The 57,106-nt window shown below is 65.1% G+C and carries 52 protein-coding genes, 1 tRNA gene, 1 pseudogene and 1 riboswitch (2 of these 55 only partly in view); of the genes and pseudogenes, 26 read left to right on the top strand and 28 right to left on the bottom strand.

The window, feature by feature from the left end:
- The 3 genes from PQR02_RS09710 to PQR02_RS09720 form a co-directional block, all read right to left on the bottom strand.
- Positions 1-547, bottom strand: partial view of an FAD-containing oxidoreductase gene (locus PQR02_RS09710; RefSeq protein WP_408228967.1) — the beginning only. It extends 866 nt beyond the left edge of the window; the window shows 547 of its 1,413 coding nt (coding positions 1-547); the start codon lies at positions 545-547; the stop codon falls past the left edge of the window.
- Between the two features lie 137 nt (positions 548-684).
- Positions 685-873 carry a hypothetical protein gene (locus tag PQR02_RS09715; RefSeq protein WP_115105230.1) on the bottom strand — a complete coding sequence of 63 codons (189 nt, stop codon included), beginning with the start codon at positions 871-873 and terminating at the stop codon, positions 685-687.
- A 290-nt stretch (positions 874-1,163) separates the two neighbouring features.
- The gene (locus PQR02_RS09720) at positions 1,164-3,476 is read right to left on the bottom strand and encodes a putative bifunctional diguanylate cyclase/phosphodiesterase (protein ID WP_408228970.1); all 2,313 of its coding nucleotides are present in this window, start codon (positions 3,474-3,476) and stop codon (positions 1,164-1,166) included.
- A gap of 982 nt (positions 3,477-4,458) precedes the next feature.
- Here PQR02_RS09720 and PQR02_RS09725 point away from each other — a divergent pair.
- Positions 4,459-5,061, top strand: a complete 603-nt coding sequence (locus PQR02_RS09725; RefSeq protein WP_408228973.1) for a lysozyme inhibitor LprI family protein — start codon at positions 4,459-4,461, stop codon at positions 5,059-5,061.
- A gap of 138 nt (positions 5,062-5,199) precedes the next feature.
- Here the strand turns inward: PQR02_RS09725 and PQR02_RS09730 are convergent, their stop codons facing one another.
- Together PQR02_RS09730 and PQR02_RS09735 are read right to left on the bottom strand one after the other, a co-directional pair.
- Positions 5,200-5,742 (bottom strand): nucleoside deaminase, encoded by a 543-nt coding sequence (locus PQR02_RS09730; RefSeq protein WP_408228976.1) that lies wholly within the window; start codon positions 5,740-5,742, stop codon positions 5,200-5,202.
- A gap of 43 nt (positions 5,743-5,785) precedes the next feature.
- Positions 5,786-6,955 carry a BMP family ABC transporter substrate-binding protein gene (locus tag PQR02_RS09735; RefSeq protein WP_408228979.1) on the bottom strand — a complete coding sequence of 390 codons (1,170 nt, stop codon included), beginning with the start codon at positions 6,953-6,955 and terminating at the stop codon, positions 5,786-5,788.
- 266 nt (positions 6,956-7,221) lie between these two features.
- On the opposite strand from PQR02_RS09735, the pseudogene PQR02_RS09740 reads away from it, so the two are divergent.
- Both PQR02_RS09740 and PQR02_RS09745 read left to right on the top strand, forming a co-directional pair.
- A pseudogene (locus PQR02_RS09740) lies at positions 7,222-7,971 on the top strand (SDR family oxidoreductase).
- A 179-nt stretch (positions 7,972-8,150) separates the two neighbouring features.
- Entirely contained in the window at positions 8,151-9,158 is a 1,008-nt protein-coding gene (locus PQR02_RS09745) for an alpha/beta fold hydrolase (protein WP_408228982.1), read from the top strand.
- 143 nt (positions 9,159-9,301) lie between these two features.
- On the opposite strand, the gene PQR02_RS09750 is transcribed toward PQR02_RS09745, so the two are convergent.
- Positions 9,302-9,616, bottom strand: a complete 315-nt coding sequence (locus tag PQR02_RS09750; protein WP_408228985.1) for a helix-turn-helix domain-containing protein — start codon at positions 9,614-9,616, stop codon at positions 9,302-9,304.
- Positions 9,617-9,634: 18 nt separating this feature from the next.
- Complete coding sequence (locus tag PQR02_RS09755; protein WP_408228988.1) at positions 9,635-11,080, bottom strand: aminotransferase-like domain-containing protein; 1,446 nt, start codon at positions 11,078-11,080, stop codon at positions 9,635-9,637.
- A gap of 180 nt (positions 11,081-11,260) precedes the next feature.
- Here PQR02_RS09755 and PQR02_RS09760 point away from each other — a divergent pair, with 180 nt between their 5' ends.
- Positions 11,261-13,594 carry an FdhF/YdeP family oxidoreductase gene (locus PQR02_RS09760; protein WP_408228991.1) on the top strand — a complete coding sequence of 778 codons (2,334 nt, stop codon included), beginning with the start codon at positions 11,261-11,263 and terminating at the stop codon, positions 13,592-13,594.
- Between the two features lie 36 nt (positions 13,595-13,630).
- Here the strand turns inward: PQR02_RS09760 and PQR02_RS09765 are convergent, their stop codons facing one another.
- The 3 genes from PQR02_RS09765 to PQR02_RS09775 all read right to left on the bottom strand — a co-directional run bounded on the left by PQR02_RS09765 (position 13,631) and on the right by PQR02_RS09775 (position 15,729).
- On the bottom strand, positions 13,631-14,119 hold the full coding sequence (locus PQR02_RS09765) for a M48 metallopeptidase family protein (protein WP_408228994.1): 489 nt from the start codon (positions 14,117-14,119) through the stop codon (positions 13,631-13,633).
- Positions 14,120-14,319: 200 nt separating this feature from the next.
- A complete protein-coding gene (locus PQR02_RS09770) occupies positions 14,320-15,168 on the bottom strand; it encodes a glycosyltransferase family 2 protein (RefSeq protein WP_408228997.1) in 849 nt (282 codons plus the stop codon).
- A gap of 476 nt (positions 15,169-15,644) precedes the next feature.
- Positions 15,645-15,729 (bottom strand) — tRNA-Leu (locus PQR02_RS09775).
- 207 nt (positions 15,730-15,936) lie between these two features.
- Here PQR02_RS09775 and PQR02_RS09780 point away from each other — a divergent pair.
- From PQR02_RS09780 to PQR02_RS09810, 7 genes are all read left to right on the top strand, one after another.
- Positions 15,937-16,995, top strand: a complete 1,059-nt coding sequence (locus tag PQR02_RS09780; RefSeq protein ID WP_408229000.1) for a LacI family DNA-binding transcriptional regulator — start codon at positions 15,937-15,939, stop codon at positions 16,993-16,995.
- A 227-nt stretch (positions 16,996-17,222) separates the two neighbouring features.
- A complete protein-coding gene (locus PQR02_RS09785) occupies positions 17,223-18,215 on the top strand; it encodes an ABC transporter substrate-binding protein (protein WP_408229215.1) in 993 nt (330 codons plus the stop codon).
- Entirely contained in the window at positions 18,212-19,036 is an 825-nt protein-coding gene (locus PQR02_RS09790; protein ID WP_408229003.1) for an ABC transporter permease, read from the top strand. The genes PQR02_RS09785 and PQR02_RS09790 overlap by 4 nt, the downstream gene beginning before the upstream one ends.
- A 47-nt stretch (positions 19,037-19,083) precedes the next feature.
- On the top strand, positions 19,084-20,037 hold the full coding sequence (locus PQR02_RS09795; RefSeq protein WP_408229006.1) for an ABC transporter permease: 954 nt from the start codon (positions 19,084-19,086) through the stop codon (positions 20,035-20,037).
- The gene (locus tag PQR02_RS09800; RefSeq protein ID WP_408229009.1) at positions 20,034-21,107 is read left to right on the top strand and encodes an ABC transporter ATP-binding protein; all 1,074 of its coding nucleotides are present in this window, start codon (positions 20,034-20,036) and stop codon (positions 21,105-21,107) included. Before PQR02_RS09795 ends, PQR02_RS09800 begins: the two co-directional genes overlap by 4 nt.
- Positions 21,108-21,159: 52 nt before the next feature.
- Entirely contained in the window at positions 21,160-21,987 is an 828-nt protein-coding gene (locus PQR02_RS09805; RefSeq protein WP_408229012.1) for a phosphodiesterase, read from the top strand.
- Between the two features lie 318 nt (positions 21,988-22,305).
- Positions 22,306-23,511 (top strand): MFS transporter, encoded by a 1,206-nt coding sequence (locus PQR02_RS09810; RefSeq protein ID WP_408229015.1) that lies wholly within the window; start codon positions 22,306-22,308, stop codon positions 23,509-23,511.
- Positions 23,512-23,548: 37 nt separating this feature from the next.
- Here PQR02_RS09810 and PQR02_RS09815 read toward each other — a convergent pair whose 3' ends face one another.
- The 5 genes from PQR02_RS09815 to PQR02_RS09835 form a co-directional block, all read right to left on the bottom strand.
- Positions 23,549-23,977, bottom strand: a complete 429-nt coding sequence (locus PQR02_RS09815) for a response regulator (protein WP_408229018.1) — start codon at positions 23,975-23,977, stop codon at positions 23,549-23,551.
- A 20-nt stretch (positions 23,978-23,997) separates the two neighbouring features.
- A complete protein-coding gene (locus PQR02_RS09820; protein WP_408229020.1) occupies positions 23,998-24,630 on the bottom strand; it encodes a response regulator in 633 nt (210 codons plus the stop codon).
- A 201-nt stretch (positions 24,631-24,831) separates the two neighbouring features.
- A complete protein-coding gene (locus PQR02_RS09825; RefSeq protein ID WP_408229023.1) occupies positions 24,832-25,404 on the bottom strand; it encodes a ferritin-like domain-containing protein in 573 nt (190 codons plus the stop codon).
- A 108-nt stretch (positions 25,405-25,512) separates the two neighbouring features.
- Entirely contained in the window at positions 25,513-25,674 is a 162-nt protein-coding gene (locus PQR02_RS09830; RefSeq protein ID WP_006052455.1) for a DUF1328 domain-containing protein, read from the bottom strand.
- A 93-nt stretch (positions 25,675-25,767) separates the two neighbouring features.
- Positions 25,768-25,944 (bottom strand): DUF1328 domain-containing protein, encoded by a 177-nt coding sequence (locus PQR02_RS09835; protein ID WP_408229026.1) that lies wholly within the window; start codon positions 25,942-25,944, stop codon positions 25,768-25,770.
- A 282-nt stretch (positions 25,945-26,226) separates the two neighbouring features.
- Between PQR02_RS09835 and PQR02_RS09840 the strand changes: the two genes are divergently transcribed.
- Together PQR02_RS09840 and PQR02_RS09845 are read left to right on the top strand one after the other, a co-directional pair.
- Positions 26,227-27,696 carry a sensor histidine kinase gene (locus tag PQR02_RS09840; RefSeq protein ID WP_408229029.1) on the top strand — a complete coding sequence of 490 codons (1,470 nt, stop codon included), beginning with the start codon at positions 26,227-26,229 and terminating at the stop codon, positions 27,694-27,696.
- A gap of 229 nt (positions 27,697-27,925) precedes the next feature.
- Complete coding sequence (locus tag PQR02_RS09845; protein ID WP_149668347.1) at positions 27,926-28,063, top strand: entericidin A/B family lipoprotein; 138 nt, start codon at positions 27,926-27,928, stop codon at positions 28,061-28,063.
- A 238-nt stretch (positions 28,064-28,301) separates the two neighbouring features.
- Here PQR02_RS09845 and PQR02_RS09850 read toward each other — a convergent pair whose 3' ends face one another.
- Positions 28,302-29,096, bottom strand: a complete 795-nt coding sequence (locus PQR02_RS09850; RefSeq protein WP_408229032.1) for a DUF4397 domain-containing protein — start codon at positions 29,094-29,096, stop codon at positions 28,302-28,304.
- A gap of 420 nt (positions 29,097-29,516) precedes the next feature.
- On the opposite strand from PQR02_RS09850, the gene PQR02_RS09855 reads away from it, so the two are divergent.
- Positions 29,517-29,711, top strand: a complete 195-nt coding sequence (locus PQR02_RS09855; RefSeq protein ID WP_408229231.1) for a hypothetical protein — start codon at positions 29,517-29,519, stop codon at positions 29,709-29,711.
- A 32-nt stretch (positions 29,712-29,743) separates the two neighbouring features.
- Here PQR02_RS09855 and PQR02_RS09860 read toward each other — a convergent pair whose 3' ends face one another.
- The 5 genes from PQR02_RS09860 to PQR02_RS09880 form a co-directional block, all read right to left on the bottom strand.
- Positions 29,744-30,685, bottom strand: coding sequence for an EamA family transporter (locus tag PQR02_RS09860; protein ID WP_408229035.1), 942 nt, complete (start codon positions 30,683-30,685; stop codon positions 29,744-29,746).
- 367 nt (positions 30,686-31,052) lie between these two features.
- Positions 31,053-31,280 carry a pentapeptide MXKDX repeat protein gene (locus tag PQR02_RS09865; protein ID WP_408229038.1) on the bottom strand — a complete coding sequence of 76 codons (228 nt, stop codon included), beginning with the start codon at positions 31,278-31,280 and terminating at the stop codon, positions 31,053-31,055.
- Positions 31,281-31,404: 124 nt separating this feature from the next.
- Positions 31,405-32,196, bottom strand: coding sequence for a molybdopterin-dependent oxidoreductase (locus PQR02_RS09870; RefSeq protein ID WP_408229041.1), 792 nt, complete (start codon positions 32,194-32,196; stop codon positions 31,405-31,407).
- A gap of 34 nt (positions 32,197-32,230) precedes the next feature.
- Complete coding sequence (locus PQR02_RS09875; RefSeq protein WP_408229044.1) at positions 32,231-32,869, bottom strand: cytochrome b/b6 domain-containing protein; 639 nt, start codon at positions 32,867-32,869, stop codon at positions 32,231-32,233.
- A 50-nt stretch (positions 32,870-32,919) separates the two neighbouring features.
- Entirely contained in the window at positions 32,920-33,762 is an 843-nt protein-coding gene (locus PQR02_RS09880; protein WP_408229047.1) for a DUF1223 domain-containing protein, read from the bottom strand.
- 531 nt (positions 33,763-34,293) lie between these two features.
- Between PQR02_RS09880 and PQR02_RS09885 the strand changes: the two genes are divergently transcribed.
- The 6 genes from PQR02_RS09885 (at position 34,294) to PQR02_RS09910 (ending at position 41,443) form a co-directional block, all read left to right on the top strand.
- Positions 34,294-34,704 carry a GreA/GreB family elongation factor gene (locus tag PQR02_RS09885; RefSeq protein WP_408229050.1) on the top strand — a complete coding sequence of 137 codons (411 nt, stop codon included), beginning with the start codon at positions 34,294-34,296 and terminating at the stop codon, positions 34,702-34,704.
- Between the two features lie 175 nt (positions 34,705-34,879).
- Positions 34,880-34,998, top strand: a riboswitch (TPP riboswitch).
- A 130-nt stretch (positions 34,999-35,128) separates the two neighbouring features.
- Complete coding sequence (gene thiC, locus PQR02_RS09890; protein ID WP_408229053.1) at positions 35,129-37,060, top strand: phosphomethylpyrimidine synthase ThiC; 1,932 nt, start codon at positions 35,129-35,131, stop codon at positions 37,058-37,060.
- Between the two features lie 288 nt (positions 37,061-37,348).
- Positions 37,349-37,561, top strand: a complete 213-nt coding sequence (locus PQR02_RS09895; protein ID WP_408229056.1) for a YMGG-like glycine zipper-containing protein — start codon at positions 37,349-37,351, stop codon at positions 37,559-37,561.
- A gap of 206 nt (positions 37,562-37,767) precedes the next feature.
- Positions 37,768-38,217 carry a hypothetical protein gene (locus PQR02_RS09900; RefSeq protein WP_408229059.1) on the top strand — a complete coding sequence of 150 codons (450 nt, stop codon included), beginning with the start codon at positions 37,768-37,770 and terminating at the stop codon, positions 38,215-38,217.
- 305 nt (positions 38,218-38,522) lie between these two features.
- On the top strand, positions 38,523-40,121 hold the full coding sequence (locus PQR02_RS09905; protein WP_408229062.1) for an L-lactate permease: 1,599 nt from the start codon (positions 38,523-38,525) through the stop codon (positions 40,119-40,121).
- A 395-nt stretch (positions 40,122-40,516) separates the two neighbouring features.
- A complete protein-coding gene (locus tag PQR02_RS09910; RefSeq protein WP_408229065.1) occupies positions 40,517-41,443 on the top strand; it encodes a DMT family transporter in 927 nt (308 codons plus the stop codon).
- A 336-nt stretch (positions 41,444-41,779) separates the two neighbouring features.
- Here the strand turns inward: PQR02_RS09910 and bamC are convergent, their stop codons facing one another.
- Positions 41,780-43,015 carry an NlpB/DapX family lipoprotein gene (bamC, locus tag PQR02_RS09915; RefSeq protein WP_408229068.1) on the bottom strand — a complete coding sequence of 412 codons (1,236 nt, stop codon included), beginning with the start codon at positions 43,013-43,015 and terminating at the stop codon, positions 41,780-41,782.
- 472 nt (positions 43,016-43,487) lie between these two features.
- Between bamC and PQR02_RS09920 the strand changes: the two genes are divergently transcribed.
- The 3 genes from PQR02_RS09920 (at position 43,488) to PQR02_RS09930 (ending at position 47,352) form a co-directional block, all read left to right on the top strand.
- Positions 43,488-43,952 (top strand): DUF2844 domain-containing protein, encoded by a 465-nt coding sequence (locus PQR02_RS09920; RefSeq protein WP_408229071.1) that lies wholly within the window; start codon positions 43,488-43,490, stop codon positions 43,950-43,952.
- A gap of 42 nt (positions 43,953-43,994) precedes the next feature.
- Positions 43,995-45,269 carry a DUF3443 domain-containing protein gene (locus PQR02_RS09925; protein WP_408229074.1) on the top strand — a complete coding sequence of 425 codons (1,275 nt, stop codon included), beginning with the start codon at positions 43,995-43,997 and terminating at the stop codon, positions 45,267-45,269.
- 172 nt (positions 45,270-45,441) lie between these two features.
- Complete coding sequence (locus tag PQR02_RS09930) at positions 45,442-47,352, top strand: glycosyl transferase family 1 (RefSeq protein ID WP_408229077.1); 1,911 nt, start codon at positions 45,442-45,444, stop codon at positions 47,350-47,352.
- 221 nt (positions 47,353-47,573) lie between these two features.
- Here the strand turns inward: PQR02_RS09930 and PQR02_RS09935 are convergent, their stop codons facing one another.
- Complete coding sequence (locus PQR02_RS09935) at positions 47,574-48,086, bottom strand: hypothetical protein (RefSeq protein ID WP_408229080.1); 513 nt, start codon at positions 48,084-48,086, stop codon at positions 47,574-47,576.
- A gap of 290 nt (positions 48,087-48,376) precedes the next feature.
- Here PQR02_RS09935 and PQR02_RS09940 point away from each other — a divergent pair, with 290 nt between their 5' ends.
- Positions 48,377-49,057: a cadmium resistance transporter gene (locus PQR02_RS09940; protein WP_408229083.1), complete on the top strand. Its 681-nt coding sequence runs from the start codon at positions 48,377-48,379 to the stop codon at positions 49,055-49,057.
- Between the two features lie 77 nt (positions 49,058-49,134).
- On the opposite strand, the gene PQR02_RS09945 is transcribed toward PQR02_RS09940, so the two are convergent.
- The gene (locus PQR02_RS09945; protein WP_408229086.1) at positions 49,135-49,491 is read right to left on the bottom strand and encodes a hypothetical protein; all 357 of its coding nucleotides are present in this window, start codon (positions 49,489-49,491) and stop codon (positions 49,135-49,137) included.
- Positions 49,492-49,703: 212 nt separating this feature from the next.
- Here PQR02_RS09945 and PQR02_RS09950 point away from each other — a divergent pair, with 212 nt between their 5' ends.
- Both PQR02_RS09950 and leuA read left to right on the top strand, forming a co-directional pair.
- Entirely contained in the window at positions 49,704-50,597 is an 894-nt protein-coding gene (locus PQR02_RS09950; protein WP_408229089.1) for a class I SAM-dependent methyltransferase, read from the top strand.
- A gap of 257 nt (positions 50,598-50,854) precedes the next feature.
- Positions 50,855-52,573 (top strand): 2-isopropylmalate synthase, encoded by a 1,719-nt coding sequence (gene leuA / locus PQR02_RS09955; RefSeq protein WP_408229092.1) that lies wholly within the window; start codon positions 50,855-50,857, stop codon positions 52,571-52,573.
- A gap of 85 nt (positions 52,574-52,658) precedes the next feature.
- Here leuA and PQR02_RS09960 read toward each other — a convergent pair whose 3' ends face one another.
- From PQR02_RS09960 to preA, 4 genes are all read right to left on the bottom strand, one after another.
- Positions 52,659-53,462 carry an amino acid ABC transporter substrate-binding protein gene (locus PQR02_RS09960; RefSeq protein WP_408229095.1) on the bottom strand — a complete coding sequence of 268 codons (804 nt, stop codon included), beginning with the start codon at positions 53,460-53,462 and terminating at the stop codon, positions 52,659-52,661.
- Positions 53,463-53,914: 452 nt separating this feature from the next.
- On the bottom strand, positions 53,915-55,366 hold the full coding sequence (gene hydA / locus PQR02_RS09965) for a dihydropyrimidinase (protein ID WP_408229098.1): 1,452 nt from the start codon (positions 55,364-55,366) through the stop codon (positions 53,915-53,917).
- Positions 55,367-55,417: 51 nt separating this feature from the next.
- Complete coding sequence (locus tag PQR02_RS09970) at positions 55,418-56,929, bottom strand: NCS1 family nucleobase:cation symporter-1 (protein WP_408229101.1); 1,512 nt, start codon at positions 56,927-56,929, stop codon at positions 55,418-55,420.
- Between the two features lie 112 nt (positions 56,930-57,041).
- On the bottom strand, positions 57,042-57,106 hold the 3' end of the coding sequence (gene preA, locus PQR02_RS09975) for an NAD-dependent dihydropyrimidine dehydrogenase subunit PreA (RefSeq protein WP_408229104.1). Its footprint extends 1,291 nt past the window's final position; 65 of the gene's 1,356 nt are visible here — the last part of the coding sequence; its start codon lies off the right edge, out of view; its stop codon occupies positions 57,042-57,044.

The following is a 57,106-nucleotide window of genomic DNA, read 5'->3' on the forward strand; positions in this document are numbered from 1 at the left end:
CGACGATCACCAGATGGCCCGGCAGCTCCGTCAGTTCGAGCAGATTGGAGTTGGTGTAGTAGCGAATTCGCTCCAGGCCTTGGAGCGGCGGCACGATCGCGCGCGTGCCGGTGTTGATGAAGATTTCGTCGGCGCTGAGTTCGCCGGGCGGATGGCCGTCCGGGCCGCTGACCGCGAGCGTATGCGCGCCGGTAAAACGCGCGTGGCCGTTGAACACCGTGACGTTATCCGTGCCACGCAGCCATTTCTCGACGCCGTCGCGCGACTGGCCGATGATCTTGTCCTTGCGCGCCTTGACCGCCGCCAGATCGACGCTGACCGGGCCGGTCACGTGCACGCCCAGTTGCGCGGCATGGCGCACGACGTGCGCCGCGCGGGCACTCGCGACATACGACTTGGTCGGCGTGCAGCCGACGTTCACGCAGGTTCCGCCAAACGCCCCGCGTTCGATCACCGCGGTCTTACGCCCGCTTTGAGCGAGACGTACGGCGAGCGGCGAGCCGCCTTGTCCGGTACCGATCACGACTGCGTCGAAGTGCTGTGGCATGGCAATTCTCCCGAGGCTGGGGTGCAGGTCGTAGCATCTTACGCTCAGTGCCTCGGGTCGCCATGCCGGCTTGCGCAATGGGGCTTATGGTTTGTCGCTGGCGGTTATTGTTCGCCGCGAAATTTCTCCGTCTGCGCTCAGGCGTGGCAGTGGACGGCGCAGATCAGTTCGCGCGAACGCTGCAGCGCGGCCTGCGCACCGCGCGCCGCGACAACCCAGCCGACCTGGCCGAGATTGAAGTCCTGCGACACCATCACCTGCATGAGGGCGACCATCGGCAATACCACCGACGGCCGGTAAAGCTGGTTTCTGATCAAGGCTGGCATGACGATTCCCATCGCGCGGCACCGTTGCGCAATCGCGCTCAATGTACGTTTCAATGGGAGAATTTTAGGGAGTGCGCGACCGTGGATAAATACCGGAAACGCGAAGGCACTTGTTTGGCAATCTGAACAATCGAATCCGGAATGCGTCACCGTCAGCGGTGGCTTGCCGCGTTCGCCCCGCCGCGCAAGGGTTCGCGCGTTCAGACGACGGACGGGATCTGGGCGCAGGCGGCCGCCTGCGCATTCGCCGCCATTTCACCCATTCACGGCGCTCATGGCAGTCAGCGCGCTCAAGGCGCGGCGCCGGCCACGCTCAACTGCGCATCGCACAAACTCCGCGCATACGCGCTCGCGCCGACCGGCCGGCTGTACAGATACCCCTGCTGTTTGTCACAATCGATCGCGCGTAAAAAGGCCGCCTGTTCGGCGGTCTCCACCCCTTCCGCGGTGACGTTCATTCCGAGCGAATGCGCCATCGCCACCACCGCCTGCGTGATCGCGATCGAATCGCGATGATCCGGCAAGCCCGCGACGAACGAGCGGTCGATTTTCAGGTTGTGCAGCGGAAAGCGCTTTAGATACGACAGCGACGAATAGCCGGTGCCGAAGTCGTCGACGGAAATGCGCACGCCCATTTCACTGAGCGCGTTCAGCATCGGCAGCACGGTATCGGTGTCGTGCATCAGCAGGCGCTCGGTGATCTCCAGTTCGAGCGCCGCGGGCTCGAGTCCGGACTGCCACAGACAACGCTCGACACGCTCCAGCAGCCCGTCGTTGAATTGCCGCGGCGACAGATTCACCGCGACGATCAGCTGCGGCGCCAGCGTGCGCCGCCATTGCGCGACCTGGGCGCAAGCTCGCGCCAGCACCCACTCGCCGATCTCGACGATCAGCCCGGCGTCCTCCGCCACCGGAATGAACTCGCCCGGCGACACGTTGCCCAGCTCGGTGTTGTACCAGCGCAGCAGCGCCTCCGCGCCGATCGTGCGGCCATCCTGGCTATCGACGATCGGCTGGTACACGAGGCTCAGTTCGTCGGCGGCGAGCGCGCGCCGCAGCGACTGCTCGATCGTGAAACGCCGCTGCAGATGCTGATTCAGCTCGGCGGTGAAGAACTGGAAGTTGTTGCGGCCGCGCTGCTTCGCGTGATACATCGCCGAGTCGGCGTTGCGCATCAGCGTGGCGACGTCCTGGCCGTCCTCGGGAAAGAGGCTGATGCCGATCGACGCGCCCAGGTAGTACTCGTTGCCCGCCACGGCGAACGGCACCGCGATCATGTCGAGGATACGGTGCGCGATGTCGATCAGGTGCCCGGTGCCGTGGTAGGCACTCACCACGATCACGAATTCGTCGCCTCCCACACGCGCGAGCGTGTCGTTGCGCCCGACGCAGGCCGACAGCCGCTCGGCCACGCTGCACAGCAGCGTGTCGCCGGCCTCGTGTCCGGCGGTGTCGTTGACCTTCTTGAAGCCGTCCAGATCGACGAACAGCACGGCGACGCTCGCCAGTTCGCCCGAGCCGTCCGGCGCGGCCGGTTCGAACAGATCGCGCATCCGTTGCGTGAGATAGGCGCGGTTGTAGAGGCCGGTGAGCGAGTCGCGGGTGGCGAGGAACTTGAGCTGCCGCCGCGCCTCGCGCACCGGGCCGATGTCCGTGAACGAGACCAGCACCGAGTCCGGCGCGGTTTCGCCGGGCCGCATGATCGGCACGACGTTCTCCGTAATCCACACGACGCCGCCGTCGTGCAGCTCCACGCCGATCGTGATGCCGAGCAGCGGTTTGCCGGACGCCAGCACCTGCGTGGTCGGACGCTCGGCCTCGGTCACGAGCGAGCCGTCCTCGTGATACGCGCGCGCCATCACCGTACGAATACTCTGGCCGATGACGCGCGGCCCCGCGCGAAGCATGCGTTGCGCGCTCGGGTTGCAGGCCAGCACGACGCCCGCGCGCGACTGCACGACGATGCCCTCGCTCAGGTGATCGACCACCAGCCGATGATGCTCCTCGCTGTGCGCAAGCCGTTGCGCCATCACGTCCTGATGGACCGCGAGACCGACGCTGCTGCCGATGTCGCGCAGGATCGCTTCTTCCTCGGCGTTCGGACGGCGCCGCGTGCGGTAATACACGGCGAACGCGCCGAGCACCACGCCGGCGTCGTTTTCGAACGGCACGGACCAGCACGCACGCAAGCCGAGCGGCAACGCGAGATGCCGGTAATCCGCCCATAGCGGATCGGTTTCGATGTCTTCGACGATGACGAGGCGCCGCTCGTACATCGCGGTGCCGCACGATCCCGTTTGCGGACCGATTGCGGCGCCGTCGATCGCCGCGCTGAAATGCGGCGGCAGCGTCGGCGCGCCGCCGATTCTGGCGTGCACGCCGTCGGGGTCCAGCAGCAGGATGGAGCAGGACGCACCTGCGCCGAGCAGCGCTTCCGCGCGGCGGCATACCTCGTCGAGCAATTCCGGCAGCGGCGTGTTGCGAGTGATCAGCCGCAGCACGCTACGCTCCGAGGCCAGCACCTCCTCGGCCCGATCCGCCCGGTAACGGGTGCCCTCGGGCGACGCTCCGATCGTGCCATCTGATGTCGCTTCGCAAGTCATATATGCGCCCCCCAACCCAACATCGGCAAGTTAGTGTACGCGGCGCACCGGGGTTTACGCGAACCGTGCGCGGGATTTTTGAGATGTGTGGCTTTGAAGTGTATGGGGTGGGGGTCGAGGTGCGGACCTGACGGCGGACTGGGCGGCGCATTTGACTGGGGACTTGGCTGCGGCGGACCTGACTGCGGATCTGGTTGCGGACCTGGTTGCGAACTGGGGGGCAGTAAGGGGCGGACAAGGGCGGGTTGGGGTGCAGCGCGGTGATCAGTTGGGGGACGGTGACGGCGGGCGCGGAACGCACGCCGAAGCAGTGGCGCGCGACGTGCCGATGAGAATTGGGTAAGCCGCTAATTCGTTGCCGCCAGCGAGACTGCGGACGGGCGGTCGCTGCGGTTCGCGGCGGATCGGATCGGCGTCCGCCGAAGCTGCGCCGCACCGGCGGCTACGGCGGGTTTGTGCATTTCAGCCTCCGCCGCCCGGTGGACGGCCTCCGCCACCGCCTGGTGATGGACCACCTGGCGACGGTTCGCCACCCCCCGCCCTGGGAACCGCCGCCTGACGGTCGACCGCCTCCGCCGCCCTGCTCTCCACCCGGCGGCCGTCCTCCTGAATTCCCCGGCGGCCGACCACTAGGGGCGCCCGTCCTCCCGCATTCCCCGGCGGCTGACCACCCGGCGGCCGCCGTTTCAAGGGCCGCGCACACTTGCCGGCCTGTGTGCGTTCGGATGCCTGAGATGCTGCACGCACAGGCGATGACGGCGTGCCTGACAGGGCCTTCGTCGACGGCGTGCGCGCCGCTGACTACCGCTACGCTGCCTACGTCGTCTGCGCCGTCTACTCCACTTACTCCACTTACTCCCGGCGCGCGCGAAGCAAGATTTGGTAACGACCAGGGCGAAGTCCCGCGTTTTTCGGGCGTCTGTCTTCCGCCCTCCCGGCCGATCATCCCTGCATGAAAAACCCATGCCCTGCCGGGACCGCCATGAAAGTCATCCGCCCGCTTCTGATCGCCGGCCTGATGCTCGCGCATCAGGCCGCCTATGCCGCCAGCTTCGACTGTCACAAGGGCCGCTCGCTAACCGAGAAAATGATCTGCGACGATCCCGCGCTGTCCCGGCTCGACGACACGCTCGGGCAACTGTACTGGAAAGCGCGGCGGCGAGTCGCCAACCGCCGCGCGTTTCTCAACGACAGCGACAGCAAGTGGGCGTGGCGGGAAACGAATTGCCGCGATACGACGTGTCTTGCGGCCTGGTACGCGACGCGTATCGATGAATTGCAGCGTCTGATCGACAGCATGCAAACGGGGACACCGCCTGCCCCTTTGGTGACACCTTGGCCCGATTCGCTGGTTGCGGCCGAGCCGGACGGCCGGCGCAAACCGCCACTGACCCTCGCGCGTGCCGCCACAACGGCGCTGCTCGAATGCACCGCCGCGAATCCCGGGCCGGTGATAAACGAGCAGTGTTCGACCGTGCTCGGGCAGACCGGCAAGTCATGGAAATACGAGCCGCGCGGCGGCGAATGGTTTTGCGGCGTCGCGATGTTGGGGCCGGCGCAAATGCCGGCGAACGCTGCGCAGTGAGAGGGCGTGAGGTGGGGTGCTACATCGGTAAACAGGCATGCATGCGCGCATGCCTGTTTGGGGCGCTGCGTAAAGCCTCAACCGACTGCCGTCCGGGCAACGGCGACCGCGCAAGCCGCGAGTCGCCAGTAGAGGCCCCTATCGACCGCTCCAGAACCGCCGCTGAACCTCCATCACCTCGGCTTCCATCTCCGCGACCGGCCCGATCACCTCGACCGCTTTCTGACAGTGATCGAACACATAACGGCAATCCACGCTCATGGTCGGATTTTCCGCATGATCCCCGGTCGCCTCCAGCAGACGCTTCTCGGTCATCCCGAACACCACCCGGCCGATGTTGGCCCAATACATCGTGCCGGCGCACATGCAGCAAGGCTCGACCGACGTGTACAACGTGCAGCTCCACAAGTATTCCGGCGTGAAGTTCAATGCCGCCACGCGCGCCAGCACCGACTCCGCGTGATTCACCGTATCGACGTTGCCCTGCTCCATCAGCACGGTTTCCTGATCCGGTCCGACCAGCACCGCACCGAATGGATGATGTCCCAGCAGCGTCGCCCGCTCGGCGACCCGGCTCGAATGCCGCAGATGCCGCACGATCTGCTCGGGCGTCGGCGTCAATCCCTGCGGCGGATAGTTCACCGCCCGCGCGGCGGCCTCGTTCGAGACGGTCAGACTCACGGGCGATCTCCTTCCATAATAGTTAGGCTACCCAATCAATTGATTACTTCGGCAGAGACCCGTCGACGCCCTGCACGAACCAGTTCAGACGCAACAGTTCCGCGTCGCTCAGCGACTTGCCGGCGGCAACTCTCATCGCGCCCGACTGATCCGCGATCGGACCGGCAAACGGATTGAACCTGCCGGAGACGATGTCGTCGCGCTTCTGGCCCAGCGCCTTTTGCGCGGCCGGCGACACCGCGCTGGTATTGATGTTGGCGAGGTCGATCGCGTTCTCCTTCAGCCCCCACCACACCGGCGTGTTATTCCACGTATTCGACATCACCTGCTCGACCAGATGCGAGTAATACACGCCCCAGTTGCTCACGCATGCGCCGAGTTGCGCGTTCGGCCCGAACTTCTTCATGTCGGAGTCCCAACCGAACGCATGTACCTTCTTCTGCTCGGCGGTCTGCATCGTCGCCGTCGAATCGGTGTTCTGGATCAGCACGTCGGCGCCCTGGCCGATCAGCGTCTCGGCAGCCTGCTTTTCGCGGCCCGGATCGAACCAGCTGTTGATCCACACCACCTTCACGCGCGCGTTCGGGTTGACCGAGCGCGCGCCCATCGTGAACGCGTTGATGTTTCGCACCACCTCGGGCACCGGCACGGAGCCGACGAAGCCGAGCGTGTTCGACCTGGTCGTGTAACCGGCGACCAGACCCGCGAGGTACGCGCTCTGATAGGTGCGCACGTCATAGGTCGCGAAGTTGGCCGCTTTCTTGTAGCCGGTCGCGTGTTCGAACACGGTGTCCGGAAAGTCCTTCGCGACCTTCAGTTCGAAATCCTGAAACCCGAAGCTCGACCCCACCACGATCTTGTTGCCCTTGGCCGCGAGGTCGCGGAACACGCGCTCCGAGTCCGCCGACTCCGGCACGTTCTCGACCCGCGTCACCTTGATCCTGTCGCCGAACTTCGCCTCGACTTCTTTCACGCCCTGCTCGTGCGCGTAGGTCCAGCCAGCGTCGCCCGGATTGCCGAGGTAGACGAACGCGATGCCGACCGGCTGCGGGCTGGCCGCTGCCGCCGTCCCGGCGCCGAGCGCCAGCGTCGCGGCGACGCCCGCGCCAACGCTTGTGACGAACGCAGCGGCGGCCAGCACGGTGCGCACGGCCTTGCCGCGCGATGAGAGGTTCAGCGTCGGGTTCAGTCTTCGCGCCAGCTTTGTTTTCATGGGTTCTCCGTGGATAGGTGAGGGGTGGCTGCCGCAACATCCGGAATTTCCGGACAAGGCTTCAGCATACGGGGCCATATTCGAAGGCCAATTTCCGCGGAAAAATTATTTTTCGTTATCCCGCACATAACGGAATGCGTATTTTGATAACGGGGGGAGATGTTCGATAACTTCGAACGAGTACGTCGCAAAAGTGGCACGTCAAGCGTGTCCGGCAGGCGCATTATCCTACTCACCAACCCGTCACACCTTTTCGGAGAAACAGAATGACTCGCTTCCAGAACAAAGCCGTTCTCGTCACCGGCGGCAGCAGCGGCATCGGCTTCGCGGCAGCCCAGGCATTCGCGGACGAAGGCGCCCGCGTGGTCATCACCGGGCGCGACGCCGACGCCCTCGCAACCGCCCGCGCCGCGCTCGGCGCCAACGCGGTCGCGGTGCGCAACGACGCCGGCTTGAGCGCGGCGGCTCGCGAACTGGCCGCGGCGATCGACGCCGCGGGCATCCGGCTCGACGCCGTGTTCGTGAACGCGGGCACCGCGAAATTCGCGCCCTTCCCCGAGGTCGACGAAGCCTTCTGGGACGCGACTTTCAACACCAACGTCAAAGGCGCGTACTTCCAGATCTAGGCGCTGCTGCCGCTGCTGAACAAGGGCGCGTCGATCGTCCTCAACGGTTCGATCAATGCGCATATCGGCATGCCGGCGTCGTCGGTGTACGCGGCGAGCAAGGCGGCGCTGATTTCGCTGGCGAAGACGCTGTCGGCGGAATTGCTGCCGCAAGGCGTGCGCGTCAATGTGGTGAGCCCCGGCCCCGTGCAAACGCCGTTGTACGGCAAGCTCGGCCTCGACGCCGCCGCGCTTGAAGCCACCGCCGCGCAGATTCTCGGCCAGGTGCCGGTCGGCCGCTTCGGCAAGCCGGAAGAGATCGCGTCGACCGTGCTGCATCTCGCCGCGCCCGAGTCTGCGTTCATCGTCGGTACGGAAATCATCGCTGATGGCGGGATGAGCCAGCTTTAAGGCCGTGCGCCCGCGAGCCGTTTGAACGGCTCTTATGCGGTCATGACGACCGGCCGCCTGACAAGCAGCGGCCCGGTTCGTCAGCGGATCTTTCTTGCCGCACCACCCCCGCTCCCGATACACCGGGCCGCCTGTATGGCGCCCCGGCGGGAGCCCCTTTTTCCAACGACGAGACGATCATGCGTCTGAAACTGTCTTCCGTTCTGCTGGCCGCCGCGTTGTCGATGTCGCTCGCGGCCAACGCGCCGGCCGCGCACAGCGCCGGCGACATCACGCACGCGAACGGCGCGCGCCTCGCGCTCGCGTCGAACGCACCGGCGCTCGCCACGGCGGCCGCGCAAATCCGCGATGGCAAGATCGACGTCACCGGCGTGCGCTACCACTATCTGCTGGCGATGGGACACGGCACGCCGGTCGTACTGCTGCATGGCTGGGGATCGACCTCGTTCATGTGGCGCTTCGTGATGCCGCAGCTGATCGCGCGCGGCTACACCGTGCTCGCGCCGGACCTGCGCGGCCTCGGCGACACGGCGAAGCCCGCCACCGGCTACGAGAAGGCCAACATCGCCGAAGACATTCATGCGCTCGTCGCGCAATTGAAGCTTGGCCCCGAGGTCAACGTGGTCGGTCACGACATGGGCGGCATGGTCGCTTATGCGTATGCCGCGCAGCATCCGGACGAAGTGCGCTCGGTCGCGATTCTCGACGTGCCGTTGCCCGGCATCGAGCCATGGGATCAGATCGTGCAGATGCCGCGCACCTGGCATTTCCGCTTTTACGCGCTGCAGGACCTACCGGAAATGCTGATCGCAGGCCGCGAACTGGCATACCTGAAGTGGTTCCACAATTCCGAAGCGGTCAACTCGCGGGCCTTCACTGATGAAGTCGAGGAAACCTATGCGCGCGAATACGCGATGCCCGGTGCGTTGCGCGCGGGCTTCGAGTACTACCGCGCATTCCCTGCGGACGCGCGGCAGAACCAGGCCTTCGCGCAGCACAAGCTGGCCATGCCGGTGCTGGGGATCGGCGGAGCGGGCAGCCTGGGGCCGATCGTCGGCGAGGAACTGCGCCATGTCGCGCTGGATGTGCAGTCGGTGCAGATCGATGGCGCGGGGCATTGGGTCGCCGAAGAGCAGCCGGATGCCGTCACCGATACATTGCTGAGGTTTTTGCCGCCAGCGCGGTAGAAGGCGTTGTGATGTGCGTGCGTCGCTGCGCGCGCATCCCGCGGCGTGCCCGCGTGCGTCGCCTTCCCGCGCATGCCGTGCGCCGTGGTTCGTCAGTGCGGGTTCACCAGTGCGGGTATCAGTGCGTGAACGCCCCGCACGCATCAGTGAATCTTCGGCGGCGGCTCCGGGTCCGCCTCATCCAGCGCATCCCCCTCACCATCTGCGAATAACTCCGCGCAAAGGCCCTCGCCAAGCTCACTCAGCCGCGCGGTCCCCGTCCCCTCCTCCGTGAAGGTCGCATCCACCAGCCCGCCGTCGACCAGCGCCGTCAACTGCCGCCGCAAGCCGCTCATCGGCACGCCGGCCTGCTTCGACAGTTTGGCGAGCGACCACGCGCCGCCCGGCGTCTGCCGATGCGCGCGCCACAGTTGCGCGAGCACGGCGACCAGCACCGGATCGAGATCATCGTCATCCATTCATGTCTCCTCGTGCGGTCACGCCATCTGCGTGACCAGTTCGCCCAGCGTCTTCAGCGCCGCTTCGGTCTGCAAGGTCCACGGATAGCTGTAGTTGAGCCGGATAAAGTGGCGAAAATCGTTGCGCGTCGAAAACATCATGCCGGGCCCGACCGTGATGCTGCACGCAAGCGCCGCCCGATAGAGCCGCATCGAATCGACGCTGGCGGGCAATTCCACCCACAGCACATAGCCGCCTTGCGGCGCCGACACGCGCGTGCCGACCGGAAAGAAGCGCTGCACCAGCGCCGTCATGATGCTCGCCTGCTGCCGGTACGCCTTGCGCACGTGCCGCAGATGACGATCGTAGCCGTCCTGCCGCAAATAGTCGGCGACGGCGACCTGCGGCACCGACGGCGTGGTCAGCGTGTTGAGAAACTTCAGCTTCTCGACCTGCGCGCGGTAGCGCCCCGGTAGCGCCCAGCCGATCCGGTACGACGCCGTCAGGCTCTTCGAAAACGACGCGCAGTGCAGCACCAGTCCCTTGCGGTCGAAAGTCTTCAGCGTCGAGGGCCGCGCGTCGCCGAAATACAGCTCCTGGTACACGTCGTTTTCGATTGCGGGAATCTCGTGCGCGGCGAGCAGCTCGACCAGTTGCCGCTTGCGCGCGTCCGGCATCTGGAAGCCGAGCGGGTTCTGGAAGTTCGGCATCACCATGCACGCGGCGATCTTTTGCATGGCGATCACCCGCGCGAGCGCGTCGATGTCGATGCCGTGCACCGGATGCGTCGCCACTTCGATCGCGCGCATGCCGAGCCGCTCGATCGCGTGCAGCATCGCGTAGTAGGTCGGCGATTCGACCGCCACCGTGTCGCCAGGTTTGGCGACCGCCTGCAAGCTGAGGTTGATCGCCTCGGTCGCGCCTAGCGTGATGACGATCTCGCCGGGATCCACCGGCATGCCGTTTTCGGCGTAGCGCCGCGCGATCTGCCGGATCAGTTCGGGGTTGCCCGGCGGCAGGTCGTCGATCAGATTCCAGCTTGCCTGACGGCGCGCGATCGCGTTCGCGTACTGGTTGATGCGCCGCCACGGGAAAAGCGACGGGTCGGGATACGGCGAGCCGAACGGCACCGCGTCGTGCGCGCGGATGCTGCGCAGCGTCGCCAGCACGAGCCGGCTCACGTCCACTTCGGCGGCCACCGGCGGCGCGTCGCGGCCGGGCTGCAGCCCCGGGCCCGGGCCCGAGGGCGACGCATTCGGCGCGAGCGCCCGCGCGGCGGCGTCGCGCACGAAATAGCCGGACTGCGGCCGCGTCTCGACGATCCCCCGGCTTTCCAGCAACGCATACGCGTGCAGCACCGTTTTGATGCTCACGCCGTGCTGCTGGCTTGCCTGGCGCACCGACGGAATCCGCTCGCCGGCCGCGAACACGCCACGGCGCACGGCTTCGGTCATGTCATCGGCGAGCTTTTCGTAGAGTTTCAAGGGCTTGGGTCAAACGAAAGCGGCGTTCGGAGCGCCAGTCTATGACAGAAATCATGCAACTGTATCCCTTCTCTTTCCGATTTTCTGTATGCAGCGCACTTTTCGGAACACAGTAGGCTTGCAGGCATCGGCTTAAAACGCGCCACGCAAGCGCGCCAAGTCTTTTCCAGCGGCAAGATCATGAAGAAATCCGAAGCACGCGTCGAACCCCGCATCGAACCCTACAAGCACCCGGCGGCCGGCTGGGGCGCGCTCAAGTACGTCGCCATCAACCTGATCAAGGAAAAGGTCACCGGCGGCAACTACCGCACGCTGCTCAAGCAGAACCAGCCGGACGGCTTCGACTGCCCCGGCTGCGCGTGGCCGGATCGCGAACACGCGTCCACCTTCGAGTTCTGCGAAAACGGCGTCAAGGCGGTGGCCGCCGAGGCGACCAGCAAACGCGTGACGCCCGCCTTCTTCGGGCAGCATACGGTCGAGGCGCTGATGTCGCAGTCGGATTTCGAGCTGGAACAGCACGGCCGCCTGACCGACCCGCTCGTCTACGACGCGCTCTCCGACCGTTACGTGCCGATCGGCTGGGACGAAGCGTTCGATCTGATCGCGAGCCACCTGAAGCGCCTCGACGATCCGAACCGCGCCGCGTTCTATACCTCGGGCCGCGCCAGCAACGAAGCCGCTTTTCTGTACCAGTTGTTCGTGCGCATGTACGGCACCAACAATTTCCCCGACTGCTCGAACATGTGCCACGAAGCGACCAGCCGCGGCTTACCGCATACGGTCGGCATCGGCAAGGGCACGGTGACGCTCGACGACTTCGAACACGCCGACACGCTGCTGATCTTCGGCCAGAATCCGGCCACCAACCATCCGCGCATGCTCGGCGAACTGCGCGAGTGCGCCAGGCGCGGCGCGACCATCGTGTCGATCAATCCGCTGAAGGAGCGCGGGCTGGAACGCTTTGCGAGCCCGCAGCATCCGGTGGAAATGCTGACGATGGGCAGCACGAAGATCAGCTCCGTGTTCATCCGGCCGAAGGTCGGCGGCGACTTCGCGCTGATCAAGGGCGTCGCCAAGCGCGTGATCGAACTCGACGACGAAGCGCTCGCCTCCGGTCTCGAACGCGTGCTGGACGTGGGGTTCATCGCCGAGCACACGGTGGGCTTCGAAGCGTTCGCCGACGACTTGCGCGCCGAAAGCTGGGACACCATCGTCGCCGAAGCGGGCGTGCCGTTCGACGACGTGCTCAAGCTCGCCGACATCTACGTGAAGGGGCGCGCGGTGATCTCGACGTGGGGCATGGGCCTCACGCAGCACAAGAACTCGGTGCCGACCGTGCAGATACTGTCGAACCTGATGATGATGCGCGGCAATATCGGCCGCCGCGGCGCGGGGCTGTGCCCGGTGCGCGGGCACTCGAACGTACAGGGCGACCGCACGGTCGGCATCGAGGAACAGCCGACTCAGGCCTTTCTCGACCAACTCGGCGCGGTCTACGATTTCGAGCCGCCGCGCGAGCACGGGCTCGATGTGGTGAACACGATTCAGGCGATGCTCGACGGCAAGGTGAAGGTGTTCATCGGACTCGGCGGCAATTTTTCGATCGCCACGCCGGACACGCCGCGCACGTGGGAAGCGATGCGCTCGTGCGAGCTGACCGTGCACATCACGACCAAGCTGAACCGCAGCCACCTCGTGCACGGACGCGACGCGCTGATCCTGCCGACCCTGGGGCGCACCGAGATCGATTTGCAGAACGGCGTCGCGCAAGGCGTGAGCGTCGAGGATTCGATGAGCATGGTGCACATCTCGTATGGGATGAACAAACCGGCGTCGGAAAATCTGCTGTCTGAAATTGCGATCGTCGCGCGGATGGCGCATGCGACGCTCGGCAGCGGCAAGGTGGACTGGCTCGCGCAAGCGGCGGATTATTCGCTGATTCGCGACGGCATCGCGCGGGTGGTCGACGGCTTCCACGACTACAACGAGCGCTTGAAGAACCCCGGCGGGTTTCACCTGGGCGTGGCGTCGCGCGAGCGCATCTGGAAAACGCCGAGCGGCAAGGCGCAGTTCCTCGTGCATGCGATCGACGTGGCCACGCCGATTCACGAAGCGCGCAAGCAGCACGGCGAGCGTCTGATGACGCTGATGACGACACGCTCGCACGACCAGTACAACACCACGATCTACGGCCTCGACGACCGTTATCGCGGCGTGTACGGACAGCGCCGCGTGCTGTTCGCCAACAAGGACGATCTGGCGATGCTGGGTTTCGTCGCGGGACAGCGGGTGGATATCACGAGCGTGTGGGCCGACGGCATCGAGCGTCACGCCGACGGCTTTCTGCTGGTGGAGTACGACATTCCGCGCGGTTGTCTCGGCGCTTATTATCCGGAGACGAATCCGCTGGTGCCGCTGTCTTCGGTAGCCGATGGCGCGGGCACGCCGACTTCGAAGTCGATTCCGGTGCTGTTGAAAGCGTCGGCGGTGCAAGCCGCCGCGATTGCGGCCTGAGTGGCGTCGCGAAAGCGCGTCAGGCCTGCTTCTTCGTCAGATCGCGCGATGCGTCAGATAAAGACGCAAATCGAATTCGATCTGGTGGTAGCCCGGCTGCATGAACTCGCAGAGACGATAGAACGCCTTGTTGTGATCGCTCTCTTTCAGATGCGCGAGTTCGTGCACCACGATCATCTTCAGAAACTCGGGCGCCGCCGCTTTGAATAGCGACGCAATGCGGATTTCCTTCTTCGCCTTCAACTTACCGCCCTGCACGCGCGAGATGCTCGTGTGCAGGCCCAACGCGTGGCGCACGACGTCGAGCTTGCTGTCGTAGGTCACTTTGTCGATCTGTTCCGCGCTGCGCAGGTGTTCGCGTTTCAGGTCGGCGCAGTACGCGTAGAGCGCGCGGTCGGTCTGCACGTCATGCGTGTTGGGATAGCGCTCGGCGAGATAGGCGCCGAGCTGCTCGCCGGCGATCAGCTTCTTGACCTTCTCCTGCAATGCCGGGGGATAGCCGGTCAGATATTTCAGGTGAGACATGGTGGTGTTTTGCATTGACTCGTGCAGAACTGCATCGGTGAATCGGAGCTCGGCTGCACGACTGACGACGATAGCCTGCGCGCCAGCACGCAGGCTATCGGGACGACCCGACCGAAACGCATCGGACGTCCTTCGAAGCGGCCAAAATTGACGCCGGGCAGATCGCCGCCGGGATGAATGACGGCAACGCGCTGACAGCCTCAGCGCGCCAGCAGTACCGCGATGATGACCAGTAGCGCCGCGGTCACGACACCATAGATGATGTGCACGTAACGAAGCGTGCGCCTGTAGCGCGACGAATAGAACGGCGCGAACTCCCTCATGCGCTTGCCGAAAACACTGATCGGGTTCTCCATACACTCGTCATATTTCGCGCGGTTGCGTGTAAAGATGAGGCGCTGCGACTCCTCGACCTTTCCCAATGCGACCAGTTCGGTCGAGCGCGAACTTTTCTTCACGCGATAGAGGTACAGCGGGGCATCGACGAAGCGAACCCTGGAGTTCGGGTTCAGGAGCCTGACGTAGAACTCCCAATCCTCGAAGCCGTGGACCATTTCGGACGCATAGCCGCCCACGCCGAAGAATGCCTCACGCCGGTACATGGTCGTGTTGACGATCATGTTTTGCCAAAGCAGCTTTTCATAGCTGTACTCAGGCAGGCGCCAGATCTTGCGCGATTCGCCGATGCGCTGCGTCCCGGTGTGGACGAGATCGGTATCGGGATGAGCGTTGAAACATTCGACTGTCCGTTGCAGAAAGTCAGGGTGGATCTTGTCGTCGCCGTCGAGCGGTACGAACAGTTCACCGCTCGCGTGCGCAAAGCCGAAATTGCGCGCGGCCGCGACACCGCCATTCGTTTTCTTTAAAGACTGGAAGCGGCGATCCTTCTTCGCATATTGCTCGATGACAGCCGCTGAGCCATCGGTAGAGCCGTCGTCCACGACAATGCACTCCCACTCGCCGTAGGTCTGGTGCAATACCGAATCAAGCGTTTCCGCGATGAATTCCTGCTGGTTAAAACACGGAACAATGATGGAGACTTTCTTCATGACTCGATGACCGGCAGTTGTTGTGACACTGTACCCATGATGTGCTGAAGCGCCCGGGACTCAGGCGCCTTCCCTTCGAGCTGAAGCAGCCGGACGACTCGGGCTGGCGCGGTAGGGGCGTCGGAGATGGCGCGCGACTCATGAGCCATTGAAAAGGCCGGGTACGGATCGCGCAAGCGGAGCCTGGGAACGATGCCGAACGCACTGCGGGGCCGGAGCAGATCCGTGGGCGCCTTGCTGGGGCGAATGGCTCGATTTTCTGTCACCGCAACGGTGACGGAATTCATCGCTTTGGCGCCGGACGGAGCGTGCGGACGCGCTACCGGGAAGACTCCTTGATACCGTTTTAGGGGCCTTACCTGCAAAAGACCGCACAACCCGCTAAAAACGCCGCCAGGCGAAGCGCGCGAATCAAGCACGAATACTTGCATTGACGAGGCAACGGCGTGTTCCGCTCGACTCCGCCAATATGCCCGTGGTGCCGGGGACCGGACTCGAACCGGCAAGCTGTGAAGCGGCGGATTTTAAGTCCGCTATGTTTACCAATTTCATCACCCCGGCAGGGGCCGCAATCGCGCGCGGTCGCGAATTCTACCATTGCCCGGCGAGCGCACCCAACCGTGGCATCGCCGTGGCAAGCCGACCTGCAATTGCGCCGCAACGCCGCTCTTGCGCCGCCGCGCCCCGATTGACACCGAAGTCATCCGGCAGTCACAAACGTTCCGGATAATCTGCACACGAAAACGTTTACAGCCGGAGCGGAAACCCATGATCCCGACGATCAAAGACGTCGCCGCCCACGCGGGCTTTTCCATCGCCACGGTTTCGCGCGTGATCAACGCACCGCACACCGTGAACCCGGTCACGCTCGACAAGGTGCGTCAATCCATCGACGCGCTGAACTTTCGTCCCAGCCCGCTCGGCCGCCAGTTGCGCGGCGAGCGCACGCGGCTTATCGGCGTGGTGCTGCCGACGCTCGCCAATCCGGTGTTCGCCGAATGTCTGCAAGGCATCGACGAACTCGCGTCGGCGCAAGGCTACCGGCTCATGCTGATGACCACCCAGTACGACGCGGACCGCGAACGCCACGCGATCGAAACCTTGCGCGAACAGCGCGTGGAAGGCTTGATCCTGACCGTCACCGATGCCGACACGCATCCGCTGCTCGACGAACTCGACCGCGCCGGCCTGCTCTACGTGCTGATGCACAACGACACCGTGCGGCGGCCGTCGGTCTCGGTCGACAACCGGCTCGCCGCCTACGACGGCGTGCGTCAGCTGATCGCGCACGGCCACCGGCGCATCCTGATGCTCGCCGGCACGCTGGCCGCGTCGGACCGTGCGCGCCAGCGGCATCTCGGCTACGCCCAGGCGATGCAGCAAGCCGGCCTCACCCCCGCACCGGCCCTCGAAGTCGACTTCAACGCGGAAGAACTGTCGCCGTCCGTGCTCGCGCATCTGACGAGCGGACCGAATCGCCCGACCGCCCTCTTCTGCAGCAACGACCTGCTCGCGATGGTCGTGATGCGCGGCCTGCGCCGCGCGCGGCTGCGCATACCGCACGACATGTCGATTCTCGGCTTCGACGGCCTCGCGATGGGTGAACTGTTGTCGCCGCCGCTCGCGAGCATTTGCGCGCCGAATCGCGAGATCGGCTGTGCGGCCTGGCGGCGTCTGCTGGCGCGCGTCACCGGCAACGACGATGCCGGCGGCAACCCGTCGCTCTCGCTGACCTTGCCGCACAGCTTGCGCGAAGGCGCGACCATCGCGGCGATTTCGAACTATAGCGAGACCTTGCTGCCGCATGTTTCGGCGGCGGTCGAGTAGCAGCTGGCGCGGGCACGCCGCACGAGCTGCGTCGATCGCGTGAACGGCATGAGTTGCACAAACCGTACATCTAGCCGTTTCGCACAGTATCGAAGCGACTCGCACATCCCATTGAACGACCCACAAACCACCCGCTCTCTTCTTTCACCAGGAGACCCGCAGTGATCCGCTCATCCTCACGCGTGGCTTCGTCGCTCGCACCGCTGTGGCGCCGGCTTGCGCACGTCATGATCGCCGCCGGCGCGGCGCTTGCCACGGCCGCACCGCAAGCGGCCCATGCCGACGACACCGCGATCTGCTACAACTGCCCGCCCGAATGGGCCGACTGGGCCGGCCAGATCAAGGCGATCCAGCAGAAGACCGGCATTCGCGTGCCGTTCGACAACAAGAACTCCGGCCAATCGATCGCCCAACTGATGGCCGAGCAGAAGAGCCCGGTCGCCGACGTGGTGTATCTCGGCGTCTCGTCGGCTTATCAGGCGAAGGACAAAGGCGTGATCCAGCCGTACAGGCCCGCGCACTGGGACGACATTCCCGCCAGCCTGAAGGACCCGCAAGGCTACTGGTTCGCGATCCACTCCGGCACGCTGGGCTTTTTCGTCAACAAGGATGCGCTCGAAGGCAAGCCGGTGCCGCGCTCGTGGGCCGACCTGCTCAAGCCGGAATACAAAGGGATGATCGGTTACCTCGATCCGTCGAGCGCGTTCGTCGGCTATGCGGGCGCGGTCGCGGTGAACCAGGCGCTCGGCGGCACGCTCGATAACTTCGAGCCCGGCCTCGACTGGTTCCGCAAGCTGAAGGCCAATGCGCCGATCGTGCCGAAGCAGACCGCGTACGCACGCGTGATGTCCGGTGAAATTCCGATCCTGCTCGACTACGATTTCGACGCGTACCGCGCGAAGTACAAGGATCACGCAAACGTCGAATTCGTAATTCCGAAAGAAGGCACGATCTCGGTGCCGTACGTGATGAGCCTCGTGAAAGGCGCGCCGCACGCGGACAACGGCAAGAAGGTGCTCGACTTCGTGCTGTCCGACGAAGGCCAGAAGCTGTGGGCCGACGCCTATCTGCGTCCGGTGCGCGCGAACGCGATGAGCGCGCAGGCCGCCGCGAAATTCCTGCCGGCCAGCGACTACGCGCGCGCCCAACCCGTCGACTTCGGCAAGATGGCGCAAAAACAGGCGAGCTTCGGCGAGCGCTATCTGCAGGTGATGCATTGAACGACATCACGTTCCCGCTGCGCTGGCGCATTGCGTTGATCGCGCCGGCGCTGGCGATATTCCTCGCGTTCTGGCTGCTGCCGATGGCCGCGCTCGCGCAATTGAGCGGCGACGGCCACGCGTTCGCCACCTATCGCGCGATGCTGACGAATCCGCGCTACCTGTCGAGCCTCGGCGCGACCGTCGCGCTGTCCGCGGCGGTCACGGCGGCGACGCTGGTGTTGTCGGTGATCGCCGGGTTGCTGCTCGCGCGCCGCGAGTTCGCGTTCAAGCGCACGCTGCTCGCGCTGCTGACGTTTCCGCTCGCGTTTCCCGGCGTGGTGGTCGGCTTCATGGTGATCATGCTGGCGGGCCGCCAGGGATTGATCGGCGCGCTCTCGCTGAAACTGACCGGCGACCGCTGGGTGTTCGCGTATTCGATGAGCGGCCTCTTTCTCGGCTACCTGTACTTCTCGATTCCGCGCGTGATCGTCACCGTGATGGCGTCGGCGACCCGGCTCGATGCGTCGCTCGAAGAAGCGGCGCGCTCGCTCGGCGCGTCGCCGTGGCGGATCATGCGCGACATCGTGTTGCCCGCGCTGTCGCCGGGATTGATCGCGGCGGGCGCGGTGTGTTTCGCGACCGCGATGGGCGCGTTCGGCACGGCGTTTACGCTCGCCACCGACATCGACGTGCTGCCGATGACCATCTACACCGAGTTCACACTAAACGCGAACATGGTGACGGCCGCCGGACTTTCGATCCTGCTCGGCATCGTCACGTGGGCCGTGCTGGCGTTCGCGCGCAGCGTGAGCGGCGCGGCGGTGGCGGCCAGCGCATGAGCGGCATGTCCAGTCGCGGCGCTTCCAAACCCGAAGATGAAACTTCGATGAACTTCATCACTGCCTCCACGCGCTCCGCAGCCCACGCGCGCAACAGCGAGCGCTCGCGCTGGCGCGTGCCCGCCGCGCGCACCTGGCTCGCCGCCGGTCAATGGCTCGTTACGCTGCTGCTGTGCGCGTTTCTGATCGTGCCGGTCGTCATGTCGATCATGGCGGGGCTCACGGTCAACTATTTCAAGGGCCTCTCCAGCGGACTCACGCTGCGCTGGCTCGTCGAAGTGTGGACGCAATATCACGGCTCGGTGTGGCTGTCGCTCGAAGTGGCGGCGGCGACCCTGCTCATCACGCTGCTGACCGGCGTCCCCGCGGGCTACGTGCTCGCGCGCAGCAAGACGCGGCTCTCGCGCATCATCGAAGAGTGTCTCGTGCTGCCGATCGCGCTGCCCGGCCTCGCGTCGGCGCTCGCGCTGCTGGTGGTCTACGGCGGCTTCACGCGGTTGCGCATGAGTGCCGCATTCATCGTCGTCGGGCACGTGGTGTTCACGCTGCCCTTCATGGTGCGCGCGGTCGCCGCGATCTGCGCGAGCAGCGACCTGCGCACGCTCGAAGAAGGCGCGGCGAGTCTCGGCGCAAGCTTCTTTCAACGCTTCGTGACGATCGTGCTGCCGAACGCGCGGCCAGGCATCGTCGCGGGCGCGCTGGCGGTGCTGACGCTGTCGATCGGCGAATTCAACCTCACGTGGATGCTGCACACGCCCGAGACGAAGACGCTGCCCGTCGGTCTCGCCGACACCTACGCGTCGTTGCGCATCGAGATCGGCAGCGCATATACGATCCTGTTCTTCATCATGACGATGCCCCTGCTCGTCGCGATGCAATGGCTCGGCGTCGACGCGACCGGCCAGCGCGGCGCGGCGAAAAAGCGCGGCGGCCTCTCTACCGCGAAGCCCGCTTCACTGTCCGCTTCGACGCCTTCTTCCGAGTCCATCACGACGCCATGAAACTCGCTTCCGTTCCCATCACGCTCACGCAGTGCGCGAAAACGTTTCGCGGCGCCCGCGTGCTCGAACCGCTCGACCTGAAGATCGACGCGGGCGAGACCCTGGTGCTGCTCGGCCCATCCGGCTGCGGCAAGACCACCACCCTGCGGCTGATCGCGGGGCTGGAGGCGCCAGACGCCGGCGGTCACGTCGCATTCGGCGACGACGACGTCACCGCGTTGCCGATCGAGAAGCGCCAGGTCGGCATGGTGTTCCAGAGCTACGCGCTATTTCCCAACCTGAACGTGCGCGGCAACATCGGCTATGGTTTGAAGATCAAACGCGTGCCGGCCGGCACGGCGCGCCAACGCGTCGACGAGCTGCTCGGCATGATGCGTCTCACCGCTCACGCCGACAAACCGATCGATCAGCTTTCCGGCGGCCAGCGTCAGCGTGTCGCGCTGGCGCGCGCGCTCGCGGTACAGCCGCGCGTGCTGCTGCTCGACGAACCGCTGACCGCGCTCGACGCGCGTTTGCGCGACACGTTGCGCGGCGAGATGAATACGCTGCTGCGCGAGCTGGGCATCACGACCGTCTACGTGACGCACGACCAGGCCGAGGCCATGGAGCTCGGCGACCGCATCGTCGTGATGAGTGCGGGACGCATCGAGCAGATCGGTTCGCCGCGCGAGATCTACTACCGTCCGGCGAACCGCACCGTCGCGCAGTTCGTCGGCACCATCAACCGGCTCGCGGGCGAACGGCGCGGCGGCATGCTGACGACGACCGGCGGCGCGGTGCCGCTGCCGCCGGGTCCCGCTGAAGCAAATCCGTCGAACACGACGAACGCGCCAAACCAGCGGCATGAGATTTTCTTCCGTCCCGAGGACGCATGGCTCGCCGACCCGGCGACCGCGCACCTGCGCGGCCGCATCGAAGACAGCGCGTTTCTCGGCGAGCGCACGCGTTTGACGATCGGCGGCGCGGCGCCGGACCCGTTGCTGATCGACGTCGCGGGCCGCGTCGAGCTGGCGCGTGGCACGCCGGTCGGCATCTCGATCGCGCGGGACGCGCTGATCGCGCTATCGTAGCGACGCCGCGCCGTGTTCCGACGCAACAGACAAAGATAGAAAAGGACCCCCCATGCTGCTGGCTCAAATTAGCGACCTGCATATCAAGCGGCCCGGCGCGCTCGCCTACCGGCGGGTCGATACCGGCGCGTATCTCGCGCGCTGCGTCGCCGCGCTCAATGCGCTCGAACCGCGTCCCGGCGCGGTGATCATCACCGGCGATCTCGTCGACCAGGGCGACCCGGAGCAGTACGCGCATTTGAAGACTTTGCTCGCGCCGCTCGCGATCCCCTATTTCCTTCTGGTCGGCAATCACGACGACCGCGCGGCGTTGCGCGCGGCGTTCCCCGAGCGTGAGGAATTGCAAAGCGGTGGCGAGTTCGTGCAATACGCAGTCGATGTCGGAGCGCTGCGCGTGATCGCGCTCGATTCGATGGTGCCGGGACAAAGTGCCGGCACGCTGTGCGACGCACGGCTCGCGTGGCTCGCCGCGCAGCTCGATGCGGCCCGGGGCAAGCCGACCGTGGTGGCGCTGCATCATCCGCCGTTCGTCTGCGGGATCGGGCATATGGACGAACTGCGCCTCGCCCCCGTCGCGGCCGGCCGGCTCGCGGCGCTGATCGCGCGTTATCCGAATGTGGAGCGGGTGATCTGCGGGCACGTGCATCGGCCGATATTCGTGCGCTTTGGCGGCACGATTGCGTCGGCGGTGCCGTCGCCCGCGCACCAGGTCGGGCTCGATCTGCGCGAGAACGCGCCATCGGCGTTCGTGATGGAGCCGCCCGCGTATGCGCTGCATCGCTACGATCCGGCGACGGGCATCGTCACGCATCACGCGTATGTGGATGCCGGCGACGGACCTTATCCGTTTTACGAACCCGAAGGCGGGTTGATCGACTGAACGTGTCCGCTCACGCGTCGATGAAGGTCTCGTCCCCGCGCGCGGGGACCGCCTGAAACACGGTATCCCGGGCGCGCGGCGGCTCGCACGGCCTGCGCGAAAACCGTCGAGCGTCATGGCGACCGCGATGCCGCTCGCGCGCCATATGTCAGCGCCGGGCGGCCAGGCGCCGGTGGCTCGACCCCTGCCCGAGCAACGCCCGACGAATGCCCGACACGTCCCGCGTGCGTCGCGGCCGTCAGCACGATCCGCCCCGCTCCGGTATGATCGGCACGCTTGAGGACCGTGCATGGGCCGGTCCATCGCTCAGCCGCTCTCATGTCCACTTCCGACGCTTCCAATCCCGCTACCGCCGACCGGTCGTTGCGCGGCCTGCTGTTTCTGCTCGCCACCATTGCCGGCGTCTCGGTCGCGAACATCTACTACAACCAGCCGCTGCTCGACAACTTCCGCCAGTCGTTTCCGGCCAGCGCGTCGTGGGTCGGCACGGTGCCGGCCGTCACGCAGCTCGGCTACGCGGCCGGCATGCTGCTGCTGGCGCCGCTCGGCGACCGCTTCGACCGCCGCCGTCTAATCCTGCTGCAGATCGCCGGCATGTGCGTGGCGCTGGTCGTGGCGGCCGCCGCTCCGACGCTCACCGTGCTGATCGGCGCGAGTCTGGCGATCGGCGTACTCGCCACCATCGCGCAGCAGGCCGTGCCGTTCGCCGCCGAACTCGCGCCGCCGTCGCAGCGCGGCCACGCGGTCGGCATGGTGATGAGCGGGTTGCTGCTGGGCATCCTGCTGGCGCGGACCGCCGCAGGCGTGATCGCTGAATATTTCGGCTGGCGCACGGTGTTCGGCGCGTCCGTCGTCGCATTGCTGGCGCTGGCGGTCGTCATCATCCTGCGTTTGCCCAGGAGCCAGCCGACCTCGACGCTGCCCTACGGCAAGCTGCTGGTGTCGATGTGGCATCTGGTGCTCGAACATCGCGCGCTGCGTGAAGCGTCGCTGACCGGCGCGGCGCTGTTCGCCGCGTTCAGCATTTTCTGGTCGGTGCTGGCCCTGCTGCTGGCGGGCGCGCCGTTTCATCTCGGCCCGCAGGCGGCGGGGCTGTTCGGCATCGTCGGCGCGGCGGGCGCGCTGGCCGCCCCGCTTGCCGGCAAGTTCGCCGACCGGCGCGGACCGCGCGCGATCATTACCGTGTCGATCGTGCTGGTGGCGATTGCGTTCGTCGTGTTCGGCGCGTCGGCGAAGAGCATCGCCGGGCTGGTGATCGGCGTGATCGTCCTCGACATCGGCGTGCAGGCCGCGCAGATTTCCAATCAGTCACGCATCTACGCACTGAAGCCCGAGGCGCGCAGCCGCGTCAATACGGTGTACATGGTCGCGTACTTCATTGGCGGAGCGCTGGGCTCGGGGGTCGGCGCGGCCGTCTGGCCGGCCTTCGGATGGCTCGGCGTCAGTGGGGCCGGGATCGTGTTCGCGGCACTCGCGGCGTGGAACCATCTGCGCTTGCCGGCGCGCGCGGAAGTGTTGAATTAGTGGCTGGGGTCACTGGCCCAGCGTCCACGCACCGCGCTCAGCCGCCGCTTCGCGCGGACGCATACTCGTGCAGCGCGTCGATCACCCGGTCGAACTCGAACGACTTGTCGTAGAAGTGGCGCACGCCATACTGTTCGCAGCGCTCCCGATACGCGGGCAACGCGTGATTGGTCAGCACCGCCGCGAACATCGAGTCGATCAGCCCTTCACGCTGCAAGTAAGCCAGCACCGGCGCGCCCGAGCCCTGCTTCAACTGCAGGTCGACGATCACCGCATCGAAGGCTTCATCGCTCAGCAGCGCGATCGCCTGATCGGCGGAATCGGCATAGGCGGACACCTGCAGCAAACCGGACGCGTCGATCGCTTCCACGAGGCTGCGGCGAATCAGCGGCGAATCCTCGATCAGCAACACGCGCAACGGCGCATGGCTGGCTCGCTCGGCAACGGGGTTCGATTCGCTGTTCATCGGGGTATCTCGATCGTCCGTTATTCGATCAAGCCGTTCTTGATCGCGTAATAAGTCAGATCGGCATTGTTCGCCAACCGCATCTTCTCCAGCACGCGCGCGCGGTACGTGCTCACCGTCTTCACGGACAGATGCAACTCCTCCGCGATCTCGGTGGGAAGGCGCCCCGCCGCGAGCTTGCAGAAAATCTGGAACTCGCGCTCGGACAGCGCTTCATGCGGCCGCCCGGCGGCCGGCTTGTCGAGATTGTCGGCGAGCGCGTCGGCCACCGCTTCCGACAGGTAGCGGTGGCCACGCGCCACCGCGCGGATCGCCCGCACGATTTCATCGGGCTCGCAGTCCTTGTTCAGATAACCGTTGGCGCCCGCGCGCAGCAGGTTGATCGCATACTGACTCTCCGGGTAGCCCGACAGGATCAACACGCCCTGCTCCGGCCGCACCTGCTTGATCACGCGCAGCGTGTCGATGCCGTTCTTGTCCGGCATGGCGATGTCGAGCAGTACCACGTCGAACGCCTGCTCGCGCACGAGGCTGATGGTTTCGTCGCCGGTGGCGGCTTCAGCGGCGACGCACATATCCGGCTCGTCGGCGACGAACTGCCTGAAACCGCCTCGGACGATCGCATGGTCGTCAGCTATCAACACTCGGATCATCGGCTCTGTGCCCCTGCTGTGGAAAACGCTCCAAAGCAGACATTGTAATGACCGCCGGCTACGCGCCAATGCCGCGCGCTGGCCGGAAGGCCGGAAGGCTGGGGCGCAGGCGCCGCAGGCCGGCGCGGCCTGCGACGCGGGAAACGTCCAGACCCACCCGCGTCTGCCACACCGTCCGCACTGCCTGTGCGTGCTTGCGCGTTATTCGCGGCCCTGCAGAAGATCCGCCATATCGTCGGCATGCTCTTCTTCGACCGCGAGAATATCTTCGAACATACGACGCGTCGTCACATCCTTCTCGCCGAGATAGCGGATGATCTCGCGATAGGTGTCGATCGCGATCCGCTCGGCGACCAGGTTCTCGCGGATCATGTCCGTCAGACTGTCGCCTTCCTTGTATTCGGAATGCGAGCGCGTCTTCAGACCGTCCGGCGCGAAGTCCGGCTCGCCGCCTAGTTGCACGATGCGCTCGGCGATGCGGTCGGCGTGCTCCTGTTCTTCCGTGGCGTGCTGCGCGAATTCCGCCGCCACGGCCTCGGAGTTGATGCCCTTGGCCATGAAGTGATGGCGCTTGTAACGCAGCGTGCAGACGATTTCGGTGGCCAGCGCGTCGTTGAGCAGCTTCAGCACCGTCTGGCGATCCGCGCCATAGGTCTGCGTGACCGGACCATCCGACATGTGCTTGCGCGCGTCCTCGCGGATCTTCTTGACGTCCATCACGAACGGATCGCTCGATTGCGAGGCGCCGCCCTGGGCGCCAGATTGCGTCGTCATTGAATTTCTCCTTCAGCGTATTGGGGGGAATTGCGCATCAGGCACGAATCGCGCCTGATGCGCCGGCAAAGGAATGACTGCGGGAATGACTGCGGGAATGATGTGCTCCTACGTTCGGAACACGCCAAGCAGCAACGTGACCACGAACACGACGAGAAAGATATAAAACAGGATCTTCGCGATTTCGGCCGCACCGGCCGCGATGCCGGTAAAACCGAACACGGCGGCAATGATCGCAATCACGAAAAAGACGATGGCATAGTGAAGCATGGCGACTCTCCCTTTCTGTTGGTATCGGCGAAAAGCGCAGCGCTCGTTTTGTCCGAAGCGACGCGCGGCGCGCAACCCGTTCGACGGACGGCGCTAATCGATGATTTTTTTGGTCACGACAAAGCCCAGCACGAGGAACACCACGCACAGAATCACGAACACGACGAACAGGAACTTCGCGATTGCCGCAGCGCCGGCCGCGATGCCGGTAAAGCCGAGGAGACCCGCGATCACGGCCACGACGGCGAAGAACAACGCCCACTTCAACATGATGGCTTCCTCCTTAAACGATGAATCGAACGATCAGGTCCATCGTAGCGGGCGGCCGCGCCCAGCGCATTCCGACGCACGCCGGTTTTCGTGTGAGAATCCGCTTACATTGGATTACGGCAGCGTTACGCGGCGCGCAACGGCTACGCCGGTAAGATCCCCGCGATGGCTGTCTGGTGGCGGTGCGACGGCGACACTCAAGCGCGGCGCAGCAAACGCAACGCCACCGGCAACGCCAAACGCGGCGCACGCTACACTGATGCCCCATCCGAGGAGCCCAACGTGCCGAATGTCCAGACCGAGCCGACCGCGCAGCACCCAGGCGCCGCAGCGCGACTGAGCGGCTGGATGCGCAACCGCAGCTGGGCGATCGCGATGACGGTGGCGATCGTGATTACGGTGGGCGGCCTGGTGATTCTCGAGACTGCGCGCGAGCGCATTGCCGCCGAATACGAAACCGCGCTCGAAGCGCGCGATGTCACCGTGCAACTAAGCACGCTCGCCAGTCAGCTATCGCGTCTGAGCGCGCAGGAAAACCATTTTCTTCTGACGAAGGACGACGCGTCCGCCCATGCTTTTTGCGCGAGCGCCGCGCGCATTCGTCAGAGCACCGGGCAACTGGATCACTTCTATCGCAGCGGCCGCGCCGACAGCGCCGAACTCGCGAGCTTCACGCAGATCGTCGCGCTGATCGAAGCGCGCATCGGCGCGGGCGCCGCCGCGCTGCAGCGCGCGGCGCCTCATCCGCTCGATCTCGGCGCGTGCGGCGCTCCAGGCGCCGTCGATCCGGCCGATGCGTCGCTGATCGACAGCACGCTCACGCTGCTGCGCGACAACGAGGAACGCCGCGCGCAGCACGCGCTCGCCGCGAGCCGCGCCGACCAGCGCATCTCGACGCTGTGCGCAGCGGGCCTGTCGGCGCTGAATATCGTGCTATTCATTCTGCTGTTTCGCAACCTCGGCATCCAGATCGACCGGCAGGCGCGCGTACAGCGTCAGCTGATCACGCAGCAGGAAGGACTCGACCAACTCGTCAACGAGCGCACCCGCCAGCTCGAAGCGCTCGGCTGGCACTTGCAGGCGGTCAGCGAAAACGAAAAGACCCAACTCGCGCGCGAACTGCATGACGAACTCGGCGCGATCCTGACCGCCAGCAAGATGGACGTGGCGTGGGCCCACCGCAAGCTGAAGGACAGCGCGCCCGACATCGCCGAGAAACTCAAACGCGCGCTCGCCAATCTCGACCAGGGCATTGCGCTCAAGCGCCGCATCATCGAAGACATGCGGCCCACGGTGCTGGCGAACTTCGGGCTCGTCACCGCGCTGCGCACGCTCGCCGTCGAAGCCGCGCAGCGCAACAACTGGACCCTCGAACTGCACCTGCCCGCCGACGACATCCAGCTCGACGAGCAAACGGAGATCGCCCTCTTTCGCGTCGCGCAGGAGTCGCTGACGAACGCGGCGAAGTACGCACGGGCCTCGAAGGTGTCGATCGCGTTGCAGGTCGGCGACGGCCAGGTGGCGCTGCATATCGCCGACAACGGCGTCGGCATCATGCCGGCCGATCTGAAGCGCACCCATACGCATGGGCTGCTCGGCATGCGCCAGCGGGTCGCCGCGCATGGCGGACGCTTCGATATCCGGCGCGGCGTGCCGAACGGCACCGAGATCGAGGTGGTGATGCCGAGCGTCAGCACCGCCACGCCTTCGGTCGATCTGCCGCCGGCGACGCCATCGCGAACGCCGGTCTAGCAAGCCTGGCGGCATCCGGTGAATGCGGTTGTAGGACTGCGCCGACGCAAACACCGGACGGCGCCTACGACAAAATCTCCACGCAACTGACAGCGCGGTCCCCGCCCTTTTTTTACCATGCAATCAGACCGGATCGACTGGCGTAAGCCCCGGTCGGACGACAAGCTAGCGCGTGCGGTACAACGCGGGCACATTCGCCGATACATACTCGACAGGGAGAACCTCCATGATGACTCGACTGATCGCTTTGCTTCTCATTGCAGGCTCGGCCGCCGCGCTCGCCGGTTGCAACACGATGGCCGGCGCCGGCGAGGATATTTCGAAGGGTGGCAACGCCATCACGAACTCGGCTGAAAAGGCCAAGTAAGTCCGCTTGCGTTTGCTCGAACGGACGGCGCCTCGCGGCGCCGGGCCGTGCGGGGATTCGACAGCCCGTCGCGGGAAACTGCGGCGGGCTTTTTTTACGGACGCCGAAAGATTTCGCGCACCCGCGCACGCCAAAACAAAACGGCGACCCACTTGCGTGGATCGCCGCTCCGTCCTCCCCAGGACTTGTCGTTTATTGGGTGCGACTCCGGCACCGGCGCGCCTGCCTTGCCGCGAACTTATTGCCCCGTGAGCGTATTCGACAACTCGACGCTCGGCGTGATGGTGTTGCCGTTCTGCACGATCAGCAAATGGATCTGCCCTGGCACGAGTGCGCTGAGGGCGCTGGCGATCGGCACCGACGTGACCAGCCAGTCGGCATTGTTCGACAGCGTGAACGATGGCGACTGGAAGATCGGCGTCTTGCTGCCGGCCGCGGTGGCGATCAGCACATATTGGCCGCCGGACACGTAGATCGAATCCTGGCCGCTCGCCGGCACCGCGTTCTTGAACGACACGCCCGCCATCGTCGGCGAGACGTGGGTGATGTCGGTGGAGGTGGACTGCACCAGGTACAGGTCGAGGTTGCTCGCATTCGCCGACGCGTTGAAGCCGCGCACCCGCGCGCTATTCGATAGCAGCCCCTTGTCGAACGGATCGTCGATCAGGCCGATGTCCGGCGCGGCGACACCCGGCAAGGCCAGCACCGTGTATTCGTGGCCCTTGGCGACGTCCGGGAAACTGCCGCTCGCGAGCGCGGTCTTGGTGCCGGTCGCCGCGTAAGCGACCGTGGTCGAGCCCGTGTTGATATTGGTGAGGTTCGTCACGCCTTTATAGCCGATGTTCGTCTGCCCTGAAGGCGCGCTGCCGTTCACGAGGAAGTCCACGGCCGGACCGCTCGGAATCGCGTGAACGAAATGGATCTCCGGATTGGTCAGCCCGAGTTCCTTGCCTACGTCGTCGGAGCCGCCACCGCAGGCGCTCAGAACGGATGCGACGGCCACCACGGCCGCCATGGTTCGGATCATTTTCATTGTGTTCACCTATCTCGATGTTCGGGCTCTCGACCCATTGATTTTGTGAGCGTCCCGCTGCGGACCTCGCGCCGTCCGGCACAGTGTTCGTTGATCGTTTGAGCGGTGCCGGGCGGCGCTTCGAGACGGTCGCTCCCTCCCTATCCCCGCCACGCATCGCGCCTCGTTGCACGTGTTTCTCCCTGCGGCGCGGTCCGTGTCGATGGACGATCGCCAATGAGCAATGCGTGTGCCGCCCTGCTCCATCTGGCTAAAGACGACTGATGAATGTCTTACGGAGCAACGGGTTAGGGTGTTTAGAATTTTTCCTCGGCGGCCTGGCCCGGCCTGCGGTGTCTCGTTCGTGCGCGTCCAATCCCTACACGGCCCCTGCATGCCTTACCAACACTTACTCGCCGAACTCGACTCGGGTTCACCCGCTTGCGCAACCGCGTGGTGATGGGTTCGATGCACACCGGCATCGAGGACCGCTTCCGGCATTGCCCGCAGCTGGCCGCGTATCTCCGCGAGCGCGCGAAAGGCGGGGTCGGGGTGATCGGCGGTGCGAAGGTCGCCACCGAGCTGGACGCGAAGCGGGCGATCCCCGAAGGCGCGGAAGTGGCGGCAGCGCTTTAGAGGCCGCGGGGCAAGCGCGGCTCAAGCGAACCTCAAGCAAGCCCCTTCTTCCTGTAATCGAACCAGAAAGACAAACCCACGCTCACCAGAATCACGACGGTCGCGAGCACCGTCGACCGCGTAACCGGTTCGCCGAGCAGCAGCGCCCCCAGCGCCACAGCGACCACCGGATTCACGTACATGCAGCTGCTCGCGATGATCGGGCTCGTATGGCGGATCAGAAAACCATACGCGACATAGGCGGCCATCGTCCCGATCAGCATCAGATAGATGAACGCGAGCACGGGCAGGAAATGCACATCGAGCATGCGTTCGCCCGAGCTCCACGCGACCAGCGTCGATATTGCGCCGCCGAGTCCGATCTGCAGCGCGGTCGACAGAAACAGGTCCGACGGCAGTTTCAGACGCCCGGCCAGATGCGCGCCGCCTGCCCAGAACAGCGCGCCGCACAGGATCGCCAGGCTGCCTCCCGCCGAGCCCGGCGCGCTGTCGCCGTGACTCAGGATCGCGATGCCGACGAGGCCGAGGCCGACCGCGAACCACTCGCCACGGCCGATCTTGCGCCCCGCGACGGCCGCGATCACGGTCGCGAACAGCGGCACGGTCGCGACCATCACGGCAGCGGTGCCGGTGCCGACGGTGCGCATCCCGTAAGCCAGCATGCCGCTCGACAACCCCACCAGCATCGTGCCGACCAGCCCGGCACTGCGAATCTCGGCGGCGCTCGGCCAGACGGGCTTGCGGCGCACGGCGAACACGAACAGCCCGATGCCCGCAAACAGGTTGCGCAGCCCGGACATCAGCAACGGTGGAAACGAACCGAGGGCGACGTGCACGGCGAGATACGTCGAGCCCCACACGAGATAGACGACGGCGAGCGCCAGAGCGATCTGGCCGCTGCGCGAGCGCGGCAGACGGATCGGCAAACCATTCGGAAAAGCGCGCGAAAAAAAGCTTGAGCGTTGCAGCGACATGCGTTCAACCCGCCGCGGCCGCTCGGGGTGTGGCGCCCCCGCGAAAGACCCTATGGCGGGATGACGGACACCGCATCGGCGATGCGATCTGACGGGCGAGGCTGGCGGACATGTCGGTGGAACGGGCAAACGATAGATGGCCAATGGGGCCACAACGCCGCGGCAGCCGGCTGGAAACCGGCCACGGCGAACACGCGCCGCAAGGTTCGGCGCGCATCGCATTATGCAGTAAGCGCCCACCGCGTCGCGCGGAAGAATCGTAACTTTTTGGCGTACTTGCAACAGAAAAGCCGGGAACTCGCTCCGGCTTTCCGGCAGCAGCCGGCGCCCCCTCACCGCAAGATGCGGACGGCGCCGGCAGCCGGGCTCAGTTGGACATCGCCCCCGATGCTTCATGCTTCATGGCGTCGCCGCCCTTCTTCATCTTGTCGTGCTTCATCGTGTCCTTTTTCATTGCGTCCTTCGACATGCTGTCTTTGGACATCGCATCTTTCGACATCGAATCGTTGGACATCGTGCCGCTTGCCTGCGCGAACGCGGCCCCGCCGCTGGTCAGCAAAGCAACGGCCAGTGCTGCGATTGCGAACTTTTTCATGGGATGACTCCGTGGGTTGTGGATGAATCAGAACCGGCTCGCGCCGGCGTATTTCCGAAGTCGCTGCCCCGTGGGACCGGGTGCGGGCGGCCGGACCGGCTCGCCCCTGCGCCCGGCCCGCGCGTCAGGAGCCTCCGAACCAGTTGTAGCCCTGGTCGACCCAATAGCCGCCAGGAAACGTGTTGGTCACGAACATCTCGACGATGTGCTTCGGATTCTTGTAGCCGAGCTTGGTCGGCATGCGCAGCTTCATCGGGAAGCCGTATTTCGCGGGCAGTTGCTCGCCGTCGTACGAGAAGGTGAGGAGCGTCTGCGGATGCAGCGCGGTCGGCATGTCGATGCTTTCGTAGTAATCGTCCGCGCATTTGAAGCCGACGTACTTCGCGCTGGTGTCCGCGCCGACGCGCCGCAGAAAATCGCCGAACGGCGTGCCGCCCCAGCGGCCGATCGCGCTCCACCCTTCCACGCAGATGTGCCGCGTGATCTGCTCGGCATGCGGCAGCGCGTACAACTGCGGCAGCGTCCAGCTGCGCTGCCCGCTGACGAGGCCGCTCACCGTCAGCTTGTAGTCCGAACCGTCCACCTGCGGCACCTCGTCGATGCCGTAGTACGCATTGAATGGAAACGGCCGGGTGAGCTGCGCTTCGGTGTAGGTCGGTGCGAGCCGCTTCGGATCGAACAGCGCGGCTTGCGCGCGGTCGTTCAGACGCGACACGGCGGTCAGAAACCGGTTCACCGATTCGTCGTCGGTCAGCGAGCAGCCGGTCAGCATCGACAGGCCGCCGAGCGTCAAGAGCCGCTTGCCGAACAGCCGCCGCGACGGCATGGCGAGTTCGCGCCAGGCGTCGATCAGGATCGCTTCGCGGTCGAGCCCGGACTTGCCGGGCTGCGCGGGTTTTCCAATGAGCTTGTTCATGATTCGTTATCCGTAACGTTCGCGCGGGCGGGGTTCATCGTCCGCGCAGCATCGCCAGCAGCGAGCGCGGCACGAGCGCCACCATCGCCAGATGCACCGCGAGGAACGCGGCGAGCAGCGACATCGCCGCAAAGTGGACGACACGCGCGTTGTCGTAGCCGCCCATCAGTTCGCGCAGCAGCGGAAATTGCACCGACTTCCAGATCGCCAGCCCCGAGAGCACCAGCACGATCAGATCGAAGATCGCGAACAGGTAGGCGAGTTTCTGCACCGCGTTGTACTCGCGCAGATCCGCGTGCGAGAGCTTGCCGGTCAATGCGGCCATGAAGTCGCGCAGCACGGCGACCGGCGACAGCGGCAGGAACTTGCGCACGAAACGCCCGCTCGCCAGATTCAGCGCGAGATACAGCAGGCCGTTGAAGACCAGCAGCCACATCGCCGCGAAGTGCCATTGCAGCGCGCCGCCGAGCCAGCCGCCGAGCGTGAGCCACGGCGCAAAGCGGAACGCCGGAAAGATCGGCGACGCGTCGTAGATGCGCCAGCCCGACAGCATCATCACGATGGCCGCGAGCGCGTTGAGCCAGTGGGTGATGCGCAGCCACAGCGGATGAATGTTTCGGATGTTCGGCGCGGCCGGGGACGCGCTGTCGTGAAGAGCATGAGGGGTTGCCATCTGGAAGTCTCCTGGGCCACGCGCGCGCCGGGTTTGCGCGACGTTTGCGCTCACTCGCACGCGGCCAGTTCGGCCACTTGCAGCACGTCGCCGGTTGCGTCGTTTTCGACGAAGGCCACCACGCCGAAGCGGCCGGCTGGTGCATCGGTACTGGCCTCGGCATCGGCTTCGCCGAGGCGTAAAACGCGGCGAATCTGCGCGTTGCCGCCGACGAGCGGCACCGGGCCGATCCATTGCCGCACGACCCGCTCGTGGTGCAGCGTGACGCCGCTGTTTTCGCCGGCGCCGACGTGCGAAGTCAGCGAGTTCTCATAGACCGCGAGATAGCCGTTCAACGCGCCCGCGGCCTGGGCGGCGTTGCTCGCGAATTGCGCAGCGACGTCGAACGCTCCCTTCGCCTGCGGCGTCAGTTGCAGCGCGACGTGAGCCTGCGCCGGTTCGGCGACGAGCTTGGCGACGCGGCTCTGGAAACTATCGGAGCGCGACCAGTCGCGCAGCTCGCGGCCCGCGACGAAAATTTCCGGCGTGTAGACGGTGTGGCCGCCCGCGAGACCGGTCAGCGTCTGCTGGCGTTCGGTGAAGCGATGCTGCGAAAAGCGGTCGGTCCAGCCGAGGCTGTTCCAGTAGTCCACGTGCAGCGCCAACGGCACGATGCCTTGCGTCGCGCCGTTGCTTTTCCACTGACTCAGCCAGTGATCGGCGGGCGGACAGCTATTGCAGCCCTCGCTGCTGTAAAGCTCCACCAGCGCCACGCGATGAGCGGGGCTGCGCGCACTGCAGGCAGCCCCGGCCGCGCTCGCGAGTGCGCTGGCAAAGCAGGCGCCCAATGCGATGACGAGCGCGAAGGCTCGAAGAAAATTCCGATGATGTCGGCGGTCAGGCGCGGTTCGCATGACGTGCTCCGGTGAGGATCTGCACGTTGGTCGAGCCGCCCGGCGGGTTATGACAGCCACGTGCGGATTTTTTTCCGGCGCTCGACCGACGGGCCGCGACGTCCTTGGCCTGGACTTTTCGCTGGAGACCCGGCAACGATACTTTTACGGTAGGCTTGAGCGCGTCACGTGAACACATTGAAAAGGCAGCTGCGAGCGCGTGCTAACATCATTCTTTCGATCGCTAAACATCAAGCTTTCAAGCGACGCCCTACACTTCACCAATACTCCTCCGAAACTGGCAGCTACCTCGATGCGCTTTCCGACTTCCCGTGCCCTTACCCGCTTGCGCCCGCGACGCGCAACCGGGTGCGCGTGCGCGGACTTCGCGGCGCAAGGGGCCGGCGAGCGGTCACGAACGCTCCCGCTTCCCGCCGCCCGGCGCCCGATCTAACGCTGCCTGCTCCATAGCCCTGGCCGCATCGTCGGGCTCCGGGCCGATCTCATCCGCACGCAGTTTCCTTCCATGCAGATCGAATTGGAGTACCCGTCGTGAAAAAGACGAAAACCTGTTACCTGACCGAACTCGACGTCGCCCGTCTGGAAAAGCACGCAGCCGCGCCCGGCGCGGATGCGAAGCTGCAGGAGATGCTCGACGACGTTCTCGAGCGCGCCGTGATCGTCGATTCGCGCGAGATTCCGGCGAGCGTCGTGACGATGAATTCGCAGGCCACGCTGATCGACGAAGCCAGCGGCGAGCAGATGACGTGGACCGTGGTCTATCCGCCCAATGCGGACTTCGCGCAGGGCCGCCTGAACGTGTTCTCGCCGGCGGGCCTCGCCTTGCTCGGCGCGAAGCGCGGCGAGCGCATCAGCTTCACGCCGCCGAGCGGCACGCAGAAGGTGCTGAAGATCGACAGAATCCTGTATCAGCCCGAAGCCGCCGACGATTTCTCGCGGTGAGCGACGCGCTCCGGCCGAGCAAAACCGGCGTGCGGCATGGTGCAACCACGTCTGCCGCCGCGCGCCTGACCACGCCGTTACAACCAGCATAGGCCATTGCGCGCCGCGCCCCAATGTGCCGTCCAATTCATCCGGACGGGTTGCCAAGCAGCGGGCCGGCGGTGTATCGTGTGCGCTGCTAACGCGGGGGTCCTGCGTCGCACGGGGGTTGGAGGTCCGTGCCGCGCGGGTGAGAAATACCCTTTGAACCTGATCTGGATAATGCCAGCGCAGGGAAGCGTGCGGATTTCGCACTCCAGCTCCATTGCCTCACCTCTCGCGATCTCCGACTACTTCCGTCTCGTCTCCTGCTTAGCGGCCCCACAACGCCATGAGACCCGAGTCACGCGCCAAGGCGCGAACTCTGGTCGACAAGGAGATACGCTTGAACGCCAATCCGAAATTCCTTTCCGCCGACGCTCACGTCGATGAAGCCGCTGTCGCGCCGCTGCCGAATTCCCGCAAGGTTTACGTGAGCGGCTCGCGACCCGACATCCGCGTGCCGATGCGCGAAGTCTCGCAAGCCGACACGCCCGACAGCTTCGGCGGCGAAAAGAATCCGCCCGTCTATGTCTACGATACGTCGGGCCCCTACTCCGATCCGGACGCGAAGATCGACATCCGGGCGGGTCTGCCCGCGCTGCGCCAGGCGTGGATCGAAGAGCGCGGCGACACGGAAGCGCTGACGGGTCTGTCGAGCGACTTCAGCCGCGAGCGCGCCGCCGACCCCGCGACCGCCGAGTTGCGCTTTCCGGGCCTGCACCGCACGCCGCGCCGCGCGCTCGCCGGCAAGAACGTGTCGCAAATGCATTACGCGAAGCAAGGCATCATCACACCGGAAATGGAATACATCGCGATTCGCGAGAACCAGCGCCGCGCCGAATATCTCGCGAGCGTGAAGGCAAGCGGCCCGAACGGCGAAAAGCTCGCCGCGATGATGGGCCGCCAGCACCCGGGCCAGGCGTTCGGCGCGAGCGCGTTCGGTCCGAACGGTCTCACCGCGATCACACCGGAGTTCGTGCGCGAGGAAGTGGCGCGCGGCCGCGCGATCATCCCGAACAACATCAATCACCCGGAGAGCGAACCGATGATCATCGGCCGCAACTTCCTGGTGAAGGTGAATGCGAACATCGGCAATTCGGCGGTGACTTCTTCCATCGGCGAGGAAGTCGACAAGATGACGTGGGCGATCCGCTGGGGCGGCGACACGGTGATGGACCTGTCGACCGGCAAGCACATTCATGAAACGCGCGAGTGGATCATCCGCAACAGCCCGGTGCCGATCGGCACGGTGCCCATCTATCAGGCGCTCGAAAAGGTCAATGGCAAGGCCGAAGACCTGACGTGGGAGATCTTCCGCGACACCCTCATCGAACAGGCCGAACAGGGCGTCGACTACTTCACGATCCACGCGGGCGTGCGTTTGCAATACGTGCCGCTCACCGCAAAGCGCATGACCGGCATCGTCTCGCGCGGCGGCTCGATCATGGCGAAGTGGTGTCTCGCGCATCACAAGGAAAGCTTCCTGTACGAGCATTTCGAAGACATCTGCGAAATCATGAAGGCGTATGACGTGGCCTTCTCGCTCGGCGACGGCCTGCGCCCCGGCTCGATCTACGACGCGAATGACGAAGCGCAGCTCGGCGAGCTGAAGACGCTCGGCGAACTCACGCAGATCGCGTGGAAGCACGACGTGCAGACGATGATCGAAGGCCCCGGCCACGTGCCGATGCAGTTGATCAAGGAGAACATGGACCTGCAGCTGGAGTGGTGCGACGAAGCGCCGTTCTACACGCTCGGACCGCTCACCACCGACATCGCGCCGGGCTACGACCACATCACGTCGGGCATCGGCGCGGCGATGATCGGATGGTTCGGCACGGCGATGCTCTGCTACGTCACGCCGAAGGAGCACCTTGGCTTGCCGAACAAGGACGACGTCAAGACCGGCATCATCACCTACAAGCTCGCCGCGCACGCCGCCGATCTGGCGAAGGGCCATCCGGGCGCGCAGGTGCGCGACAACGCGCTGTCGAAAGCGCGCTTCGAATTCCGCTGGGAAGATCAGTTCAATCTCGGCCTCGACCCGGACAAGGCACGCGAATTCCACGACGAAACGCTGCCGAAGGATTCGGCCAAGGTCGCGCATTTCTGCTCGATGTGCGGCCCGCACTTCTGCTCGATGAAGATCACGCAGGACGTGCGCGAATTCGCTGCGCAGCAAGGCGTCACCGACGACGAAGCGCTGAAGAAAGGCATGGAAGTGAAGTCGATCGAGTTCATGAAGAAAGGCGCTGAGATTTATCAGCGGCAGTAAGGTAAGGTCCGCGGATCGGGTATCGCATTTACGCCATCCGGTCCGCCACGCCTTCGCAGCGCAGCATCGAAGCCCGCCACTGGCGGGCTTTTTCGTTGCAGGCGAACGGGCACGCTGCATGCTAGGACTGGGTAAACTTTTGATTACGAAGCCGTCAGTCCGCTGACAAGCGCACACATCTGGATACGGGCCGCGCGGCTAGGATCAAATGCATGGACAGGCGTTCTGTCCCGGGGTTTTGTCCCATTTCGATGACCACGTCCAATTACACCAACCGGAGTCAGCATCATGAAATCGATTCGTCAAATCGGTACGCTTGCAACCCTTGTTGCGCTTGTCGCGGGACTCTCAGCATGTGACGGAATGACTACGCGGCAACGCGATACGGCAATCGGGGCGGGCGTAGGCGGCGCCGCGGGCGCGGCGATCGGGGGCAATGCGCTGTCGACGATCGGCGGTGCGGCGGCTGGCGGCATTATCGGGAATCAGATTGGGAAGTAGCCCGTGAGCGCGGTGTGAATGCAGTGAATGACGCGGGTAGCGGCGCGATCCAAGCTTCACCTCAAATTTCGTTCACAGGCGCTTCAAAGCCGCGTTGTAGTGACGTGAAATACGCCGTTACGGATTTGCAACCGAGTTCGCGCTGCGGGAGCGTAAGCTCATCAATACGTCGCGGCCAGCGGCGTCGGTTCAACCAGGAGCGCGTCATGAAGTCCCGCGTCATCAACCCCTCTCGCGCGGCGAGCCAGTGGCCGCCGCGCGGCTTTGCACGCTTGTCTCGAACTGGTGTTGCGTTCGGCGCAGTCGTCTGCGTGCTGACGTTATCGGGCTGTTATTACCCGTACGGCTACTATCCGTCCGGCTATTATTCGCCCTACTACGCGACAGTCCCCGCAACAGCGGCCCAGCAGAACGTAGCTGGATCGACCGATCCATCCGATCCGCAACAACAGCAGCAGGCGCAAGCGCAACAGCAAAGCCCGACGTATGCGGTAGCGGCTCCGCCGCCCGTTTATGTCGCGCCACCCTATCCTGTCTACTATCCGCCGCCGGTTTACCCGGCCTACTACGGGTATCCCGGCTACTACGGGCCGTCGATCGCAATCGGCATCGGCGGGTATTGGGGCGGCGGCTGGGGACACCATCACGGGCACTGAATCTCGCGAACCAGTTCTGCCACTCGGCCCGGCCGCCCTCATCCGGCACGCCAGGCGCACGCCTTCGAAGATGCGCCGCCGCGGCCACATCACGTCCCCTCGCGCCGCCCGCCTCGGCCCGGCTCCCGTAGTTTCCCTGCTTGACGTGCCCGTCCGGGCCTCTATCCTTGGAAAGTTTCGTCAGCACGCGTTTAAATAAGCGTCGCGGGTCCCACACGTTCCGTCGCCACTCATCCGTCCTGCCAGAGCGACGCGCCCGTCAGCCACCGTGCCGCGCCGCTTCGAACAAAAGCCAAGGAGACGTGATGTTCCACCAACTACTGACCCCGGTCGGCAATTCGCTTTTCCCATCGTTTCTCGTCGCCGCGCTGCCGATCATCGTGGTGCTGGCGCTGCTCGGCTGGGCGCGCCGGCCGGCCTGGCAGGCGTCGCTCGCGGGCCTGATCGTCGGGCTGGTGGTGGCGATCCTGGTGTGGCAGTTTCCGGTCGGGCTCGCGCTCAACTCGGTGTTCGCCGGCGCGGTGTTCGCGTGCTGGCCGGTCATGTGGATCGTGTTCACCGCGATCCTGCTTTACAACATCGCGCAGCGCTCGGGCCGTTTCGCGGCCTTCCGCATGTGGATGATCGACAACCTGCCGAACGACCGGCGCGTCGTGCTGGTCGTAGTCGGCTTTTCGTTCGGCGCGCTGCTCGAAGGGATTTCCGGCTTCGGCACGCCGGTCGCGATCACCAGTTCGCTGCTGATCATGCTCGGCTTTCCGACGCTCGAAGCGCTCACCTTCACGCTGATCTTCAATACGGCGCCCGTCGCGTTCGGCGCGCTCGGCGTGCCGATCACCGTGCTCGGTGCGGTCACCCATCTGCCGTCCGACCTGCTCGCCAAAATGGTCGGCCGCCAGTTGCCGTTTTTCGCGTTCCTGCTGCCCTTTTACGTGATGGGCGTGTATGCGGGCTTTCGCAACATGCTGCGCGTGTGGCCGGTGCTGCTGGTATCGGGCGCGAGCTTCGCGCTGACGCAGTTCGTCGCATCCAACTATGTGAATTACAGCCTGACCGACGTGCTGTCGTCGCTGGTGTCGCTGGTGGTGACGATTGCTTTCCTGCGCGTCTGGAAGCCGGCCGCCGATCCGAAGTTCGCGGTCAACATCGACCGCGTCGGCGACGTGCGCGGCAAGATCGGCGGCGGCCAGGGATGGTATCCGTGGCTCATCGTGTCGGTGGTGGTGATCATCTGGACCGTCGCGAAGGTTTTCACGATCGGCGACGTGAAGGTGCCGTGGCCGGGGCTCGACAAGGCCGTCTTCGTCACGCTGTACAACACGCCTTACGCCGCGGTGTGGGACTTTCAGCCGCTTGCCACCGGCACGGCGATCCTGGTCGCGGCGCTCATCACCACGTTCGTGGTCGGCCTGAGCGCGCGCGAATTCGGCAAGGCAATCGCCGATACCTGGGTGCAGACACGCATCGCCATTCTGACGGTGGCGACGATTGTCGGCCTTGCGTATCTGATGAACTACTCGGGGCTCACCTATACGCTCGGCCTGGGCGTGGCCTCGGTCGGCCCGTTCTTTCCGCTGGTGTCGGCGTTCCTCGGCTGGGTCGCGGTGTTCCTGTCCGGCAGCGATACGTCCGGCAACGCGCTGTTCGGCAATCTGCAGGTGGTGGCGGCCAACCAGTTGAACCTCAGTCCGGTGCTGATGGCGGCGACCAACTCATCGGGCGGCGTGATGGGCAAGATGATCTCGCCGCAAAACATCTCGACGGGCGTGGCGACCACCGAACTCAAAGGCAAGGAAGGGGTAGTGTTCGCGAAAACCTTCAAGCACTCGATTCTACTGACGGTGCTGCTCGGGTTGCTGGTCTGGGCGCAGCAGAACTTCCTGCAGTGGATGATTCCGCATTGAGGCTGCGCCTGCTTCAGCCCGGCGGCTTGCAGGGGTTGCCCACGCCGCTGGCCTACACGCCGACTCGCGCAAGTTGGGCGTGGTGCGCCGACAGGGACGCGGGCTGATGGCTTGCGTTCAAGCGCGCGCTGCCCCAAAATAATTCACGCTATGCGGCGGCGCACAAGCCCCCCGCTTACACTTCTTCACTTTCCCAAGTCCGCATAGGGAAATTTTTCTCACATCAGCGTCAGAATTGCTCGTTTTGCTTAAAAGCCCCCAACGCTTACGATCACCAGCACCGGACGCCACGATCTCCCGAATCTTGCCGTTTCATTCCAACCTGAAACGTTTCGATCAATCGCGCTGTTACGATGCGCAGGCGTCCCGACTCAACCGCGCGCGGCGCCTTCCCGATGAAACCTCAAAACCTGCTGCAACTGCTGATTCTCGCCGCCCTGTGGGGCGCGTCGTTTCTGTTCATTCGCGTCGGCGTGACCGACTTCGGCGTCGCTCCGCTGATGGCGCTGCGGGTCGGCATCGGCGCGATCTTTCTGCTGGCCGTGCTGATCGCGCGGCGGCCGCTGCGGCAATCGGCGGCGCTGCTGCGCACGCGCGCCTTTCCGCTGCTGGTGGTCGGCATTCTGAATTCGGCGGCGCCCTTCTGCCTGTTCGCGTACGCCGAATTGACGCTGTCCGCGGGTGTGACGTCGGTGATTAACGCGACCACGCCGCTGTGGGGTGCGCTGGTCGGTTTTCTGTGGCTGCGCGACCGCCTGAGCGCGCTGCGCACGCTCGGTCTCGTGATCGGTTTTCTCGGTGTGTTGATGCTGGTGTGGGATCAGATCGCCACGCCGAACGGCTCGGCCGCGACGCCGCTGACCACCGCGCTGGCGGCGGGCGCTGCGCTCGGCGCGACGCTGCTTTACGGCATCGCCGCCAACTACACCAAGCGTCACCTGACCGGAGTCGATGCGCTGACCGTCGCCGCCGGCACGATGACCGGCGCGACCATCGTGCTGCTGCCGCTCGCCGTGATCTACTGGCCGGCCGCGCCGATCTCGCTGCACGCGTGGGGCGCGGTGATCGCGCTCGGCGTCGCATGCACCGGCGTCGCGTATATGCTGTTCTTCCACCTGATCGCGGTGGCCGGGCCGGCGCGCGCCATTACGGTGACGTTCGTGATTCCGATCTTCGGCATTCTGTGGGGCGCGCTGTTTCTCAACGAGGGCGTCTCGCCCGGCATGCTCGAAGGCTGTGGGGTGATTCTGGTCGGCACCGCGCTCGCGACCGGGGTGATCAAGCGTCTGCCGTGGATCGGCACGCGTCGGGCCGACACCTGAAATGGTTTCGCGCGACGCCTTCCGGCGTCGCCGCCGTGCGCTTCACCGTTGCCGGTGTCGCGCGATTTTCTTGTTCCCCTCTTGCCTCGGCGCGGCGGGCGCCACCCTTAGCCGCTTCGACTGGCCGCATTGAATTCCGCTTAGCCGATTAGCCCGCACTCCGTTGGAGTGCGGGCTAGTCCGTCGTTCCACGAGCGATAGCGACTGCGCCCGCGGAGGCCCCGCGACATACACGCCGCTGGAGAGACCTAGCGTGTCTCGCAGCCATAAAAAAAACCGGCCGGGACTTCTCCCGGGCGGTTCTTCAAACAACTGCGCTACCTGCCAACGCGTCGCTCAGTGCAGCTGATCGACCATCAGACTCATGATCTGCTTGGCCTGCGGGCTTTCGTCGATCGCACCCTTGTCGTCGACCACGGCCACGCGCGTTTGGTCCGGCGTCACCGCGCGCACGTTCACGCGATACTGCTTGGCGATCTTTTCCTTCTTGCCGTGGAACACCTGGCTCCAGAAGCCTTGCTCGGCCGACGACATGTCCTTCGGATCGACGTAGCGCACGAAGTACAGGCCACGGCTCAGATCGCGGTCGTCGACGGTGAAGTTGCTGCGGTCGAGCGCGAGGCCCACGCGCAGCCAGGCCCGGTCATACGGCTCGCCGAGCGTGAGTTCGGTCGACGAGAGCTGCGCTGACGTGTTCGCCGAGTCCGCATCCGGCATCGGCTGCTGGGCGGACAGCGACACGTTCTGCGCGGCCGTGGCCGCAGCCGCCGACTTCGCATTCGCGCTCGCCGCGTTCGGCGCCGTTTGCGTGCCGGCCGGCGACAGCTCGGCGGTTTGGCCACCGCCCGACTGCGCGCGCGTATCGGCCAGCGCGAGCGCGGCCATCAGGCGCTTCAGATATTCCTGTTCCAGGGCCGGATCGTTCGGCTTCGGCTCCCACTTGCTCGAATCGTTGTTCGTGCCGGTGAGCGCCTCGCGCATGCCCTTCTGGCTGATGAACACATAAGTGCCGCCGTTCGGCGCCGGTTCGAGACGCGTGCGGTACTTGTTGCGCTCCGACGTGACATAACTGTTGCCCATTGCCTTGGACAGCGTATTGCGGATGAAGCCGTCGTTGATCTGCGGGTGCGATTCGTTCCAGTCGGTTTCCATCACGCCCTTGTCGCGCTGGTCGACCACCAGCAGGAAGCCCTGCTCCTGCCAGAAGCGGCGGATCGGCGCCCATGCCGCGTCGGGGGCCTTGCTGTCGATCACGAGCCAGCTTTCAGTGCCGTCACGCTGGATATGCATGCCGTTGACCGGCGGCACCACGGGCACGGCATTACTGTTCGACGGCGCTTGCGCCTGGACCTGCTTGAGCGTGGACAACGAGGTTTCGCCGCCTTGCGGTGGCAAGGAACGCTGATCGGCCGTCTCGTCGATCATGTTCGGCGGCACAGCCAGTGACACCTGCTTCGATCTGGAGTCGCTCTTGTAGTCGATTTTGGTCGGCGACGAAGTGCCGCAGCCGGCGACCAGCCCGCCCGCCATCAGCATTACTGCAAACCGCTTGGTAAGACGAAGATCAGTCATGTTCGGGGAATCCTTCCGCAACGCCACGGCAAGTTTCCGTGGATCAACCCAACATTTTACCGGTCCCGGCGAGCCCTGTGCAAAAACTGGGGTTTGCCCGTGAACCGGGCGGCGTGCGCACGCGTGCAACGCGCGCCGTGGCGCCGTCCGTGAGCGTGCGCAAAGCGCCTCTTCCAGCCCATCTTTCCGCGCATTTCGCCCTGGTTAAACGCGTCGTCGGCGACCCCGGACAAGCTGCCTGTCCGCCCCCATTTAACGTTTGACAACCTTTCCGAATCGACAATCGGATGATCCCTACATTTCCGTCAGATCTTTGTTTTCAAAGGGACTTTTCTGATGCGCACGGCGGCTATTTTGAGATCGCGCCGATGCGCCGCCCACGCCGGATTCAATCATCAGCAAGGCCGGGTGTTACCGTGATTCCGGATATCTCAATAAAACCGGAACACGCCGGAACACAAGGCCGACCGCCATGCTCAAGTCCCCCTTCTGCCGCCCTCTCCCCGTCTGCGCGCTCGCGACCGGCGTCCTCTGCGCGAGCGCGGCCGCGCATGCCGAATTGGGCGGCACGATGCCGGATCACGCCGACGCGGCCGCGAGCGCGCCGCACACGCTGTTCAACGGCGCGCTGCGCGTACGCACGCTGACCGATGCCGGCAACACCACCATCAACGAATACGCGACCAGCACCGGCCGGATCGTCGGCTATGCGTGGGAAGGCCCGACCATGCCGGACCTCGACGCGCTGCTCGGCAAGTACGCCGCCTCCTATCGCACGGGCGCCGCCACGTCGGCGCCCGCCGGCAACCTGCACATCTCGCGGATCGCGCGGCCGGACCTGATCGTCGAATCCGGCGGCCCGATGCGCGGCTACCTCGGACGCGCGTGGCTGCCCGGCGCGTTGCCGCCCGGCGTCACTGCGAACGACCTGCACTAACGCGGCCCAGCCCTCAACTTCAACGACGATCGAGACCTCGACATGACAGCCTCCTCGCGACTTCATGCCCTGCTTCTCGTTGGCGCGGTTCTGGCCGGTTGCGGCGGCGGTGGTGGCGACACCCCGGCCAGCTCGTCGCCGCCGAGTGCTCCCAGCAACCCGGGCGGCGCCGGCACGCCCACGGCCGGCACGTCGTCCGGCACGTCCGGCTCCAGCGCATCCGTCAGCGTGCCGCAGTCGAATACGCCGAACGTCCATCCGATCTCGGTCACCGTCGCGCCCGGCCTGACGCGCAACATGTTGACCACCAGCGTCACCGTCTGCCAGTCCGGCACCAGCCACTGCGCGACGGTCGACGACATTCAGGTCGACACCGGCTCGAACGGCCTGCGCATTCTCGCCTCGGCGCTGCCGGCCGGTCTCGCGCTGCCGGCGGTGCCGTCGGGCGGCGGCGTCACGGGCGAGTGCGCGGCGTTCGGCAGCGGCTACGCATGGGGTGCGGTGCGCAGCGCGGACGTGCGCATGGCCGGCCAGCTGGCCGCATCGATTCCGATCCATCTGATCGCCGACGCGGCCCTCCCCGCCGTGCCCGCCGACTGCGCGAGCGCCGGTCCGGCGATGCAGACGGTCGCGAGCCTACGCGGCAACGGCATTCTCGGCATCGGCCTGTTCACGTCCGACTGCGGCGGCGGCTGCACCAGCGCCGCGCTGCCGCGCTGGTACTATCGGTGCACCGCCGACGGCAACTGCATGGCAAGCGCGCAGACGCTCGCGCAGCAGGTGACCAATCCGGTCAGCCGCTTCGCGCTCGACAACAACGGCGTGGTGATCGACCTGCCCGCCATCGCCGACACCGGCGCACCCAGCGTATCGGGATCGCTGATCTTCGGCATCGGCACCCAGGCGGACAACACGCTCGGCGGCGCGAGCGTCGTCAAGGCGAATGCGGCGAACGGGTACGTGGTCACGACCGGGAACGGTCAGACCTATGCGCAAAGTTATATCGACAGCGGCTCGAACGGGATCTTCTTCCCCGACACCCAGCTACAGCTGTGTGGCACCTGGTACTGCCCGAGTTCGCCGCAACCGGTCAGCGCCGTCATCGCCGGCACGAACGGCTCGGCGAGCGCGGTCTCGTTCTCGGTCGGCAATTCGGCCCTGCTGTTCGGATCGCCGAACAATGCGTTCAACAATCTTGCTGGCACCGCCGCACGGAGCTTCGACTGGGGCTTGCCGTTCTTCTTCGGACGACGCGTCTACACGGCGATCGCGGCGCGCGACACATCGGCCGGGCCGGGGCCTTATTACGCGTTCTGAGCGCGCGGCTGCGGCGCAATGACGGGCCGCTTCGAACGAGATTCCCGATCACGCGGAAAATTCGCAAATTCATTGGCCAGCGGAATTTGATATCGGGCGGCGGTCATAATTCAAGCCTCCCGCCAGATTCTTTTTCAAGATAGTTAGCGATCCGTATTGAAAAATCCGCTCGATGGAAGACCCCACTTTTTCGCTCGACGATTTCGAGCAACTCGTTTATACGCGACAGCACGTCAAAGCTTCGATGCACCTGATCGCCGCGCTGGCACTCCTGCAACAGAAACGCGGCAAGCTCGACGAGAGCTTCCTCGCCTCGGGCATGCTCGGCCTGAGCGCGGCCGAGCAGCACCAGCGCTTCTGCACGCGCCTCGCGAGCGCGGCCACGACGTTGTTCGCCGACCCGCAGTTCGAGTTGCCGCCCGCCTGTTTCAGGCTGCTGCTCACGCTGCATGAATGGACCGGCCTGGTGTTCGCCAGCACGGCGTTCGGCAACGCGGACCATGTGGCACGCCATCTGAATCCGCGCGGTCCGCAGAACACGGAGTTTCTCGCCGGCGACCGCTTCATCGAAAAACTGTGCGTGCTGTATTCGACCGAGTCCGAACTGGAACTCGACCTGGCCTCGCTCTGGGCGCACCATAGAACACTCGCGGCCAGCCTTGCGCTGGTCCTGCTCGCGCCGGTCTTCAAGGGCTCGGCGAACGCGCATCTGAAGCGCGAGGCCCTGATCGAATGGCTGCCCGGCAAACTGCGGCAAATCGACGATCTCGACGACCTGCCGACCGCGTTGCTGCACAACGCGTACATGTTCTGCAGCTATGCGGATACGCCGCGCCGGCACGAAATCAAGCGGGACATCAACGAACTCGTGCGGCGCAAGCTGGCGCAACTGGCGCTCACCGATCTGCCGGCGCCGCAGCCGAAGTCACCGCCCAGGCCGCCGCGCGCGCAACGCGAGCAGCGCACGCGGCATGCAGGGAAACCGCTGATGCTCGTCGTGCTGGAGTGGTTCAGCGGCGCGCATTCGATTTACCGCACGCACTCGCGCACGCTCGAAGCCGCGCGCGAGCATTTCGAGGTAGTGGGCTTCGGCTTCGGCTACGCGGTCGACGAACCCGGGCGTGCGGTGTTCGATCGCTTCATCGAGCTGAAGGAACCGGACTACATCGGCGAGTGTCTGCGAACCATCCGCGACTTCGCCGCGGCCGAACAGCCGGACGTGCTGTACATGCCGAGCGTCGGGATGTTCGTGCTGACGGTGTTCATGTCGAACCTGCGCGTCGCGCCGCTGCAGATCGCCGGTCTCGGCCACCCGGCCACCACGCATTCGGACAAGATCGACTGGGTCAGCGTCGAGGCGGACTATGTCGGCGACCCGGCCTGCTTCAGCGAACGCCTGATGATTCTGCCGAAAGACGGTCAGCCGTATCGGCCGTCGGGAGCGCTGCCCGATATCGCCGCACGAATTCCGCCGCCGCGCGAGCGGCTGGAAATCGTCGTCACGGCGAGCGCGATGAAGCTCAACCCTGGCTTTCTCGATGCATGCCGCGAGATCGTCGCGCGCGCGGCGACGCCCGTGGAGATTCATTTCATGAGCGGCGTGCCGGCCGGGCTGCCGCTCGACCGGATGCGCGACGTGATCGGCAACGCGCTGCCGGGCGCGCTCGTGCACGGCTTTCACGATTACGCGGGCTATCTGGAGCGTGTCAATCGGGCCGACCTGTTTCTGAGTCCGTTTCCGTTCGGCAATACCAACGGTATCGTCGATGCGATCACGCTGGGTGTGCCGGGTGTCTGCAAGCGCGGGGCGGAAGTGTTCGAGCGCATCGATGGTGCGCTGTTCGAGCGGGTGGGGATGCCGTCGTGGGCCGTGGCGAATAGCGCGGAGGATTATGTCGCCGCGGCGGTGCGCATGATCGACGGTCATGCTGAACGCGCGGAGTTGCGGCGGCGTTTGATCGATACCCGGGCGATTGAGCGCTGCTTCGCCGGGCGACCTCAGGCCTTTGGCGAACGGGTGTTGGCACTTTTGCGGGCGGACAACGGCGTGCGTATGGAGGCGATGACGTCAGGCGAGTGGTGATGCCGGGGTCGCGCGGCGTGAATCGCGCGTGGCAAACGGTGGCGGGTTTGCGCGTTGCGCTCTGCGAAGCGGTGTTTCAAAGCGTTGTTTCACCGTGTGGCCGCATTGCGTTGCGCAGTTGCAATGTGCTGGCGAAGGCGCGCCCCGTGGTGCGGGAAGTGCCACCCAACTTGTCCGGCAGCACGGCGGCCCGCTCCGCACCGCACCGCTGACGATGCGCACTAACCGGCGGCTTGACCTTCTTCGGGCGGCGCGACAAGCTTGGCCGGCGCCAGCCAGCGGAATACATTCAGCTCCTCGCCGTGGAACGTGCACTCGGCCGCTGCGGGAAGCTTGAGCGTCTGCGGCTTTGCCGGTTTCTGCGTCGACACCTCGACACTCGAAGCCCCCGCCGGCGACTCCGCTCCAACGCCCGATGCAACGGACGCCGCTTTCGCACCCGATGCCCCGCCCGGCGCGGACGCCGCAAGCGCGGACGCCGCAGCCGCAGCCGGCGTGCTCGCCGCCACTTCCGAAGCCGCGATCACATGCTCGATCGTTCCTTCGACCACCACCCGCGAGCCGTGAATGGCGGCGGCTCGATGCGCGACCGTCAGCGTATCCTGCGACGTGTCGGCCAGCTTGTTGCGCATCAACTGCTCGCATGCGCCCGCGTTCCTGTTGACAGCCGTGCAGGCCGCCAGCAACGCGACAGCAGTCGTAACGCAGGCGATAGAGAGTGTCCGAATCTTCATTGACGTTCCGTTTTTCAAGCCGTCGGCAATTGTAGCTTACGGACCTGTCGATCGACATTGGACACGCACGCCGGTTTGATCGAACGATAGGCCCGTTCACCGTGCACCTTTCAGAAACGCGACACCGCCTCTCCTTGACCGCGGCGATTAGCACCGGCATCGTGTCGACCGGCGTCGGCCAGCGCTGCATCGCGGCACGCCCGGCTCAGTCCGCCGATGAGCGCCGATCAGCGCCGATGGGCGCCGCGCCGTTTCCCTCACTCTCACTGCGTCCGGATCGTCCGCCCCGTATGTTTAGCCTTGTCCTGCTCGCGATCGTCGCTTACGCCGCCACCAATATCGACAACCTGTTCGTGCTGCTCGCGTTCCTTGCGCAAGCGCGAGGCGGGCGGCATCGCGTGATCGCCGGACAGTGCGCGGGCTCGCTGGTCCTGATCGCGGGATCAATCCTGTTCGCGGCATTGCTGATGCATCTGCCCGCCGGTTATGTGGGTCTGCTCGGCCTGCTGCCGATCGGAGTCGGGTTGAGCCAGGTCTGGGAGCGCCTCGGACCCAGCCTTGCACAGCGGACGAAAGCCGCGCCGGACGACGCGCACGTAAGCACCGGCGCAAAAGAATCGAGCACAGCGGCCGCCTTCACCGTGCTCTCCAACGCCGCGTTGGCTTCGTCAACCCGCAATTCATCCTTTCTGACCGTAGCCGGGGTGGCCATTGCCAACGGCTCCGACAATCTCGCCGTGTATGTTCCGCTCTATGCCAGCCGCTCGCCCAGCGAAACCGCGCTGATCTCGCTGGTGTTCGTCGTCATGAGCGGACTGTGGTGCGCGGCGGCGGTATGGCTCGTCGAGCATCCGCTGCTGGGCGCGCCGATCCGCCGCTACGGCACCTCCCTGCTGCCGCTGATCCTGCTGGCGATCGGCGTGTCGGTGATCGCGCGCAACGATACGCTGCGGCTCGTGTTCGGAATCTGACCTGCAACGGTGCGGTGCGTGCAAGGATGCGCGGCTGTCCGGCGCGCGATGCGGCACGACCTCGCCTGGGCGAATGTTCAGTTCGACGGCGTCGGCATCGACATGGGTTGCATCGGCTGCATCGGCTGCACGTAAGTCCGCACGCCGGCAAGCGGCGCGCCATATCCGCCCGCGCTCGCGTGATTCGGCAAACCGTTGACCAGTTGCGCGCGCGGATCGGCCGGGTTCAGATTCAGCTCGCCGGCCTGCTGGTTGCCGTGGGTCGGATATTCACTGCCGAGCGGCGCATTCGGCATCAGGCGCGTGCTGTTTTGCGGCGCGTTCATGTCGTTCTGCGCACTCAGGCCCTGCGCGCCCGCGTGCGCGGCAAACCCGCACACGGCCGCGCACAGCAGCCCCAGTACGGCCCTCGATGTCGTCGATATTCGTTTCATGCCAGCCTCCGGCAAAGTGAGATGAAGGGGATCATGTCCGCGCGTTTCCGTCCCGACGCAGCATCGCGCTGCGTCCGCGGATCACATCATTTATACGCGCAAGCGTGCCCTTCGGATTCGATCAGCGGTGCGATCAACGCCGCCACCCAAATTCGACCATGACTAAGCTTATGTCGATTGCGGATTTCTTTCCGAACCGATCGAGCCCGATAATGGCTGTCATGAACGCCCAACCCCACTCCCCCAGCCGCGCGCTACCTGCGACGCTCGCGGCATTCGCCGCGGCGCTGCTGCTGGCGGCTTGCGCCGGCCCAGCGGCGCCGGACACGCCTTCGACGTCAGCGGCACCAGCCAATCCCGCCTTGCTCGACGCCGCGGTCTCCGGCCCGCAACGCAGCGGCAAAGCCCGCGAGCGCGATCGCTACCGTCATCCGAAAGAAACGCTGCAGTTCTTCGAACTCGCCCCGTCGCAAAGCGTGCTCGAAATCGCGCCGGGCGGCGGCTGGTACACGGAAATACTCGCGCCCTATCTGCACGACCACGGCAAGCTTTACGAAGCGCAGTATGACGGCCCGCCAGGCGCGCCGTCGGCCGAGGCACAGGCCGGGCGTGCCGCGTTCGCGCGCAAACTGGCGGCCACGCCCGCCGTCTACGGCAAGGTCGTCGTCGGGACGCTGCACGCGGGCCAGTTCAGCGGTTTTCCCGCCGACGCCAGCGTCGACCGGGTGCTGACCTTCCGCAATATCCACAACTGGATCAAGGACGGCCAGATCGACGCGAACCTGCGCGCCTTTTATGCCGCGCTCAAGCCGGGCGGCATCCTCGGCGTCGAGGAACACCGCGCCGCGCCGGGCACGTCCCTGCAACAGATCATCGACAGCGGCTACGTGACGCAAGATTTCGTGATCGCCCACGCGCGGGCGGCCGGCTTCGAACTGCTCGGCGAAAGCGAAGTGAACAGCAATCCGCGCGACACGAAAAACTACCCGCACGGCGTGTGGTCGCTGCCGCCCACCTACGAGGGCGGCGACGTCGACCGTGCGAAATACGCGGCGATCGGCGAATCGGACCGCATGACCCTGCGCTTCGTGAAACCGCTGCATTGATCGCCGGCGGCGCTTGACGCCGTCTCGATAATATGTTCCCATTGCGCACTATGTACCGCGCCCAGACCACCCTATCGCTACTACTAGCCCGCTCTACCGGGCTAGGTCTGCTGCTGCGCGCTTCCACCTGATACACCGAAGCATCGCTTGATTCCCCAGTAACTGACCCAGCCCCGGTTTCCGACCGGCGGCCCTGTATCGCTTTTTCGTCGTCCGGTCGACTCCCAGCCTTCTGGTCTCCACCTCGGATGATGAAAATGTTGAAAAACCCCGCTACCAAATACCGTTCGTTCAAGCCCATCAATTTGACGGACCGCCAGTGGCCGTCGCGTACGATCACGCGCGCGCCGATCTGGATGAGCACGGACCTGCGCGACGGCAACCAGGCGCTGTTCGAACCTATGAACGCGCAGCGCAAGATGCGCATGTTCAAGACGCTGGTGCAGATCGGTTTCAAGGAAATCGAAGTGGCGTTTCCGTCGGCGTCGCAAACCGATTTCAACTTCGTCCGTGAGCTGATCGAAGGCGGCCATATCCCCGACGACGTGACGATCGAAGTGTTGACGCAAGCCCGCGACGATCTGATCGAACGCACTTTCGAATCGTTGCGCGGCGCACCGCGCGCGATCGTCCACCTCTACAACGCGACCGCGCCGGAATTCCGCAAGATCGTCTTCGGCCTGGAAAAGAGCGGCGTCAAGGAACTCGCGCAAAAGGCCGCCCGCACGATGAAGCGGCTCGCCGACGCGACGCCCGAAACGCACTTCACGTTGCAGTACAGCCCGGAAGTGTTCAGCGGCACCGAACTCGAATTCGCGAAGGAAGTCTGCGACGCGGTGTTCGACATCTGGGAACCGACGCCCGACCACAAGGCGATCGTCAATTTGCCGGCCACCGTCGAAATGGCCACACCGAACGTCTATGCGGACCAGATCGAATGGATGCACCGCAATCTCACGCGCCGCGAGTCGCTGATCGTCTCGGTGCACCCGCATAACGACCGCGGCACCGCGGTCGCCGCCGCGGAACTCGCGGTGATGGCCGGCGCGGATCGCGTCGAAGGCTGCCTGTTCGGCAATGGCGAGCGCACTGGCAACGTGGATCTGGTCACGCTTGCGTTGAATCTGTACACGCAAGGTGTCGACCCCGAACTGGATTTCTCGAACATCAACGAAGTCGCGCGCACCGCCGAGGAATGCACGCAGCTGCCGGTGCATCCGCGTCATCCGTATGTCGGCGATCTGGTGTTCACCGCGTTCTCCGGCTCGCATCAGGATGCGATCAAGAAGGGCTTCGCCGTGCAGAAGCCGGACGCGATCTGGGAAGTGCCGTACATGCCGATCGACCCGAGCGATCTCGGCCGCACCTACGATTCGGTGATCCGCGTGAACAGCCAGTCGGGCAAGGGCGGCATCGCCTATCTGCTCGAACAGGGCTACGGCGTCGCGCTGCCGCGCCGCCTGCAAGTCGATTTCAGCTCGGCCGTGCAGCGCTATACCGATGACAGCGGCCAGGAAGTCACGCCCGCGCAGATCTGGGAATTGTTCCAGCACGAATACGTGCGGACCGTCGAACCGGTTCATTACATCGGCCATAGTCTCGCCGAGCGTGACGGGCGCGAACATATCAGGCTCACGGTCGACATCAACGGCACGCGGCGCGTGCTGAGCGGCGTCGGCAATGGCCCGCTCGACGCATTGATGCACGCGATCGGCGCGCCGGTGCGGATTCAGCACTATGAAGAGCGCGCGTTGACCCAGGGGGCGGATGCGCGCGCGATCGCGGTCGCCGAAATGGCCGGCGCCGATGTGGCCGGCAGTGCGTTCGGCGTCGGCATCGACGCGAATCTGGTGACGGCTTCGATTCGCGCGGTGATCAGCGGCGTGAATCGCGCGTATGCTCGCGCCAGTGCGCAAGCGCAGGAACGCTTCTTCGACGCCGCGTTGAATGACGCGACGGAGGATGCGGCGGTTTGAGGTTCGAGCGCGCTGTAGTCGCTTGACGTGTGCGAGGGGGCGCTTCGGCGCCCCTCTTCATTTTGTGCGCCGCTTTGCGCAGTGCTTACTGAAACACATCCTTGCCGAAATACTTCTGCGAGATTCTCGCGTAAGTCCCGTCTTTCCTCAGTTCCGCAATCGCTTCGTTGAGCGCGGCGCGCAACCTCGGGCTGCCCTTGCGGATCAGCACCGCGGATTTGTCGCTGCTGTCCGGCGAGGTGTCGATCGCGACGACCTTCACCTTTGCATCCGGCGCGTGTTTTTTCAGGTCGAGGAACGACAGCGAGTCATTGACCGTGGCATCGACGCGCCCCGCGCCCAGCAGTTCGATCGACTCGTTGAAGCCCTTTGCCGGAATCACTTGCGCGCCGTGCGCGGCCGCGATCCTGCCGAGGTTGCTGGTCAGCGTATTCGCCGACTTCCTGCCCTTCAGGTCGTCGAAACTCCTGATCGTGGTGTTGTCCGCCGCGACGATCAGCACCGCGTGCGACGTGATGTACGGATCGGAATAGTCGTATTTGAGCTTGCGCGCGTCGGTAACGGCTATTTCGTTGATCACCGCGTCGTAGCGGTTCACGTCGAGGCCGGCGATTAGACCGTCCCATTTGCTTTCGATGAATTGCGGCTTGACCCGCAGGCGCTGCGCGATCGCCATGCCGAGTTCCACGTCGAAGCCGGTCAGCTTGCCTGCCTCGTCGTGATAGGTGAACGGCACATAGCTGCCTTCGGTGCCGATGCGCAACACGCCGGCGGATCTGATTTGCGCGAGTGCGTCGCCGGCGCATGCCGGGCTCGATACCGGGCTCAATGCCAGGCTTGCCGCCGCCTGCAACAGCGCGGCCAGCACCATGGAACGAATCGGCTTCATCGAGGGGCTCCGTCAGGTTGGCGACAGCGGTGGCCGGGTCTTGGATTCGACCGTTCCCACCGGAACTCGCGCCCAGCGGAATGGGCGGACTGTAGCAAACCGTCCGGGATTTTTCAAAGCATCAGAATTGCCGAGGCGCGGCGCTTGCGCGGCGCGGTGTCGTGATGCGCAACGGCGGGAGATGTCGGCGCGAAGGCGAACCTCGCGAAACCGCTCGCGATGCGCGAGCAATTGCCCGATCGCAGTGGAAGCCCTGAGGTCCATCATTCTAAGTCGATGAGCGACGCTTGATCGTAAGTGTGCGCAGAGTATCAGAGTGAATCGGGAACCGAAACTGGGCCCGGCCGGCTCTTGCCACTGCCTTTGCGGGACAGGCCGGCCCGATGAACGCGTGCCGCGGCGCCGGGATGCCCGACGCCACACGCGGCACTGCCAACCCGGTGCAACAGCGCCTAGCGCTCCACCGGATGCGGCTCCTTACGCTTGTTAGCAACCCGCACCGCATCGAAGTAAGCCGAATTCGGCGGCCGCTTCAGGTAGCGTCCCGCGCCGCGCACCGCGCGCAATTCACCGTCGGTCCACGCGAGCGCGCCGCGCGTGAGCGTATGCATCGCGACGCCCTGCACCGTCATCCCTTCGAACACGTTGAAGTCGACCTTCTGATGATGCGTGTTCACCGAAATCGTCTTACTCGCGTTCGGGTCCCACACCACGAGATCGGCATCCGCGCCGACACGCACCGCGCCTTTACGCGGATACAGGTTGAAAATCTGCGCGGCATTGGTCGACGTGATGCGCACGAATTCATTCGGCGTGAGACGCCCCGCATTCACGCCGTGATGCCAGAGCACCGCCATGCGATCCTCGACACCGCCGCAGCCGTTTGGAATCTTCGTGAAGTCCTCGCGGCCCATCGCCTTCTGCGACGCGCAGAACACGCAGTGATCGGTCGCCGTGGTGTGCAGCTGGCCCGCCTGCAAGCCGCGCCATAATGCCTCGCGATGTTCGGCCGAGCGAAACGGCGGGCTCATCACGTGCGCGGCCGCGCGGGTCCAGTCGGGATCGCGGTACACGGCTTCGTCGATCACCAGATGGCCCGGCAACACTTCGCCGAACACGCGCAAGCCCTCGCTGCGCGCGCGCGCGATCGCATCGACCGCGTCCTTCGCGGACACGTGCACGATATACACCGGCACGCCCAGCACCTGGGCGATGCGGATCGCGCGATTGGCCGCTTCGCCTTCCACTTCGGGCGGCCGCGACAACGGATGCGCCTCCGGTCCCTTGAAGCCTTTGGCCAGCAACTGGCGCTGCAACTGGAACACCAGCTCGCCGTTTTCCGCATGCACGGTAGGCAGCGCGCCGAGTTCGAGCGAGCGCGAGAAACTGTTCACCAGCACTTCGTCGTCGGCCATGATCGCGTTCTTGTAGGCCATGAAGTGCTTGAAGCTCGATACGCCGTGTTCATGCACGAGCGTGCCCATGTCGCGATAGACCGACTCGTCCCACCACGTGACGGCAACGTGAAAGCCGTAGTCCGCCGACGCCTTCTCCGCCCAGCCGCGCCATTCGTTGAACGCTTCCATCAGCGGTTGTTTCGGACTCGGAATCACGAAGTCGATGATGCTGGTCGTGCCGCCCGACAAACCCGCTGCCGTGCCGGTGTAGAAATCGTCGCTCGCGGTGGTGCCCATGAATGGCAATTCCATGTGCGTGTGCGGATCGATGCCGCCGGGCATCACGTACTGCCCGCCCGCATCGACGATCGTCGCGCCCGCCGGCGCCTCCAGGTCCGCGCCGATCTGCAGGATCGTGCCGCCGTCCTGCGGGTCCGCACACAACACGTCCGCACGATACGTGTTCTCCGCGTCGATAATCGTGCCGCCGCGAATCAGGGTCGTCATGTTGCCGCCTCCTTATGAACTGCTGGTTTCGATGTTGCGTATCATCCGTACTCAGGCGCTCGCCACGCGCGCGCTCGGTCCCTTGCTCAGCTTCATCCACGCGCTGTATACGATCGACGCCAACGCGAGTCCGACAAACCACGCATACGTGTAGAGCATATTGAAGATCGCCGGCACGTTCGGAAACGACGCCGGAAACGCGGTATGCAAAAAGCCCGGCAAATTCGGCAGCACGCCGACGATCAATGCGACCACCGCGCCGATGTTCCAGCCGCCGGTGTAGCTATATTCGCCCTGCTCGTCGAACAGCTCGCGCGTGTCGAGCCGGGTGCCGCGAATCAGGAAGTAGTCGACCATCAGGATGCCGGCCACCGGGCCGAGCAACGCCGAATAGCCGACCAGCCACGTGAAGATGTAGCCTTGCGTGGTGGCGAGAATCTTCCACGGCATCATCACGAGCGCGATGGTCGCGGTAATCATGCCGCCCACACGATACGAAATGCCTTTCGGCCACAGGCTCGAAAAATCGTAGGCGGGGCCGACCAGATTCGCCGCGAGATTGCACGACATCGTATCGAGCGTCAGGATGATCAGCGCGACGCCAACGCCGATGCCGGTCATGCGGCTCGTCAAATCGATCGGGTCCCAGATCGCCTTGCCGTAGATCACCACGGTCGCCGACGTCACCACCACCGAAATCACCGAAAGCAAAGCCATCGGCACCGGCAAGCCGATCGACTGGCCGATGATCTGGTCGCGCTGCGTTTTCGCGAAGCGCGTGAAGTCGGGGATATTCAGCGCGAGCGTCGCCCAGAACCCGACCATTGCGGTGAGGCTCGGCCAGAAGGTCAGCCAGAACATGCCTTCTTTCTTGCCGCCCGGCACGAATTGCGACGGCGCCGACAGCATCGAGCCGAGGCCGCCCGCCTTCGAGGTCGCCCACCACACGAGCGCGATGCACATCACGATCTTGATCGGCGCGGACCAGCTTTCGAGCCGGCGAATCGCTTCAGTGCCGTGCACGATGAAGTAGATCTGCAGCGCCCAGAAAACGAGGAAGCACGCGAGCTGCGCAAGCGAGATGTCGAGAAACGGCAGTGCCTCGCCATGCAGCGCGTTGCCGGTGAGAATGTTCAGCAGCGTATAGATCGCGCTGCCGCCGAGCCAGGTCTGAATCCCGTACCAGCCGCACGCGACGATCGCCCGCAGCAAGGCCGGCAGTTTCGCGCCGCGCGTGCCGAACGACGAGCGCACCAGCACCGCATACGGAATGCCGTGCTTCGCGCCCGCGTGACCGATCAGCAGCATCGGCACCAGCACGATCAGGTTGCCCAGCAGCACGGTGACGACCGCCTGCCACGGCGACATGCCCTGCTCCGTCAAGCCGGCGGCGAGCATGTACGACGCGATGTTCATCACCATCCCCACCCACAGCGCGGCGAAGTGATACCACCGCCAGGTGCGCTGCGCGGGACCGGTCGGCGCAAGGTCGTCGTTGTAAAGACCGCTGCCCTGCGCGCCGGCCGCGAACTGCGGATCGACGGAATGCGCTGTCTGCTTCATCGAAAGATCTCCACTGGATCGTTGAGGCCCTTGCCGCTTCTGCTGGCGCATCGGGCCTTTGGGGAACGACAGGTTCAGTACGGGCGCTGCGTTGCTACCGGTGCTTCATGGGTCAGGCTGCCTTGGCCGCGTGAGCGGGCGCGGGCGCCTCTAAATGCGCTGCGGCTTCGGCCGCTT

The organism is Paraburkholderia sediminicola (assembly GCF_046026895.1).
Taxonomy (GTDB): domain Bacteria; phylum Pseudomonadota; class Gammaproteobacteria; order Burkholderiales; family Burkholderiaceae; genus Paraburkholderia; species Paraburkholderia sediminicola_C.

Coding starts and splice junctions, on each gene's coding strand:
- PQR02_RS09715 (WP_115105230.1), bottom strand. CDS start 873: ATGCCAGCCTTGATCAGAAACCAGCTTTACCGGCCGTCGGTGGTATTG.
- PQR02_RS09720 (WP_408228970.1), bottom strand. CDS start 3,476: ATGACTTGCGAAGCGACATCAGATGGCACGATCGGAGCGTCGCCCGAG.
- PQR02_RS09725 (WP_408228973.1), top strand. CDS start 4,459: ATGAAAGTCATCCGCCCGCTTCTGATCGCCGGCCTGATGCTCGCGCAT.
- PQR02_RS09735 (WP_408228979.1), bottom strand. CDS start 6,955: ATGAAAACAAAGCTGGCGCGAAGACTGAACCCGACGCTGAACCTCTCA.
- PQR02_RS09745 (WP_408228982.1), top strand. CDS start 8,151: ATGCGTCTGAAACTGTCTTCCGTTCTGCTGGCCGCCGCGTTGTCGATG.
- PQR02_RS09750 (WP_408228985.1), bottom strand. CDS start 9,616: ATGGATGACGATGATCTCGATCCGGTGCTGGTCGCCGTGCTCGCGCAA.
- PQR02_RS09760 (WP_408228991.1), top strand. CDS start 11,261: ATGAAGAAATCCGAAGCACGCGTCGAACCCCGCATCGAACCCTACAAG.
- PQR02_RS09765 (WP_408228994.1), bottom strand. CDS start 14,119: ATGTCTCACCTGAAATATCTGACCGGCTATCCCCCGGCATTGCAGGAG.
- PQR02_RS09770 (WP_408228997.1), bottom strand. CDS start 15,168: ATGAAGAAAGTCTCCATCATTGTTCCGTGTTTTAACCAGCAGGAATTC.
- PQR02_RS09780 (WP_408229000.1), top strand. CDS start 15,937: ATGATCCCGACGATCAAAGACGTCGCCGCCCACGCGGGCTTTTCCATC.
- PQR02_RS09785 (WP_408229215.1), top strand. CDS start 17,223: ATGATCGCCGCCGGCGCGGCGCTTGCCACGGCCGCACCGCAAGCGGCC.
- PQR02_RS09795 (WP_408229006.1), top strand. CDS start 19,084: ATGAACTTCATCACTGCCTCCACGCGCTCCGCAGCCCACGCGCGCAAC.
- PQR02_RS09800 (WP_408229009.1), top strand. CDS start 20,034: ATGAAACTCGCTTCCGTTCCCATCACGCTCACGCAGTGCGCGAAAACG.
- PQR02_RS09805 (WP_408229012.1), top strand. CDS start 21,160: ATGCTGCTGGCTCAAATTAGCGACCTGCATATCAAGCGGCCCGGCGCG.
- PQR02_RS09810 (WP_408229015.1), top strand. CDS start 22,306: ATGTCCACTTCCGACGCTTCCAATCCCGCTACCGCCGACCGGTCGTTG.
- PQR02_RS09815 (WP_408229018.1), bottom strand. CDS start 23,977: ATGAACAGCGAATCGAACCCCGTTGCCGAGCGAGCCAGCCATGCGCCG.
- PQR02_RS09820 (WP_408229020.1), bottom strand. CDS start 24,630: ATGATCCGAGTGTTGATAGCTGACGACCATGCGATCGTCCGAGGCGGT.
- PQR02_RS09825 (WP_408229023.1), bottom strand. CDS start 25,404: ATGACGACGCAATCTGGCGCCCAGGGCGGCGCCTCGCAATCGAGCGAT.
- PQR02_RS09830 (WP_006052455.1), bottom strand. CDS start 25,674: ATGCTTCACTATGCCATCGTCTTTTTCGTGATTGCGATCATTGCCGCC.
- PQR02_RS09835 (WP_408229026.1), bottom strand. CDS start 25,944: ATGTTGAAGTGGGCGTTGTTCTTCGCCGTCGTGGCCGTGATCGCGGGT.
- PQR02_RS09845 (WP_149668347.1), top strand. CDS start 27,926: ATGACTCGACTGATCGCTTTGCTTCTCATTGCAGGCTCGGCCGCCGCG.
- PQR02_RS09850 (WP_408229032.1), bottom strand. CDS start 29,096: ATGAAAATGATCCGAACCATGGCGGCCGTGGTGGCCGTCGCATCCGTT.
- PQR02_RS09860 (WP_408229035.1), bottom strand. CDS start 30,685: ATGTCGCTGCAACGCTCAAGCTTTTTTTCGCGCGCTTTTCCGAATGGT.
- PQR02_RS09865 (WP_408229038.1), bottom strand. CDS start 31,280: ATGAAAAAGTTCGCAATCGCAGCACTGGCCGTTGCTTTGCTGACCAGC.
- PQR02_RS09870 (WP_408229041.1), bottom strand. CDS start 32,196: ATGAACAAGCTCATTGGAAAACCCGCGCAGCCCGGCAAGTCCGGGCTC.
- PQR02_RS09875 (WP_408229044.1), bottom strand. CDS start 32,869: ATGGCAACCCCTCATGCTCTTCACGACAGCGCGTCCCCGGCCGCGCCG.
- PQR02_RS09880 (WP_408229047.1), bottom strand. CDS start 33,762: ATGCGAACCGCGCCTGACCGCCGACATCATCGGAATTTTCTTCGAGCC.
- PQR02_RS09895 (WP_408229056.1), top strand. CDS start 37,349: ATGAAATCGATTCGTCAAATCGGTACGCTTGCAACCCTTGTTGCGCTT.
- PQR02_RS09900 (WP_408229059.1), top strand. CDS start 37,768: ATGAAGTCCCGCGTCATCAACCCCTCTCGCGCGGCGAGCCAGTGGCCG.
- PQR02_RS09905 (WP_408229062.1), top strand. CDS start 38,523: ATGTTCCACCAACTACTGACCCCGGTCGGCAATTCGCTTTTCCCATCG.
- PQR02_RS09910 (WP_408229065.1), top strand. CDS start 40,517: ATGAAACCTCAAAACCTGCTGCAACTGCTGATTCTCGCCGCCCTGTGG.
- bamC (WP_408229068.1), bottom strand. CDS start 43,015: ATGACTGATCTTCGTCTTACCAAGCGGTTTGCAGTAATGCTGATGGCG.
- PQR02_RS09920 (WP_408229071.1), top strand. CDS start 43,488: ATGCTCAAGTCCCCCTTCTGCCGCCCTCTCCCCGTCTGCGCGCTCGCG.
- PQR02_RS09925 (WP_408229074.1), top strand. CDS start 43,995: ATGACAGCCTCCTCGCGACTTCATGCCCTGCTTCTCGTTGGCGCGGTT.
- PQR02_RS09930 (WP_408229077.1), top strand. CDS start 45,442: ATGGAAGACCCCACTTTTTCGCTCGACGATTTCGAGCAACTCGTTTAT.
- PQR02_RS09935 (WP_408229080.1), bottom strand. CDS start 48,086: ATGAAGATTCGGACACTCTCTATCGCCTGCGTTACGACTGCTGTCGCG.
- PQR02_RS09940 (WP_408229083.1), top strand. CDS start 48,377: ATGTTTAGCCTTGTCCTGCTCGCGATCGTCGCTTACGCCGCCACCAAT.
- PQR02_RS09945 (WP_408229086.1), bottom strand. CDS start 49,491: ATGAAACGAATATCGACGACATCGAGGGCCGTACTGGGGCTGCTGTGC.
- PQR02_RS09950 (WP_408229089.1), top strand. CDS start 49,704: ATGGCTGTCATGAACGCCCAACCCCACTCCCCCAGCCGCGCGCTACCT.
- leuA (WP_408229092.1), top strand. CDS start 50,855: ATGTTGAAAAACCCCGCTACCAAATACCGTTCGTTCAAGCCCATCAAT.
- PQR02_RS09960 (WP_408229095.1), bottom strand. CDS start 53,462: ATGAAGCCGATTCGTTCCATGGTGCTGGCCGCGCTGTTGCAGGCGGCG.
- hydA (WP_408229098.1), bottom strand. CDS start 55,366: ATGACGACCCTGATTCGCGGCGGCACGATTATCGACGCGGAGAACACG.
- PQR02_RS09970 (WP_408229101.1), bottom strand. CDS start 56,929: ATGAAGCAGACAGCGCATTCCGTCGATCCGCAGTTCGCGGCCGGCGCG.